Annotated in this window: 66 protein-coding genes (1 of these 66 only partly in view); 52 read left to right on the top strand and 14 right to left on the bottom strand. The window is 33.1% G+C overall.

Annotated features, from left to right (window positions below):
* Together E4J94_RS07790 and E4J94_RS07785 are read right to left on the bottom strand one after the other, a co-directional pair.
* A protein-coding gene (locus tag E4J94_RS07790; RefSeq protein ID WP_246034279.1) for an inorganic phosphate transporter crosses the window boundary here: on the bottom strand, nt 1-934 show its 5' portion. Its footprint begins 173 nt before the window's first position; the window shows 934 of its 1107 coding nt (coding positions 1-934); the start codon lies at nt 932-934; the stop codon falls past the left edge of the window.
* Nucleotides 935-956: 22 nt separating this feature from the next.
* Nucleotides 957-1601, bottom strand: a complete 645-nt coding sequence (locus tag E4J94_RS07785) for a DUF47 domain-containing protein (RefSeq protein WP_038335434.1) — start codon at nt 1599-1601, stop codon at nt 957-959.
* Nucleotides 1602-1997: 396 nt separating this feature from the next.
* Here E4J94_RS07785 and rpsL point away from each other — a divergent pair, with 396 nt between their 5' ends.
* The 37 genes from rpsL (at nt 1998) to E4J94_RS07600 (ending at nt 27528) form a co-directional block, all read left to right on the top strand.
* On the top strand, nt 1998-2381 hold the full coding sequence (gene rpsL / locus E4J94_RS07780; protein WP_019974211.1) for a 30S ribosomal protein S12: 384 nt from the start codon (nt 1998-2000) through the stop codon (nt 2379-2381).
* A 12-nt stretch (nt 2382-2393) separates the two neighbouring features.
* Nucleotides 2394-2870: a 30S ribosomal protein S7 gene (gene rpsG, locus E4J94_RS07775; RefSeq protein WP_019974210.1), complete on the top strand. Its 477-nt coding sequence runs from the start codon at nt 2394-2396 to the stop codon at nt 2868-2870.
* A 6-nt stretch (nt 2871-2876) separates the two neighbouring features.
* Complete coding sequence (gene fusA / locus E4J94_RS07770; protein WP_135835271.1) at nt 2877-5000, top strand: elongation factor G; 2124 nt, start codon at nt 2877-2879, stop codon at nt 4998-5000.
* Between the two features lie 10 nt (nt 5001-5010).
* A complete protein-coding gene (gene rpsJ / locus E4J94_RS07765; RefSeq protein ID WP_019974208.1) occupies nt 5011-5316 on the top strand; it encodes a 30S ribosomal protein S10 in 306 nt (101 codons plus the stop codon).
* 247 nt (nt 5317-5563) lie between these two features.
* Nucleotides 5564-6193 (top strand): 50S ribosomal protein L3, encoded by a 630-nt coding sequence (gene rplC / locus E4J94_RS07760; protein ID WP_135835270.1) that lies wholly within the window; start codon nt 5564-5566, stop codon nt 6191-6193.
* On the top strand, nt 6184-6813 hold the full coding sequence (rplD, locus tag E4J94_RS07755) for a 50S ribosomal protein L4 (protein ID WP_038335460.1): 630 nt from the start codon (nt 6184-6186) through the stop codon (nt 6811-6813). Before rplC ends, rplD begins: the two co-directional genes overlap by 10 nt.
* A 10-nt stretch (nt 6814-6823) precedes the next feature.
* The gene (rplW, locus tag E4J94_RS07750) at nt 6824-7108 is read left to right on the top strand and encodes a 50S ribosomal protein L23 (RefSeq protein ID WP_038335466.1); all 285 of its coding nucleotides are present in this window, start codon (nt 6824-6826) and stop codon (nt 7106-7108) included.
* A gap of 15 nt (nt 7109-7123) precedes the next feature.
* On the top strand, nt 7124-7948 hold the full coding sequence (gene rplB, locus E4J94_RS07745) for a 50S ribosomal protein L2 (RefSeq protein ID WP_038335472.1): 825 nt from the start codon (nt 7124-7126) through the stop codon (nt 7946-7948).
* A 3-nt stretch (nt 7949-7951) separates the two neighbouring features.
* Complete coding sequence (gene rpsS / locus E4J94_RS07740) at nt 7952-8230, top strand: 30S ribosomal protein S19 (protein WP_019974202.1); 279 nt, start codon at nt 7952-7954, stop codon at nt 8228-8230.
* 9 nt (nt 8231-8239) lie between these two features.
* Nucleotides 8240-8656, top strand: a complete 417-nt coding sequence (gene rplV / locus E4J94_RS07735; protein WP_019974201.1) for a 50S ribosomal protein L22 — start codon at nt 8240-8242, stop codon at nt 8654-8656.
* A 4-nt stretch (nt 8657-8660) separates the two neighbouring features.
* Nucleotides 8661-9383 (top strand): 30S ribosomal protein S3, encoded by a 723-nt coding sequence (rpsC, locus tag E4J94_RS07730; protein WP_135835269.1) that lies wholly within the window; start codon nt 8661-8663, stop codon nt 9381-9383.
* 36 nt (nt 9384-9419) lie between these two features.
* Nucleotides 9420-9839, top strand: a complete 420-nt coding sequence (gene rplP / locus E4J94_RS07725; protein WP_038335490.1) for a 50S ribosomal protein L16 — start codon at nt 9420-9422, stop codon at nt 9837-9839.
* A gap of 21 nt (nt 9840-9860) precedes the next feature.
* Nucleotides 9861-10049 carry a 50S ribosomal protein L29 gene (gene rpmC / locus E4J94_RS07720; RefSeq protein ID WP_038335494.1) on the top strand — a complete coding sequence of 63 codons (189 nt, stop codon included), beginning with the start codon at nt 9861-9863 and terminating at the stop codon, nt 10047-10049.
* Between the two features lie 16 nt (nt 10050-10065).
* On the top strand, nt 10066-10320 hold the full coding sequence (rpsQ, locus tag E4J94_RS07715; protein ID WP_135835268.1) for a 30S ribosomal protein S17: 255 nt from the start codon (nt 10066-10068) through the stop codon (nt 10318-10320).
* Nucleotides 10321-10328: 8 nt separating this feature from the next.
* A complete protein-coding gene (rplN, locus tag E4J94_RS07710) occupies nt 10329-10697 on the top strand; it encodes a 50S ribosomal protein L14 (protein ID WP_019974196.1) in 369 nt (122 codons plus the stop codon).
* Between the two features lie 9 nt (nt 10698-10706).
* Entirely contained in the window at nt 10707-11021 is a 315-nt protein-coding gene (gene rplX, locus E4J94_RS07705; protein ID WP_135835267.1) for a 50S ribosomal protein L24, read from the top strand.
* A 1-nt stretch (nt 11022) separates the two neighbouring features.
* The gene (gene rplE, locus E4J94_RS07700) at nt 11023-11586 is read left to right on the top strand and encodes a 50S ribosomal protein L5 (protein WP_135835266.1); all 564 of its coding nucleotides are present in this window, start codon (nt 11023-11025) and stop codon (nt 11584-11586) included.
* A gap of 6 nt (nt 11587-11592) precedes the next feature.
* Complete coding sequence (gene rpsN / locus E4J94_RS07695) at nt 11593-11862, top strand: 30S ribosomal protein S14 (RefSeq protein ID WP_135835265.1); 270 nt, start codon at nt 11593-11595, stop codon at nt 11860-11862.
* Between the two features lie 266 nt (nt 11863-12128).
* Nucleotides 12129-12530, top strand: a complete 402-nt coding sequence (gene rpsH, locus E4J94_RS07690) for a 30S ribosomal protein S8 (protein ID WP_135835489.1) — start codon at nt 12129-12131, stop codon at nt 12528-12530.
* A 22-nt stretch (nt 12531-12552) separates the two neighbouring features.
* Entirely contained in the window at nt 12553-13098 is a 546-nt protein-coding gene (gene rplF, locus E4J94_RS07685; RefSeq protein ID WP_135835264.1) for a 50S ribosomal protein L6, read from the top strand.
* Between the two features lie 13 nt (nt 13099-13111).
* Nucleotides 13112-13465, top strand: coding sequence for a 50S ribosomal protein L18 (rplR, locus tag E4J94_RS07680; protein WP_135835263.1), 354 nt, complete (start codon nt 13112-13114; stop codon nt 13463-13465).
* A gap of 16 nt (nt 13466-13481) precedes the next feature.
* Nucleotides 13482-14003 (top strand): 30S ribosomal protein S5, encoded by a 522-nt coding sequence (gene rpsE, locus E4J94_RS07675; protein ID WP_185145634.1) that lies wholly within the window; start codon nt 13482-13484, stop codon nt 14001-14003.
* An 11-nt stretch (nt 14004-14014) separates the two neighbouring features.
* On the top strand, nt 14015-14194 hold the full coding sequence (gene rpmD / locus E4J94_RS07670) for a 50S ribosomal protein L30 (RefSeq protein WP_135835261.1): 180 nt from the start codon (nt 14015-14017) through the stop codon (nt 14192-14194).
* A 28-nt stretch (nt 14195-14222) separates the two neighbouring features.
* Nucleotides 14223-14678: a 50S ribosomal protein L15 gene (rplO, locus tag E4J94_RS07665; RefSeq protein ID WP_038335541.1), complete on the top strand. Its 456-nt coding sequence runs from the start codon at nt 14223-14225 to the stop codon at nt 14676-14678.
* A gap of 15 nt (nt 14679-14693) precedes the next feature.
* On the top strand, nt 14694-16064 hold the full coding sequence (secY, locus tag E4J94_RS07660) for a preprotein translocase subunit SecY (RefSeq protein WP_135835260.1): 1371 nt from the start codon (nt 14694-14696) through the stop codon (nt 16062-16064).
* A 21-nt stretch (nt 16065-16085) separates the two neighbouring features.
* Entirely contained in the window at nt 16086-16301 is a 216-nt protein-coding gene (gene infA, locus E4J94_RS07655) for a translation initiation factor IF-1 (RefSeq protein WP_019974180.1), read from the top strand.
* Nucleotides 16302-16376: 75 nt separating this feature from the next.
* On the top strand, nt 16377-16493 hold the full coding sequence (ykgO, locus tag E4J94_RS07650) for a type B 50S ribosomal protein L36 (RefSeq protein WP_013598490.1): 117 nt from the start codon (nt 16377-16379) through the stop codon (nt 16491-16493).
* 12 nt (nt 16494-16505) lie between these two features.
* On the top strand, nt 16506-16883 hold the full coding sequence (rpsM, locus tag E4J94_RS07645) for a 30S ribosomal protein S13 (RefSeq protein WP_038335547.1): 378 nt from the start codon (nt 16506-16508) through the stop codon (nt 16881-16883).
* Between the two features lie 11 nt (nt 16884-16894).
* Nucleotides 16895-17284, top strand: coding sequence for a 30S ribosomal protein S11 (gene rpsK, locus E4J94_RS07640; protein ID WP_019974178.1), 390 nt, complete (start codon nt 16895-16897; stop codon nt 17282-17284).
* Between the two features lie 47 nt (nt 17285-17331).
* The gene (gene rpsD / locus E4J94_RS07635) at nt 17332-17934 is read left to right on the top strand and encodes a 30S ribosomal protein S4 (RefSeq protein WP_114999018.1); all 603 of its coding nucleotides are present in this window, start codon (nt 17332-17334) and stop codon (nt 17932-17934) included.
* 22 nt (nt 17935-17956) lie between these two features.
* On the top strand, nt 17957-18949 hold the full coding sequence (locus E4J94_RS07630; protein WP_135835259.1) for a DNA-directed RNA polymerase subunit alpha: 993 nt from the start codon (nt 17957-17959) through the stop codon (nt 18947-18949).
* 12 nt (nt 18950-18961) lie between these two features.
* A complete protein-coding gene (gene rplQ, locus E4J94_RS07625; RefSeq protein WP_135835258.1) occupies nt 18962-19435 on the top strand; it encodes a 50S ribosomal protein L17 in 474 nt (157 codons plus the stop codon).
* 228 nt (nt 19436-19663) lie between these two features.
* Nucleotides 19664-20734 carry a DUF6263 family protein gene (locus E4J94_RS07620; protein WP_246034278.1) on the top strand — a complete coding sequence of 357 codons (1071 nt, stop codon included), beginning with the start codon at nt 19664-19666 and terminating at the stop codon, nt 20732-20734.
* 1 nt (nt 20735) lies between these two features.
* A complete protein-coding gene (locus E4J94_RS07615) occupies nt 20736-20993 on the top strand; it encodes a hypothetical protein (RefSeq protein ID WP_135835257.1) in 258 nt (85 codons plus the stop codon).
* Nucleotides 20983-23628, top strand: coding sequence for a YfhO family protein (locus E4J94_RS07610; protein WP_246034277.1), 2646 nt, complete (start codon nt 20983-20985; stop codon nt 23626-23628). Before E4J94_RS07615 ends, E4J94_RS07610 begins: the two co-directional genes overlap by 11 nt.
* 7 nt (nt 23629-23635) lie before the next feature.
* Nucleotides 23636-24928: a glycosyltransferase gene (locus tag E4J94_RS07605; RefSeq protein ID WP_135835256.1), complete on the top strand. Its 1293-nt coding sequence runs from the start codon at nt 23636-23638 to the stop codon at nt 24926-24928.
* Between the two features lie 335 nt (nt 24929-25263).
* Nucleotides 25264-27528, top strand: coding sequence for an NADP-dependent malic enzyme (locus E4J94_RS07600; RefSeq protein WP_135835255.1), 2265 nt, complete (start codon nt 25264-25266; stop codon nt 27526-27528).
* Between the two features lie 56 nt (nt 27529-27584).
* On the opposite strand, the gene E4J94_RS07595 is transcribed toward E4J94_RS07600, so the two are convergent.
* Nucleotides 27585-28013 (bottom strand): hypothetical protein, encoded by a 429-nt coding sequence (locus E4J94_RS07595; protein WP_135835254.1) that lies wholly within the window; start codon nt 28011-28013, stop codon nt 27585-27587.
* A 163-nt stretch (nt 28014-28176) separates the two neighbouring features.
* On the opposite strand from E4J94_RS07595, the gene E4J94_RS07590 reads away from it, so the two are divergent.
* Complete coding sequence (locus E4J94_RS07590) at nt 28177-29100, top strand: T9SS type A sorting domain-containing protein (protein ID WP_135835253.1); 924 nt, start codon at nt 28177-28179, stop codon at nt 29098-29100.
* A 53-nt stretch (nt 29101-29153) separates the two neighbouring features.
* Here the strand turns inward: E4J94_RS07590 and dnaK are convergent, their stop codons facing one another.
* The 3 genes from dnaK to E4J94_RS07575 all read right to left on the bottom strand — a co-directional run bounded on the left by dnaK (nt 29154) and on the right by E4J94_RS07575 (nt 31950).
* Nucleotides 29154-31055 carry a molecular chaperone DnaK gene (gene dnaK / locus E4J94_RS07585; RefSeq protein WP_135835252.1) on the bottom strand — a complete coding sequence of 634 codons (1902 nt, stop codon included), beginning with the start codon at nt 31053-31055 and terminating at the stop codon, nt 29154-29156.
* A gap of 217 nt (nt 31056-31272) precedes the next feature.
* Nucleotides 31273-31548: a hypothetical protein gene (locus E4J94_RS07580; RefSeq protein ID WP_135835251.1), complete on the bottom strand. Its 276-nt coding sequence runs from the start codon at nt 31546-31548 to the stop codon at nt 31273-31275.
* 12 nt (nt 31549-31560) lie between these two features.
* Nucleotides 31561-31950: a tRNA-binding protein gene (locus E4J94_RS07575; protein ID WP_135835486.1), complete on the bottom strand. Its 390-nt coding sequence runs from the start codon at nt 31948-31950 to the stop codon at nt 31561-31563.
* Between the two features lie 553 nt (nt 31951-32503).
* On the opposite strand from E4J94_RS07575, the gene E4J94_RS07570 reads away from it, so the two are divergent.
* The 6 genes from E4J94_RS07570 (at nt 32504) to ftsY (ending at nt 37712) form a co-directional block, all read left to right on the top strand.
* On the top strand, nt 32504-34156 hold the full coding sequence (locus E4J94_RS07570) for a M1 family metallopeptidase (RefSeq protein WP_135835250.1): 1653 nt from the start codon (nt 32504-32506) through the stop codon (nt 34154-34156).
* Nucleotides 34157-34292: 136 nt separating this feature from the next.
* Nucleotides 34293-35948: an apolipoprotein N-acyltransferase gene (gene lnt / locus E4J94_RS07565; RefSeq protein ID WP_135835249.1), complete on the top strand. Its 1656-nt coding sequence runs from the start codon at nt 34293-34295 to the stop codon at nt 35946-35948.
* Between the two features lie 82 nt (nt 35949-36030).
* Entirely contained in the window at nt 36031-36267 is a 237-nt protein-coding gene (gene rpmB / locus E4J94_RS07560; protein ID WP_038337064.1) for a 50S ribosomal protein L28, read from the top strand.
* Between the two features lie 11 nt (nt 36268-36278).
* The gene (gene rpmG / locus E4J94_RS07555; protein ID WP_038337065.1) at nt 36279-36461 is read left to right on the top strand and encodes a 50S ribosomal protein L33; all 183 of its coding nucleotides are present in this window, start codon (nt 36279-36281) and stop codon (nt 36459-36461) included.
* A 14-nt stretch (nt 36462-36475) separates the two neighbouring features.
* Nucleotides 36476-36625 carry a DUF4295 domain-containing protein gene (locus E4J94_RS07550; RefSeq protein ID WP_135835248.1) on the top strand — a complete coding sequence of 50 codons (150 nt, stop codon included), beginning with the start codon at nt 36476-36478 and terminating at the stop codon, nt 36623-36625.
* A gap of 124 nt (nt 36626-36749) precedes the next feature.
* Nucleotides 36750-37712 carry a signal recognition particle-docking protein FtsY gene (gene ftsY / locus E4J94_RS07545; protein WP_114999036.1) on the top strand — a complete coding sequence of 321 codons (963 nt, stop codon included), beginning with the start codon at nt 36750-36752 and terminating at the stop codon, nt 37710-37712.
* 76 nt (nt 37713-37788) lie between these two features.
* Here the strand turns inward: ftsY and E4J94_RS07540 are convergent, their stop codons facing one another.
* The gene (locus E4J94_RS07540; RefSeq protein WP_135835247.1) at nt 37789-38223 is read right to left on the bottom strand and encodes a hypothetical protein; all 435 of its coding nucleotides are present in this window, start codon (nt 38221-38223) and stop codon (nt 37789-37791) included.
* A gap of 116 nt (nt 38224-38339) precedes the next feature.
* On the opposite strand from E4J94_RS07540, the gene E4J94_RS07535 reads away from it, so the two are divergent.
* Nucleotides 38340-40430, top strand: coding sequence for an outer membrane beta-barrel protein (locus E4J94_RS07535; RefSeq protein ID WP_135835246.1), 2091 nt, complete (start codon nt 38340-38342; stop codon nt 40428-40430).
* A gap of 294 nt (nt 40431-40724) precedes the next feature.
* On the opposite strand, the gene E4J94_RS07530 is transcribed toward E4J94_RS07535, so the two are convergent.
* A complete protein-coding gene (locus E4J94_RS07530; RefSeq protein ID WP_135835245.1) occupies nt 40725-41786 on the bottom strand; it encodes an acyl-CoA reductase in 1062 nt (353 codons plus the stop codon).
* 62 nt (nt 41787-41848) lie between these two features.
* Between E4J94_RS07530 and E4J94_RS07525 the strand changes: the two genes are divergently transcribed.
* Nucleotides 41849-42199, top strand: coding sequence for a 4Fe-4S dicluster domain-containing protein (locus E4J94_RS07525; RefSeq protein ID WP_135835244.1), 351 nt, complete (start codon nt 41849-41851; stop codon nt 42197-42199).
* A 172-nt stretch (nt 42200-42371) separates the two neighbouring features.
* Here E4J94_RS07525 and gldG read toward each other — a convergent pair whose 3' ends face one another.
* The 4 genes from gldG to E4J94_RS07505 are packed head-to-tail and all read right to left on the bottom strand — an operon-like array spanning nt 42372 to nt 46202.
* Nucleotides 42372-44039 carry a gliding motility-associated ABC transporter substrate-binding protein GldG gene (gene gldG, locus E4J94_RS07520; RefSeq protein ID WP_246034276.1) on the bottom strand — a complete coding sequence of 556 codons (1668 nt, stop codon included), beginning with the start codon at nt 44037-44039 and terminating at the stop codon, nt 42372-42374.
* A 4-nt stretch (nt 44040-44043) separates the two neighbouring features.
* On the bottom strand, nt 44044-44772 hold the full coding sequence (locus E4J94_RS07515) for an ABC transporter permease subunit (protein ID WP_135835242.1): 729 nt from the start codon (nt 44770-44772) through the stop codon (nt 44044-44046).
* Nucleotide 44773: 1 nt separating this feature from the next.
* Nucleotides 44774-45319 carry a CopD family protein gene (locus tag E4J94_RS07510; protein ID WP_135835241.1) on the bottom strand — a complete coding sequence of 182 codons (546 nt, stop codon included), beginning with the start codon at nt 45317-45319 and terminating at the stop codon, nt 44774-44776.
* 40 nt (nt 45320-45359) lie between these two features.
* Nucleotides 45360-46202 (bottom strand): SAM hydrolase/SAM-dependent halogenase family protein, encoded by an 843-nt coding sequence (locus E4J94_RS07505; RefSeq protein WP_135835240.1) that lies wholly within the window; start codon nt 46200-46202, stop codon nt 45360-45362.
* Between the two features lie 76 nt (nt 46203-46278).
* Here E4J94_RS07505 and E4J94_RS07500 point away from each other — a divergent pair, with 76 nt between their 5' ends.
* Nucleotides 46279-47253 (top strand): PhoH family protein, encoded by a 975-nt coding sequence (locus E4J94_RS07500; protein ID WP_135835239.1) that lies wholly within the window; start codon nt 46279-46281, stop codon nt 47251-47253.
* Between the two features lie 43 nt (nt 47254-47296).
* Here E4J94_RS07500 and E4J94_RS07495 read toward each other — a convergent pair whose 3' ends face one another.
* Nucleotides 47297-47674 (bottom strand): hypothetical protein, encoded by a 378-nt coding sequence (locus tag E4J94_RS07495; protein WP_135835238.1) that lies wholly within the window; start codon nt 47672-47674, stop codon nt 47297-47299.
* Between the two features lie 119 nt (nt 47675-47793).
* On the opposite strand from E4J94_RS07495, the gene E4J94_RS07490 reads away from it, so the two are divergent.
* Nucleotides 47794-50691 (top strand): VIT domain-containing protein, encoded by a 2898-nt coding sequence (locus tag E4J94_RS07490; RefSeq protein ID WP_135835237.1) that lies wholly within the window; start codon nt 47794-47796, stop codon nt 50689-50691.
* A 152-nt stretch (nt 50692-50843) separates the two neighbouring features.
* On the opposite strand, the gene E4J94_RS07485 is transcribed toward E4J94_RS07490, so the two are convergent.
* A complete protein-coding gene (locus E4J94_RS07485; RefSeq protein ID WP_135835236.1) occupies nt 50844-52370 on the bottom strand; it encodes a YifB family Mg chelatase-like AAA ATPase in 1527 nt (508 codons plus the stop codon).
* A 107-nt stretch (nt 52371-52477) separates the two neighbouring features.
* Here E4J94_RS07485 and E4J94_RS07480 point away from each other — a divergent pair, with 107 nt between their 5' ends.
* From E4J94_RS07480 to E4J94_RS07465, 4 genes are all read left to right on the top strand, one after another.
* Nucleotides 52478-52951 carry a cytidine deaminase gene (locus tag E4J94_RS07480; protein WP_135835235.1) on the top strand — a complete coding sequence of 158 codons (474 nt, stop codon included), beginning with the start codon at nt 52478-52480 and terminating at the stop codon, nt 52949-52951.
* A gap of 55 nt (nt 52952-53006) precedes the next feature.
* On the top strand, nt 53007-54008 hold the full coding sequence (pdhA, locus tag E4J94_RS07475; protein WP_135835234.1) for a pyruvate dehydrogenase (acetyl-transferring) E1 component subunit alpha: 1002 nt from the start codon (nt 53007-53009) through the stop codon (nt 54006-54008).
* A 5-nt stretch (nt 54009-54013) separates the two neighbouring features.
* Nucleotides 54014-55615: a pyruvate dehydrogenase complex dihydrolipoamide acetyltransferase gene (locus E4J94_RS07470; RefSeq protein WP_135835233.1), complete on the top strand. Its 1602-nt coding sequence runs from the start codon at nt 54014-54016 to the stop codon at nt 55613-55615.
* 99 nt (nt 55616-55714) lie between these two features.
* Nucleotides 55715-56656, top strand: a complete 942-nt coding sequence (locus tag E4J94_RS07465) for a YihY/virulence factor BrkB family protein (RefSeq protein WP_135835232.1) — start codon at nt 55715-55717, stop codon at nt 56654-56656.
* Nucleotides 56657-57249: the final 593 nt, after the last annotated feature.

Genomic DNA, 57249 nt, shown 5'->3' with positions numbered 1-57249 from the left:
CAGGGATTCCAAAATGTTCAGAAATATAAAGCGTCATAGCTCCAGATGTCTCAGCAACTACGCCTTCTAATGGTGTTACTTTTGTAATTTTAGATCCCATTGTTTTGATAATTTTCCATCCACCTCCCATTGTTCCTAATGCGATAACAATAAAAGAAGTGATAGGAACCCATCCCCAATGTGCTACGAAATATTGGAATTTATCTTCTGCTTGTACATAAGCTGGATCAAAATCTACATTCATGTGGTAGAAAATAACAGCTGCTCCAATAATACCCATTACTTTTTGTGCATCATTCATACCATGTCCTAAAGAAAAAAGGGCAGAAGAAACTAATTGTAATTTCTTAAACCACCATTCTGCTTTTGCAGGTTTAGCTCTTTTGCAGATGTTAAGTGTGATAATGGTTAATATTGAGGCGATAATCATACCGATTAATGGTGCTAATACAATAAAGCATACAATAGGAATTACTTTTTTGTAAACAATTACATCTTCACCTCCAGCAGAAAAACCACCAGCATGAGCTAATGCTGCTCCAATAAATCCTCCAATTAATGTATGAGAAGAAGAAGAAGGAATACCAAATTTCCATGTTAATAAGTTCCAAGAAATGGCAGCTATAATACCAGCTAAAATAACTTCTAACGTAATAAAATGTTCGTTAACCGATTTTGCAATAGTGTTACCAATCTTAAATTCTCCAATCCAATAAACTGAAATAAAGTAAGCAGCAAAGTTGAATGCAGCAGCCCAAAGTACAGCTTGAAAAGGCGTTAAAACCTTAGTTGCAACAATTGTAGCAATAGAGTTTGCGGCATCGTGAAAACCATTTATATAATCAAAAACAAAAGCTAAAACGATAATAGTAATCAATAACATTCCTGGCGTAGACGATAACATGCTCGAGAACGCTGAAAAAAATTCTGTCATAATCTTTTAGATTAAGTTATGGTTATGAGTGTTTTACCGCTACAGCTTCCAATACATTTGCAACACTTTTACACTTGTCTGTTGCAGATTCTAATGAAGATAAAACTTCCTTATACTTGATGATATTCTTAACATCAGTTTCGTTCTCGAAAATTTCTTGTACCGCTTTATCAAAAATACGATCCGATTTATTTTCTAATTTATTGATTCGTTCACATATTTCGTAAATACGATTTACGTTTCTCAAATCTTTTAATTGCTCAATTCCCTCTCCGATTAATTGACAAGCTTCTAAATTAACAGCTGTAATTTTGCGGATAGATTTTGTAATTTTATCTACTTGATAAATATTGATACGATTTGCTGCACCATTTAAATTATCTGCAACATAATCGATAGATTTTACTAATTGATAAATATCTTCTCTATCAAAAGGTGTGATAAAGTTTTTGCTTAACTCTAAATTTGTTTTTTGAGTAAGATATTCAATTTTACTTTCGATCTTAGAAATTTGTGCGATGTAATCTTCGCGTTCTTCAACTGGAGCGTTTACACATTCATGTAACAATTCAGCTAATTTGATTAAACTTTTTGAAGCTTCCTCGAACAAAGGATAGAATACTTTATCCTTCGGAGTAAATAATTTAAAAAATGAGTTTACCGACATTTAATAATGTTTTGAAGTGCAAAATTAATTTTTCTAATGTAAAATTAACATTAAATAAATATTATGCGAAAGTTTTTGTAAAAATACTTATTCTCAATTAATGGAGTTTTAGAATGTTTTTATTTATGATTACTGTGTTAATTTTTTAAAGAGAATAACTAAATCAAGATTTTTACTTTAGCTAAGTTTGTTTTAATTAAAGAAAAAGGATAGCAGATTAATTTAACATTGTATTATTTGTGATTAATGAAATGTGAAATTAAGATTGTATTGGTTTAAAAAATTATAAATCAATGTAAAATAAATCTATAATTATTTGTTTTTGTATAAATTATTTGTAGTTTTGCATGCCCAAAAAATGGGTTTAATCCAAATTTAAAAGGAAATTTAATTAGTATGCCAACAATTCAACAATTAGTTAGAAAAGGTAGAAAAAAACTAACCAAGAAGAGTAAATCGGCTGCATTGGAATCATGTCCACAACGCCGCGGTGTTTGTACACGTGTTTACACTACAACTCCTAAAAAACCTAACTCAGCAATGCGTAAAGTTGCTCGTGTTAGATTAACAAACGGGAAAGAAGTTAACGCGTACATCGGTGGTGAAGGTCATAATCTTCAAGAGCACTCGATAGTATTGGTTAGAGGAGGTAGAGTTAAAGATTTACCAGGTGTACGTTACCACATTGTTCGTGGAGCGTTAGATACTGCGGGAGTAAACGGACGTACTCAACGTAGAAGTAAGTATGGAGCGAAACGTCCTAAAGATGCTAAAAAATAAATTTAAGGTAAGATGAGAAAGACAAGAGCTAAAAAAAGACCTTTACTTCCAGATCCTAAATTTAATGATCAGTTAGTAACTCGTTTCGTAAACAACTTAATGTATGACGGAAAAAAATCTGTAGCATTCAAAATTTTCTATGATGCGTTAGAAATCGTAGATTCTCGTAAAGAGGATGCAGAAAAAACTTCATTAGACATTTGGAAAGAAGCATTATCTAATGTAATGCCTCACGTAGAAGTACGTTCTCGCCGTGTTGGTGGAGCTACATTCCAAATTCCAATGGAAATTCGTCCAGACCGTAAAATTTCAACAGCAATGAAATGGTTAATCAAATATTCTCGTAACAGAAACGAGAAATCGATGGCTCAAAAATTAGCTGGAGAAATTATTGCAGCTGCTAAAGAAGAAGGATCTGCCGTTAAAAAACGTCAAGATACTCACAAAATGGCAGAAGCTAACAAAGCATTCTCTCACTTTAGATTCTAATACACGATGGCAAGAGATTTAAAATACACAAGAAACATTGGTATTGCTGCTCACATCGATGCAGGAAAAACTACAACGACAGAGCGTATCTTATTCTATTCAGGTAAGAATCACAAAATTGGGGAAACTCACGAAGGATCAGCTACAACTGACTGGATGGAGCAAGAGGCTGAAAGAGGTATTACAATTACTTCTGCAGCTGTAACAGTAGATTGGACATTCCCAACAGAACAAGGTAAACCATTACCAGACGCTAAAGGATACCACTTTAATATTATCGACACTCCTGGTCACGTTGACTTTACAGTAGAGGTAAACCGTTCTTTACGTGTTTTAGATGGTTTAGTTTTCTTATTCTCAGCAGTAGATGGAGTTGAGCCTCAGTCTGAAACAAACTGGCGTTTAGCAGATAACTATAAAGTTCCTCGTTTAGGTTTCGTTAATAAAATGGACCGTCAAGGAGCTGACTTCTTAAATGTATGTCGTCAAGTACGTGAAATGTTAGGATCAAACGCTGTTCCTATCGTATTGCCAATCGGTGACGAAGCTGACTTTAAAGGAGTTGTAGATTTAATTAAAAACCGTGCAATTGTATGGCATGATGAGAATCATGGTTCTACATTTGATGTTGTTGAAATCCCAGCTGATATGGTTGACGATGTAAGACAATTTCGTGGTCAATTAATTGAAGAAATTGCTGCGTACGATGAGAACTTATTAGAGAAGTATATGGAGGATGAAAACTCTATTACTGAAGAAGAAGTTCACACTGCATTACGTGCTGCAACATTAGATATGTCTATCATCCCAATGACTTGTGGATCTTCGTTTAAAAACAAAGGTGTACAATTCATGTTAGATGCTGTATGTCGTTACTTACCATCACCAAGTGATAAAGAAGCGATTCCAGGAACTGACCCAAAAACTGACGAGCCTATTACAAGAAAGCCTTCAGTTGATGAGCCATTCTCAGCATTAGCATTTAAAATTGCTACTGACCCATTCGTAGGTCGTTTAGCCTTCTTCCGTGCTTATTCAGGTGGATTAGACGCTGGATCTTACGTATTAAATACTCGTTCTGGTAACAAAGAACGTATTTCTCGTATCTTCCAAATGCACGCTAACAAACAAGAGCCTATCGAGAGAATCGAAGCGGGTGATATTGGAGCTGCAGTAGGTTTCAAAGATATCAAAACAGGAGATACTTTATGTGATGAAAAAGCACCTATTGTATTAGAGTCTATGGATTTTCCAGATCCAGTAATTGGTATCGCAGTTGAGCCTAAAACGAAAGCTGACGTTGATAAATTAGGTATGGCTTTAGCTAAATTAGCTGAAGAGGATCCTACATTCCAAGTAAAAACTGATGAGGCTTCTGGTCAAACAGTTATTTCTGGTATGGGTGAGTTACACTTAGATATCATCGTTGACCGTTTAAAACGTGAATTTAAAGTAGAGGTTAACCAAGGTGAGCCTCAAGTAGAGTACAAAGAATCATTCTCAAGACCAGCTAATCACCGTGAGGTTTACAAAAAACAATCAGGTGGTCGTGGTAAATTTGCTGATATCGTTTTCGAAATGGGGCCAGCAGATGAAGGTAAAACAGGTTTAGAATTCGTTTCTGAAATTAAAGGTGGTAACGTTCCTAAGGAATTTATCCCTTCTATTGAGAAAGGTTTCAAAGCTGCAATGAAGAATGGACCTTTAGCAGGATTCGAAATGGATTCGTTAAAAGTTACTTTAAAAGATGGATCTTTCCACCCTGTGGATTCTGACCAATTATCTTTCGAGTTAGCTGCTCAAATGGGGTACAAAGCTGCTGCAAAAGCTGCTGGTGCTCAAATCTTAGAGCCTATCATGAAGTTAGAGGTTTTAACTCCAGAAGAAAACATGGGTGACATTGTAGGTGACTTAAACCGTCGTCGTGGTCAAGTATCAGGAATGGACGATAGAAATAACGCTAAAGTTATTAAAGCTATGGTTCCATTAGCAGAAATGTTCGGATATGTAACTTCATTACGTACATTATCTTCTGGTCGTGCTACATCTACAATGGAATTCGATCACTACGCTCCAGCACCAACAAACGTGTCTGAAGCTGTAATCGCTAAAGCAAAAGGTAACGCTTAATTCAAGAAAAATGAGTCAAAAAATTAGAATAAAATTAAAATCTTACGATTATTCTTTAGTTGATAAATCAGCTGAAAAAATCGTAAAAACTGTAAAAGCTACAGGAGCTGTTGTTAATGGGCCAATTCCATTACCAACTCACAAAAGAATCTTTACAGTTTTAAGATCTCCACACGTTAACAAAAAATCTCGTGAGCAATTTCAATTATCAGCTCACAAAAGATTATTAGACATTTATTCTTCTTCATCTAAAACAGTTGATGCTTTAATGAAGTTAGAATTACCTAGTGGTGTTGAAGTAGAAATTAAAGTATAGTTATCTGTATTTTAAATAAATATAAACCCTGAGACGTGCACATCTCAGGGTTTTTTTATGAATTACTTTAATGATGCTTTCGTTGATATTTTTCTCTGTTTGTAAACTTTTGAAAAATAATCAATTGAAAGTTTGTTGTTTATAAATTAATTCATACATTTGCATGCTAATTTTAGAGAAGATCTCTAGTGGTCGAAAGTCCACATTCTCTGAAATAATAAACAAATTATTAACATATTTTAATCAAATGTCAGGTATCATTGGTAAAAAAATCGCGATGACTAGCTTATTTGATGAGAACGGGAAAAATATTCCTGTGACAATCGTAGAGGCTGGGCCATGTGTGGTTACTCAAGTCAGAACCGTAGAGAAAGATGGGTACGTTGCTGCTCAACTTGGTTTCGATGACGCAAAAGAAAAAAACACGACTAATGCTTTAAAAGGTCACTTTAAAAAAGCAGGAACTACTCCAAAGAGAAAGTTAGTTGAGTTTTACGGTGAAGAATTCGTAAACTCTTTAACTCTAGGAGGAGAAGTTAACGTTGAGTTATTCAACGAAGGAGAATTTGTAAGTGTTACAGGTACTTCAAAAGGAAAAGGTTTCCAAGGTGTTGTTAAACGTCATGGTTTCGGTGGGGTAGGTCAAGCTACACACGGTCAACATAACCGTTTAAGAGCTCCAGGTTCTATCGGTGCTGGTTCAGATCCATCTCGTGTATTCAAAGGAATGCGTATGGCTGGAAGAATGGGTGGTAAACAAGTTACTGTTCAGAACTTAAAAGTACTTAAAGTGGATGCTGAGAAAAACCTTTTAATTGTTAAAGGTGCTATCCCAGGTCCTAAAAATTCATACGTAATCGTTAGAAGATGGAAGTAGTAGTATTAAACATCAAAGGTCAAGAAACTGGAAGAACAGTATCTTTAGACGAGGCAGTTTTCGGAATTGAGCCTTCTACACACACAGTGTACTTAGAAGTTAAACAATATTTAGCAGCTCAACGCCAAGGAACGCACAAAGCAAAAGAAAGAGCTGAGATTGCGGGATCAACTCGTAAAATCAAAAAGCAAAAAGGAACAGGTACAGCTCGTGCTGGTTCTATTAAATCTCCTGTGTTTAGAGGAGGAGGTAGAGTTTTCGGACCACGTCCAAGAAACTACTCTTTCAAATTAAACAAAGCGCAAAAGAGATTAGCTAAAAAATCAGTTTTATCACAAAAGTTAGCTGAGAATGAAATCAAAGTTGTTGAAAACTTTTCTTTCGAAGCACCAAGAACTAAAGAGTTCAAAACTGTTTTAACTGATTTAGGATTAGAGAACACAAAATCATTATTCGTATTAGGCGAATCTAATAGCAATGTATATTTATCTTCTCGTAACTTACAAAAAGTTAAAGTTGTTACAACTGAGGAATTAAATGTATTTGATTTAATCAATGCTTCTCAAATCGTATTTTTAGAAGGTTCTTTAGCAACAGTTCAAGAAAATTTAACAAAATAAGACGAAGAAAATGGGAATCATAATTAAACCAGTAATTTCAGAAAAAGCAACTAATAACAGTGAGTTGTTAGGGCAATATTCGTTTTATGTAGACACAAAAGCTAACAAAATTCAAATTAAAGAAGCTGTAGAAAAAACTTACGGTGTATCTGTAGTTTCTGTTAGTACTTTAGTATCTGCTCCAAAAGTAAAAACTCGTTACACAAAAACAGGTTTTCAAACTGGAAAAACAAATAAGTTGAAAAAAGCGATCGTTAGCTTAGCTGAAGGTCAAGAAATAGAGTTGTTCGGATAATTTAAGAATTAAAAAATGTCAGTAAGAAAATTAAAACCTATCACCCCGGGACAACGTTTTAGAGTGGTTAATGAATTTGCGGCAGTAGATAAAAATGCTAAGCCAGAAAAGACATTAGTTGAAGGAAAATCTAAATCGGGTGGACGTAACAACACTGGTAAAATGACAATGCGTTATATCGGTGGTGGACACAAACAAAAATATCGTATCATCGACTTCAAACGTGATAAAGAAGGTGCTGCAACTGTAGAATCTGTACAATACGATCCAAACAGAACTGCATTCATCGCTTTATTATCTTACGAAGATGGTGAAAAACGTTACATTATTGCTCAAAATGGTTTGAAAGCTGGACAAGTAATTGTTTCAGGAGAAAACGTAGAACCAGAAGTAGGTAATGCTATGAAGCTTAAAAACATGCCATTAGGTACAGTAATCTCTTGTATTGAGTTACGTCCAGGGCAAGGAGCAGTTATGGCAAGAAGTGCAGGTACTTATGCTCAATTAGTTGCGCGTGATGGTAAATATGCTATCGTTAAGTTACCAAGTGGTGAATCAAGAATGATTTTAGTGGAGTGTAAAGCAACAGTAGGTGTTGTTTCTAACACAGACCATCAGTTAGAAGTTTCTGGTAAAGCTGGTCGTTCTAGATGGCAAGGTCGTCGTCCAAGAACTCGTCCAATGGTTATGAACCCTGTAGATCACCCAATGGGTGGTGGTGAAGGTCGTGCGACAGGAGGTATTCCTCGTTCTCGTAACGGTATTCCAGCGAAAGGTTACAAAACTCGTGACAAGAAGAAAGCGTCTAACAAATATATTGTTGAAAGAAGAAAAAAATAATTTATGGCACGTTCATTAAAAAAAGGACCATTCATCCACTATAAATTAGAAAAGAAAGTTCTTGCTAACGTAGAAAGCGGTAGCAAAAACGTGATCAAAACATGGTCAAGAGCATCAATGATTTCTCCTGATTTTGTTGGTCAAACAATCGCAGTACACAATGGAAAGCAATTTATTCCTGTTTATGTTACTGAGAATATGGTAGGTCATAAATTAGGTGAGTTCGCTCCTACACGTACTTTTAGAGGTCATGCCGGAGCTAAAAACAAAGGAAAAAAATAGTAAAGGGCCATGGGATCTAGAAAAAGATTAAGTAACGAAAGAATCAAAGAAGCTAACAAGCAGGTAGCTTTTGCGAAATTAAATAATGTTCCTACTTCTCCTCGTAAGATGAGACTAGTAGTAGATATTATCCGTGGAGTTGAAATTCAAAAAGCTTTAGGTATTTTAAAATATACTAAAAACCACGCTTCAATCCGTTTAGAAAAATTGTTATTAAGCGCTATCGCTAACTGGCAAATCAAAAACGAAGGAGCTGATGTTGAAGAAGCTGGATTATATGTAAAAGAAATCTCTGTTGATAGTGCACGTCAATTAAAAAGAATTCGTACTGCACCTCAAGGTAGAGCACATAGAATCAGAAAACGTTCAAACCATGTAACTTTGGTTTTAGGAACTAAAGAAGATAAACAAAAAGTACAAGATTAAGAATATGGGACAAAAAACTAATCCAATCGGAAATCGTTTAGGAATCATCAGAGGATGGGATTCTAACTGGTACGGTGGAAATGATTACGGTGATAAAATTGCAGAAGATGCAAAAATTCGTACTTATTTAAGAGCACGTTTGTCTAAAGCCGGAGTTTCTCGTATTTACATCGATCGTACTTTAAAATTGGTTACAGTTACTGTAACTACTGCTCGTCCAGGTATCATTATTGGTAAAGGTGGACAAGAAGTTGACAAATTAAAAGAAGAGTTAAAGAAAATCACTGGTAAAGAGGTTCAAATTAACATCTTCGAAATTAAGAGACCAGAATTAGATGCAATCTTAGTAGGTGATAGTATCGCTCGTCAAATTGAGAATCGTATTTCTTACCGTCGTGCTATTAAAATGGCAATTCAATCAGCAATGAGAATGAACGCAGAAGGAATCAAGGTTCAAATCTCTGGTCGTTTAAACGGTGCAGAGATGGCACGTTCTGAAACTTATAAAGAAGGACGTATTCCTTTGTCTACATTCCGTGCAGACATTGATTACCACATTTCAGAAGCTCATACAACTTACGGTCGTTTAGGGATCAAAGTATGGATCATGAAAGGTGAGGTATATGGTAAGAGAGAATTATCTCCATTAGTTGGATTACAGAAAAAACAAAAAAAATCTGAAAACAACAGAAAAGGAGGTGAAAGATCTAATAATAGAAAGCGATAATTTAGTTTAACAACTAACATAAAGAATTAAGTAGATATGTTATCACCGAGAAGAGTAAAGTTTAGAAAAACCCAAAAAGGTAAGATGAAAGGTGTTTCTCACAGAGGAACTCAATTAGCTTACGGGACTTTCGGGATCAAATCTTTAGACGAAGCGTTTATTACAGCACGTCAAATCGAGGCAGCTCGTATTGCTGCGACTCGTTTCATGAAGAGAGAGGGTCAATTATGGATTAAAATATTTCCAGATAAACCAATAACTAAGAAACCAGCAGAGGTACGTATGGGTAAAGGTAAAGGTGCTCCAGAATACTGGGTAGCTCCTGTACAACCAGGTCGTATTTTATTCGAAGTAGGAGGTGTGCCAGTAGAGGTTGCAACTGAAGCATTGCGTTTAGCAGCTCAGAAGTTACCTGTTAAGACTAAGTTTATCGTTGCACGTGATTTCCAAAATTAATAATTTCAAAATTAAGAAAAAATGAAAGCAGCAGATATTAGAAATCTAAGTGTAGAGGAGTTACAAGCTAAAATAGCTGAAGAACAAGCAAACTACGATCAATTAAAATTGACGAACGCTGTTTCTCCTGTAGCAAATCCAATCGGTATTAGAGACTTACGCAGAACAATTGCTCGTTTGAATACCGTGTTAAACGAAAAACAATCATAACAGTAATCTGTAACTGATGGAAAGAAAATTAAGAAAAGAAAGAATTGGTTTAGTTACTTCAAACAAAATGGAAAAAACCATTGTAGTAGCTGAAACTAAGAAGCAAAAGCACCCATTTTATGGGAAATTCGTTTTAAAAACGAAGAAATATACAGCGCACGACGAAAATAACGAGTGTAACGAAGGTGACACAGTGCGTATCATGGAAACTCGTCCTTTGTCTAAAAGCAAAAGATGGAGATTAGTAGAAATCATTGAAAGAGCTAAATAATATAAGTTATGTTACAACAAGAATCTAGATTAAAAGTTGCAGATAACACAGGAGCTCGTGAAGCATTAGTAATCCGCGTTTTAGGTGGTACTAAAAGAAGATACGCATCTGTAGGTGATAAAATCGTAGTAGCGATCAAAGAAGCTACACCTTCAGGAAACGTTAAAAAAGGTGCTGTATCAAAAGCTGTTGTAGTTAGAACTAAAAAAGAAGTTCGCAGAAAAGACGGTTCATATATCCGTTTCGACGATAATGCATGTGTATTATTGAATACTCAAGGAGAAATGCGTGGAACTCGTGTATTCGGTCCAGTTGCTCGTGAGTTACGTGATAAAGAATATATGAAAATTGTATCATTAGCCCCAGAGGTATTATAATATAACAACATGGCAAAGTTAAAAATTAAAAAAGGAGACAAAGTAGTCGTTTTATCAGGATCTAACAAAGGTCAAACTGGTACTGTGTTACGCGTATTCCCTGACAAAGCTAAAGCTATCGTTGAAGGGGTTAATATTGCAAAAAAACGTGTAAAGCCAAGCGCACAAAATCCACAAGGTGGAGTTGTTGAAAAAGAAGCTCAAATCTATATTTGCAAATTGGCTTTAGTAGATCCAGAAACTGGGAAAGCAACGAAAGTAGCGATCAAAGAAGAAGGAGGGAAAAAAGTAAGAATTGCTAAAAAATCAGGAAAAGCTATCTAAGATGAGTACAACAACATACACACCTCGTCCGCAGGTTAAATATAAAGAAGAGATTGTAGCTGCTCTTAAAGAAGAGTTTGGATACAAATCTATTATGCAAGTTCCTAAATTAGAGAAAATTGTTTTATCTCAAGGTTTAGGTGCTGCTACAGCTGATAAAAAAATCGTTGATTACGCTATCGAAGAGTTAGAATTAATCACTGGTCAAAAAGCAGTTGGAACTATTTCTAAGAAAGATGAAGCAGCTTTCAAATTACGTAAAGGAATGCCAATTGGTGCCAAAGTAACTTTACGTGGTGAGAAAATGTACGAATTCTTAGATCGTTTAGTATCTGCCGCTTTACCACGTGTACGTGATTTTAACGGAATTTCTTCTACAGGTTTCGACGGTAGAGGTAACTATAACTTAGGTATCAAAGAACAAATTATCTTCCCAGAAATTAATATTGATAAAATCAAGAAAATTCAAGGTTTAGATATTACCTTTGTAACTTCAGCGAACACAGATAAAGAAGCAAAAGCTTTATTATCTAAATTCGGATTACCATTTACTAAAGAAAAATAAGAAGTCATGGCTAAAGAATCAATGAAAGCGCGTGAGCGCAAAAGACAAGCATTAGTTGCTAAGTATGCTGCGAAACGTCAAGCTTTATTAGAAGCTGGTGACTACGAAGCATTACAAAAATTACCTAAAAACGCTTCTCCTGTACGTTTACACAACCGTTGTAAATTAACAGGTCGTCCAAAAGGATACATGAGAACTTTCGGGATCTCTCGTGTTACTTTCCGTGAGATGGCAAACGAAGGGTTAATTCCAGGTGTTAAAAAAGCGTCTTGGTAATCACCAATTGCTTTAGAAATATTAAATCCTTACTCTTTATTGAGTAAGGATTTTTTTTGATAAATATTTTTAATATCAATATTTAATTAGAATAACCGAATTGACCAGCTTTTCACCTACGGCTTAGCACTTTAAAAATAAATTATTTAGATTAATAGTTTGTAATTAAAAAATATGCAATATATTTGCAACCCAAATGCATAGTGCATTTTGGTAAAAGTTTAATTTTAAAAGTAGTGCTTACGCGCTATACTATAGAATTATTTATGTATACAGATCCAATTTCAGATTTTCTAACTCGTGTTAGAAATGCAATGATGGCAGGACACAAAGTAGTGGAAATCCCTGCATCTAAAATTAAAAAAGAGATCACTAAGATCTTATTTGAACAAGGTTACATCTTGAACTACAAATTTGAAGGTCAAGACAAACCTCAAGGAACAATCAAAATCGCTTTAAAGTACGATAAAGTTACTAAAGAGCCAGCTATTCGTAAAATCAAAAGAGCTTCAACTCCTGGTTTACGTCAATACGCAGGATCTAAAGAATTACCTCGTGTATTAAACGGTTTAGGTGTTGCTATTATTTCGACTTCAAAAGGAGTTATGACAGATAAACAAGCTCGTCAAGAGAATGTTGGTGGTGAAGTTTTATGTTTTGTTTATTAATCTTTTAAAAATTTAAGAAATTATGTCAAGAATAGGACACGCAATAATCAATATTCCTGCAGCTGCAACAGTTGATTTTAAAAATAACGTAGTTACTGTAACAGGTAACAACATTACAATGACAAGAGAGTTAAAAGCTGGATTTGATTTAACTATCGAAGACGGAGTTTTAACTGTAGTTCGTCCAAACGATTCTAAAGAAAATAAAGCTTTACATGGTTTATACCGTTCATTAATCAATAATATGGTTATCGGTGTTACTGAAGGTTTTAAAAAACAATTAGAATTAGTTGGTGTAGGTTATAGAGCATCTAACCAAGGACAAAAATTAGATTTGTCATTAGGTTTCTCTCACAACATTATTATCGAATTACCTACAGAAGTTAAAGTTGAGACTTTAACAGAAAAAGGTAAAAGCCCAATTATTACTTTATCGTCTCACGATAATCAATTATTAGGTATGGTAGTTGCTAAAATCCGTTCTTACCGTAAGCCAGAGCCTTACAAAGGAAAAGGAATTAAGTACGTAGGAGAAATTATTAGAAGAAAAGCAGGTAAATCTGCATAAAAATCATTGAAAAATGGCATTATCTAAAGTAGAAAAAAGACAAAAAATAAAAAGACGCGTGCGTCGAAATATTTTTGGAACAGAAACTAAACCTCGTTTGTCAGTTTACCGTTCTAACAAAGAAATTTACGCTCAAATTATTGACGATAACAGTGGAGTTACTTTAGCTTCTGCATCATCTCGTGAAAAAGGTGTTTCTGTAGAAGGTACTAAAACTGAAGTGTCTGCATCTGTTGGGAAAGCATTAGCTGCAAAAGCTGTTGCTAAAGGAATTGAAACTGTAGTTTTTGATCGTAACGGTTTCGTATATCATGGTAGAATCAAAGCTTTAGCTGATGGTGCTAGAGAAGGTGGATTAAAATTCTAAAAAAGAGAAAGAAATTATGTTAGGATTTAAAAACGTAGAAAGAGTAAAACCAACAGGTTTAGATTTAAAAGATCGTTTAGTTGGAGTACAACGTGTTACTAAAGTAACAAAAGGAGGTAGAGCATTTGGTTTCTCTGCAATCGTAGTAGTAGGTGATGGAAATGGAGTAGTTGGATTTGGATTAGGTAAATCTAAAGACGTTGCTTCTGCAATCGCTAAAGCTATCGAAGATGCTAAGAAAAACTTAGTACGTATCCCATTATTTAACAATACAATTCCTCACGAACAAGAAGCTCGTTTTGGTGGTGCGCAAGTATTCATCCGTCCAGCAGCAAAAGGTACAGGGGTAATTGCAGGAGGTACAGTTCGTGCAGTATTAGAGTCTGTTGGTGTACATGATGTATTATCAAAATCAAAAGGATCTTCTAACCCTCACAATGCAGTAAAAGCTACGTTCGCTGCTTTATTAAGCTTACGTTCAGCTGAAACTATTGCACGTCAAAGAGGTATTTCTGTAACTAAAGTGTTCAACGGTTAAAAAAAAGTAAAATGAGCAAAGTAAGAGTAAAACAAACACGTAGTGCAATCAACCGTGATAAATCTCAAAAAGCTACATTAGTTGCTTTAGGTTTAAGAAAGTTGAATCAAGTTGTTGAGCATGAATCTACTCCTCAAATCGAAGGAATGATCCGTAAAATCTCACACTTAGTAGTAGTAGAAAGAGCTTAATCGCTTTAACCTTTAAAAAATTATTAAAATGAATTTAAGTAATTTAAAACCAGCAGCTGGTTCAGTACAAAATAAATTCCGTAAAGGTAGAGGTGAAGGTAGTGGAAACGGTTTGACAGCAGGTCGTGGACACAAAGGTGCTAAATCTCGTTCTGGTTATTCAAGAAAAATCGGATTCGAAGGTGGACAAATGCCTTTACAAAGACGTTTACCTAAATTTGGTTTCAAAAATATCAACAGAGTTGAGTACACTGGAATCAATTTAGATACAATTCAACAATTAGTTGATAATAATAAAATTACAGATACTTTAAACAAAGAAACATTAGTTCAGTTAGGATTAGCTCACAAAAATGACTTAGTGAAAATTTTAGGTCGTGGAGAGTTAAAAGCTACTGTTAATGTTACTGCTGATAAATTCACTCAAACAGCTCAAGAAGCTATTGAGAAAGCAGGAGGTAAAGTAGAATTAGTTAACGCTTAAGAATATATTTTATAGATGAAAGGGTTTATACAGACCATACAAAATATCTGGAGCATAAAAGAATTGAAGGATAAGTTACTTGTAACTATCCTTCTATTGTTGGTTTATAGATTCGGTTCTCATATTCCACTTCCAGGTGTCGATATTAACGAGGTTAATCGTTTTGTTGCAGACCAAGAAAATGCAAATTCAGGAATTTTAGGATTATTAAACTCTTTTACCGGAGGTTCTTTTAAGAGAGCTTCCGTATTTGCGTTAGGAATTATGCCTTATATCTCTGCTTCAATTGTTGTACAATTGATGGGATTAGCAGTACCTTACATCCAAAAACTACAAAAAGAAGGAGAAAGCGGACGTAATAAAGTAAATCAAATTACGAGATGGTTAACAATCGGGATCTGTTTGGTGCAAGCACCTGCTTATCTTACATTGGTGACTTCTCAGATTTTGCCTTATGATCCAGCTTCATCATATGCTATCTATGTTATTCCTCCAACCAATTTTTGGTTCTGGTTTCCTTCAACAATCATTTTGATTACAGGGACAATCTTTGCCATGTGGATGGGTGAAAAAATTACTGACAAAGGTATTGGTAACGGTATTTCAATCTTAATTATGGTTGGTATCTTAGCCGACTTACCAAAAGCAATTTTTAATGCATTTGAAGTAGATCCTTCAAATGGTATTTTCTTCTTGATAGAAATGTTAGGGTTAATCCTAGTTATTGCAATGTGTATTATGATTGTAGCAGCTGTACGTAAAGTACCTGTGCAATATGTAAGAAGAGCGCAAACTTCAAGTAGCTCATATATGAGATCTGTTACAGATTCTGTACGATCGTATATTCCACTTAAAGTTAATGCGGCAGGTGTAATGCCTATTATCTTTGCTCAAGCAATTATGTTTTTACCAGGAACATTAGCAAATTATTTCTTAGACGAAGGAAGTCCAATAAAAGCATTCTTTGCGAAAATGGCAGATCCATTTACGTGGGAATACAATTTAATCTTCGGGTTACTAATTATTATCTTCACATATTTCTATACTGCGATCACAATTCCAGTAAACCAAATGGCGGAAGATCTTAAACGTAATGGAGGAATCATCCCTGGAATCCGTCCTGGAAAAGAAACTGCAAATTTTTTAGACGAAATTTTATCAAAAATTACGTTACCTGGAGCAATTTTACTAACTTTGCTTGCTGTTTTGCCAGCGATTGTGAAATTATTAGGTGTAGAACAGAGCTTAGCAATGTTCTTTGGAGGTACATCAATGTTAATTATGGTGGGAGTTATCTTAGATACTGTACAACAAATTAATACATATTTATTAAATCACCGTTACGATGGTTTAATGTCTTCAGGTAGAACTTCAAGAGATATCTAATAAGATTTTATTAAAAGATTTATGGCTAAACAAAAACATATTGAACAAGACGGTACGATTACAGAAGCATTATCCAATGCAATGTTCCGTGTCGAATTAGAAAATGGACATGTTGTAACATGTAACATATCTGGTAAAATGCGTATGCACTATATCAAATTATTACCAGGTGATAGAGTTAAAATAGAGATGTCTCCTTACGATTTAACGAAAGGTAGAATATCTTACAGATACTAAAAGAAATAATAACGACTGGTGATAGAGTTAATGTAGATACGTTAACTCTATCGGATTATAAATAAATTTACAAAGATGAAAATTAGAGCATCCATTAAAAAGAGAAGTGCTGACTGTAAAATTGTGCGTCGTAAAGGACGTTTGTATGTGATCAACAAAAAGAATCCTAAGTTTAAACAAAGACAAGGTTAATTATTTAGAATTATGGCAAGAATTTCAGGTGTAGATTTACCTAAAAACAAAAGAGGGGTAATCGGACTTACATACATTTACGGGATCGGAAGAAGCAGTGCTTCTAAAATCTTAGCTGAAAATAACATTTCAGAAGATACAAAAGTTAGCGAATGGACTGATGAAGAAATCAACGCAATCCGTGCATCGATCAATGAAACTTTCAAAGTAGAAGGTGAATTAAGATCAGAAATCCAATTAAACATCAAACGTTTAATGGATATCGGATGTCAAAGAGGTATTCGTCACAGATTAGGTTTACCATTACGTGGTCAAAGAACAAAAAATAACTCACGTACAAGAAAAGGTAAAAAGAAAACAGTTGCTAACAAGAAAAAAGCCACTAAATAATAAATAGGATCATGGCAAAAAATCAGAAAGTAGTAAAGAAAAGAAAAGTAGTTATTGAAGCTACTGGACAAGCTCATATTCAAGCATCGTTTAACAACGTTATCGTTACTTTAACTAACAAAAACGGTGAAGTTATCTCTTGGTCTTCAGCAGGTAAAATGGGATTCCGTGGATCTAAAAAGAACACTCCTTACGCTGCTCAAGTAGCTGCACAAGATGCAACAACAGTTGCATATGAAGCAGGATTAAGAAGAGTAAAAGTATTCGTGAAAGGACCAGGTCAAGGTCGTGAATCTGCTATTAGAACAATTCATAACGGTGGTATCGAGGTTTCTGAAATCGTTGATGTTACTCCATTGCCACACAATGGATGTCGTCCACCTAAAAAGAGAAGAGTATAATCATTTTTCTCAATTTAATTATTTAATATATTTAATAGTAACAAATCATGGCAAGATATACAGGACCAAAAACTAAAATTGCAAGAAAATTTGGACAACCAATTTTCGGTGACGATAAATCTTTTGAGAAAAAGAAATATCCTCCAGGGCAACACGGACCTAACAAAAGAAGAGCTAAAAAATCAGAATACGCTATTCAGTTAACTGAAAAACAAAAAGCAAAATATACTTACGGTATTTTAGAGCGTCAATTTGCTAACTTATACAAAAAAGCAAATGCTTCTAAAGGAATTACAGGTGAAGTATTATTACAATTATGTGAATCTCGTTTAGATAACGTAGTTTACCGTTTAGGTATCGCAAACTCACGTAGTGCTGCACGTCAATTAGTATCTCACAAACACGTAACTGTAAACGGAGAAATCGTGAACATCCCTTCTTACCAATTAAAAGCTGGTGATGTAATCGCTGTTAGAGAAAAATCTAAATCTTTAACTGCAATCACAAACTCTTTACACGCACGTAGCGAGTACGATTGGTTAATTTGGAATGACGAACAAAAATCAGGAACTTTCACAAAAGCTCCAGAAAGAGTTCAAATTCCAGAAGATATTAAAGAGCAATTAATCGTCGAGTTATATTCTAAATAAACCTTAAAATCAGACTAATAAAATGACTATTTTAAATTTCATCAAACCTGACAAAGTAATCTTAGTAGAGTCTGACTCTAAATTCGGACAATTTGAGTTCCGTCCATTAGAGCCAGGATACGGGATTACAGTTGGAAATGCTCTACGTAGAGTTTTACTTTCTTCTTTAGAAGGATATGCAATCACTTCAATTAAAATTGAAGGTGTTGAGCACGAATTTTCAACTATTCCAGGAGTAGTGGAAGATGTTACAGAGATCATTTTAAATCTGAAAAAGGTTCGTTTTAAGAAACAAATTGATGAATCAGATGCTGAAACTGTAACTGCTACTATCTCAGGGCAAGATCAATTAACAGCAGGTGATTTAGGGAAATTTATTTCTGGATTCCAAGTTTTAAACCCTGAATTAGTTATCGCTAACTTAGATTCTAAAGTAAACGTTACAATCACATTTACTATTGATAAAGGTAGAGGATACGTACCAGCTGATGAGAATAAAAAGGCTTCTGCGCCAATCGGTACTATAGCAATTGATTCTATTTACACTCCAATTAAGAATGTAAAATATGCAATTGAAAACTATCGTGTAGAACAAAAAACTGACTACGAAAAATTAGTTTTTGAAATTACAACAGATGGTTCTATAACACCTCAAGATGCTTTAACTGAAGCAGCTAAAATCTTAATTCACCACTTTATGTTATTCTCAGATGAGAGAATTACATTAGAAGCGGAAGAAGTTGCATCTGGTGAAACTTATGATGAAGAAGCATTACATATGCGCCAATTATTGAAAACAAAATTGGTAGATATGGATTTATCAGTAAGAGCATTAAATTGTTTAAAAGCAGCTGAAGTTGAAACATTAGGCGAATTAGTTTCTTTCGCTAAGTCTGACTTAATGAAATTCAGAAACTTTGGTAAGAAATCTCTTACAGAGTTAGAAGAATTGGTGGACAGCAAAGGTCTTAACTTTGGAATGGACATCGTAAAATATAAGTTAGACGTAGAATAATTTTATTAAAAAATGAGACACGGAAAAAAATTTAACCATTTAGGTAGAACTGCCTCTCATAGAAGAGCTTTATTATCTAATTTAGCTATAGCGTTGATTACTCACAAGAGAATTAACACAACAGTAGCAAAGGCTAAAGCATTACAAACATATGTTGAGCCTTTATTGACAAAGTCTAAAACAGACGATACTAACAACCGTCGCGTTGTATTTTCATACTTACAAGATAAAGAAGCTGTAACTGAATTATTCAGAACTATAGCTCCTAAAATTGCAAATCGTCCAGGAGGATACACTCGTATCATCAAAACAGGTTTCCGTTTAGGAGATGGTGCTGATACTGCAATGATCGAGTTAGTAGATTTCAATGATATCTACACTAACACGAAAGTAGAGAAAAAAGCAACTACACGTCGTAGTAAAAAAAGTACTAAAACAGAAGAAGCTGCACCAGCTGCTGAAACTGAAAGTACAGAAGAAGCATAATCTATTTGATTATATAGTGAGAAGCCTCCCAATTTGGGAGGCTTTTTTGTGTTTTTAATTATGACAATTTGTAATACTTTATTATTTTCTAGATTGATAATATAATCTTTTCTTATCTCTAATTTTCTAGATATGATTGTTTTAAAATCTTAATGTTAAAAAATCAACTAAAATCCTTATTTTTGGATTGATTTTGGCAATAAACCAATTATCAAACATAAAATTGATATGAAAAAATTACTATTCATGATGGCTGTCGCAATGGCAGTTGTTTCATGTAAAAAAGATGATAAAGTCGTAGGAAAAGATAAAGACGGAAAAGAATTAATAGTGAACGAAAAAGGCGATACAGTTGCCAAAACGGAAACAACAGATTCTTTGAAAGTCGTTGAAACACCTACTGAGCCAGAGGTTGTAGCAATAACAAAAGGTGCGGATGACAAATATGCATACAAATACAATTTGGAGATAGGGAAAACTTATCCAATGACGTTGGGAATTAAAACAACTCACACGGCTTCGGATGGGAAGCAATCTCAAAAAATGTCGAGCGAAAGTAAAAAACAAATTGATTATACGGTAAAAGATTTCAAAGATGGTGTGTATACATTAGAAGTGAAATCTAAACAATACAGCGAGAAAATGACAGATCCTTCGGGAAAATCAATTTCATATGATACAAATGCTGCGAAACCAGCGAACAAAGATATTGCGGTTTCTTGGTCGATTTACAAAGCGATGACAGGGAAAACGTATACAATGAAAGTTGATCAGAAAGGAAAAGTTGTAAGCGTTGATGGATTAGAAGGAATCAAAACTTCAATTCTTAATTCTGTGAAGAAACAAGTTTCTGCAGAAGAGTTCAAATTCTTTACACAGATTATCGATAATTCATTAAACAAACAAGCAATTTCTTCTCAATTTGAAGAAACAATGAATATTTTCCCTAACAAAACTTTAGCTCTTAAAGAATCTTGGAGCGATAGTCAAAAAATTGATCAAGGTCCAATGAAAGGGAATATTTCAATGAAGAGAACTTTAGCAAGTGTTGAACCTGCAAATACGACAATTACTGTAAATGGAACGCAAAGTTTGAAAGGTAATGAGTCGCAACAAGGCGTTACAATGTCTGCGAATAGTAGTGCGAATGTAGATGGAAAAATTTTGTTGGACACTAAATCTGGTTGGATCAACAAAGTTAATTTAACGAAAAAGGAAACATTAAAACGTACAGTGGAAGCGCAAGGTCAAAAACAAACGATGACTGAGTCGGTTACAACTGTCACAACAGTTAACTAAAATGAAAACAATCATTTGGATTATAGTTTTAAGTATTATTTTCTTAACTATTTTTAGATTTTTAAGAAAAGTCTTTGCAGTGAAAAAAGTTTTTCAAGAAGCAATTAATCAGCAGAGAAATGCTTATAATCAGAGCCAAAGCTCTAATGAATCGTACAACGAATCAAAACCAAACACATCTTTCGAGAAACCGAAATATAATATAGACGCCGAAACGGTGGATTACGAAATAATCGAAGAAAAAAAGGATGAAAAATAAAAAGAATTTACTCTACGTTCTTATCTCATTGCTACTTTTTGCGGTGATTGCATTGGTGTATTGTGCACCAGTTTTATCGGGAAAATCTGTTATTCAGCCCGATATTATCAACTACAAAGGTAGTGCGCAAGAAATGTTGACGTATCAAGATAAAACAGGCGAAAATGTCTATTGGTCTGATGCGATGTTTGGTGGAATGCCAACATATCAAACTGGAGCAAAATATGATTTTGATATCATCAAAACCATTGATGGCGCATTCAGATTTTTACCGCGTCCAGCAGATTACATTTTCTTGTTGTTTACAGGATTTTTTATACTTGGCTTAACGGTTTTCAAAAAGTGGCAATATGCTTTAGTTGGTGCAATTTTCTTTGCTTTTGGTTCGTATTATTTCGAGTTGATTGCAGCTGGGCATAATGGAAAGCTCCATACAATTGGATATTTTGCACCTTTGATTGCAGGAATTCTTTTATTATATCGTAAAAAATACATTGCTGGTTTTGTACTCACAACGTTGTTTATGGGATTGCAATTACAAGCCAATCACATCCAAATGACGTTCTATCTATTTTTGGCGATGTTGGTTTTTGCAATCGTTCAATTCATTGATAGTTTAAAGAAAAAAGAGTTGCCAGATTTCTTCAAATCATCCGCATTAGTAGTTGTCGCTGTAATTATTGCAGCAGGATTGAATGCAAATCGATTATTATCAACTTACGAATACAGTAAAGAAACAACACGTGGGAAATCTGAAATGACGTTGTTGAAAAAGAATTCGAATGGATTAGATCACGATTATATCACACAATGGAGTTATGGAAAATTAGAAACATTAAATCTTTTTATTCCAAATTTGATGGGTGGTGGTTCACAAACGAATCCAGAAGATTTAAAAAACTATACATCCGAATTACAAAACACTCAATATAGTCTTGGTGAAGACGAGTTTAATCAGCAAGTTTTTCAAGCCGTGACAAGTCAGCCGAGAAGTGCATATTGGGGAGATCAGCCAGGAACTTCGGGGCCAGCTTATCAGGGAGCTGTAGTTGTTTTCTTGTTTATTATCGGAATGTTTATGGTGCGTGGAAAATATGCGACCTATAAAAAATGGTTAGTTGGAGCAACGATTTTAAGTTTCATTTTGGCTTGGGGTAAAAATTTACCATTCGTTACCAACTTATTCATCGACTATTTCCCGATGTATGATAAGTTTCGCGCTGTTTCATCAATCTTGGTGATTGCTGAATTTACAATGCCTTTCTTAGCAATTTTGACTTTATATTATTTCTTTAATTCTGATGAATCAGATGAATTCAAAAAGAAAGTTCTTTATATAGCTGGTGGTTCTACAGTCGGAATTTTAATTATATTCTTCTTATTTGGTGGAATGATTTTTCCATTTACATCAGAGAATGAAAAATTAATGACTGAACAATTAATCGGACAGATTCAGCAAGCAAATCCAAATGCAATCGGACTTTGGGATGGATTAATTAAACGATTAGACGAAGCATTAATTCTAGATAGAATTGAAATGTTTAAATCGGATACGTTACGTACATTGATTTTTGTTTTGTTTACAATGGCTTTGTTGTTGGCATATTTATTCAAGTTTATCAAGAAACCAATTATTGTTATTTTAGCGATTGGTGCATTAGCTTTTATTGATGGATTTACGGTGAATAAAAGATATTTGAATGAAGATAATTTTGTCTCTAAATATATTGTTGATAATCCTTTCCCAACGGAAATGTCGCCGCGTTTACAAACCGAAGCTCAGAATAATAATAATGTAGCGCAAATTGCTTACAAAGTTCCGTTGAACAATTTATTGTCAAACATATCTAAACAAGATAAATCACATTTCCGTGTATACAACACAGTTTTGAGCACATTTAATGAAGCTGGAACTTCATATTTTGTTCCTTCAATTGGTGGTTATCATGCGGCGAAATTAGGAAAATATCAAGATGTTGTGGATATCTATTTTTCTCAAGATCCACAATTAAAAAAATACGGAATCAATGATGAAACAGGTTTGATTAATGTATTGAATATGATGAATACGAAATACATTATTCATGGAAGTCCAACTGAGCCGCAAGTGCAGCAAAATCCTACAGCTTTGGGAAGTGCTTGGTTAGCGTCGAATATTAAATGGACAGAAAATGCAAATGATGAAATCTTAGCGATAAATTCTACTCCAATTGATCATACGGTTATTTTACGTAAAGATTTGGTTGAGAATAAAAACTTAAATGTTTCGGCGGATGCTAATTCTAAAATTGAATTGGTTGATTATTCGCCAATGAAAATGACGTACAAATCTTCTTCTAACACAGATCAAATTGCTGTTTTCTCTGAAGTTTATTATCCACACGGATGGACTGCAACGGTTGATGGAAAAGAAGTTTCGATCGAAAAAGCGAATTATGTTTTGCGTGCAGTTCCTGTACAAAAAGGTAATCACACAATCGTGATGGAATTTAAACCACAAGTTATTTCTACTGGAAATATGATTGTGATTGTTTCGAATATTTTACTTTTAATCGTTGTGGCTGGAGGTATTTATTTGGGATATAAAAAATGTTCTACAAAAGAGAATTTAAACTTAGCCGCTGAAAAGGCTTAATTTTAGAATGAAAAAAATATTAATCATCACCTATTACTGGCCTCCTGCGGGAGGTCCTGGTGTTCAAAGATGGTTGAAATTCACAAAATATCTTCCTGAATTTGGATATGAAACCTACGTTTATATTCCAGAAAACCCTTCTTATCCAATTCTCGATGAAACTTTAGCGAAGGACATTAATTCAAAAGTTAAAATCGTTAAGAATAAAATTTGGGAACCTTATCAGTTGGCAGAAAAACTGAATCCAAAAAATAAAGCTTACAAAGGAGGACATTTCGAGAAGAAAGAAAATCAATCTTTCATGTCGAAATTGTCGGTTTTTGTGCGTGGAAATTTCTTTATTCCAGATGCGCGCAAGTTTTGGGTAAATCCTTCTGCAGAATATTTGAAAGACTTTTTACAGAAAGAAAATATTGATACGATTGTAACTTCTGGTCCGCCTCATAGTTTACATTTAATTGGGTTGAAGTTGAAGAAACAAATACCTAATCTCAAATGGTTGGCAGATTTTCGTGATCCTTGGACGCAAATTAGTTATCACAAAGAATTGAAATTAACTTCTTGGGCAGCTAAAAAACACAAAGATCTGGAGCGTGAAGTGATGCAAAAAGCAGATGTTGTTTTAGCAACAAGTTATGCTGATGGAGAGAACTTCAAGAAGATTGGTGCGAAACATGTAGAAGTAATTACAAATGGTTTTGAAGAAGTAAAACAACAAACAGATAAAGATCAAAATCACTTTCATTTGACGTATTCTGGAGGTTTGGAAATGCTTCGAAATCCAATTGCTTTATGGAAAGCTTTAGCTGAAATTAGCAACGAAAATCAATCGTTTCGAGAAGATTTTAAACTTAATTTTTATGGTTCTTTGGCAGATGATGTCAAACAAACAATTCTTGAACAAGGGTTACAAAATAACCTAATTGTTCACGGCTACGTTTCGCACCAAGAATCGTTAAATGCAATTAATTCTGCAAATATTCTGTTGTTAACAAATTTTGATAATGTTGCTTCGAAAGGAATTATTCCAGGGAAATTATTCGAATATATGGCAACTGGAAATCCAATTTTAGCAGTTGGTCCAGCAGATGCTGATGTCGAAAAAATACTTCAAAAAACTAAAGCAGGTGATTATTTTTATCATCAACAAGTGAATGAAATCAAAACGTACATTCTTTCGATTTACAATCAATGGTTGAAAAATCCAAACCAAAAATTTGAAAGCAATGAAGCGGAAGTTCAACAATTCAATCGTAAAAATTTAACGAAGAAATTGGTTGAAGTGGTGGGGAAGTTATAAATATATAAACTCTACTTTTTACATAAAGTAAGCTTTGATATATTTTGATTAAGTTGTTAATGTAATATTTTACTATAAGTTTTTATAATATAGTTGCGTTAAAAAAAACAATCAGATTTAGGATTATCTTATTTTTTCATATTTGAAATCTTAAAATAGTTTTATTTTCTATAATCATAATTCCTCCAAAAATATCAATCTCATAATATAAAATCACTAAATAATGTTAGTTGATAAATAAACTTTACAAAAAAAACGAAATCCAACATTCATCATAAGTGGTTTGATTTTTTTTTACCTAAATTTATTCTTGGAAAAAATAAAACCATAGAAAAATGAATGACAATCGTAAGAAAGATGCATTGAATTACCATTCGATGGGTCAACCAGGAAAGATTGCTGTAATACCAACAAAACCTACAAATACGCAACGTGATTTATCACTTGCTTATTCGCCTGGAGTTGCGGAGCCTTGTTTAGAAATCGAGAAAGATCCAGAAAATGCTTATAAATATACTGCCAAAGGAAATTTAGTTGCAGTTATTAGTAATGGAACAGCTGTTTTAGGGTTGGGAGATATTGGTGCGGTAGCTTCAAAACCTGTTATGGAAGGTAAAGGTCTTTTATTTAAAATATTTGCGGACATTGATGTTTTTGATATAGAATTGGATACAAAAAATGTTGATGAATTTATCAATACAGTAAAAGCTTTAGAACCAACTTTTGGAGGAATCAATTTAGAGGATATCAAAGCGCCTGAATGTTTTGAAATTGAAAAACGTTTGAAAGCTGAAATGAATATTCCTGTTATGCACGACGATCAACATGGAACGGCTATTATTTCTGGTGCTGCATTGATTAATGCTTGTGAATTACAAGGAAAAGACATCTCTAAAGTAAAAATTGTAGTGAACGGAGCTGGTGCAGCTGCGATTTCTTGTACAGGAATGTATATTTCTGTTGGTGCAACGAAAGAGAATATTGTGATGTTGGATAGTAAAGGTGTTATTCGTTCTGATAGAGATAATCTTGATTCTTCTAAAGCTGAATGGGCAACAGATCGCGATATTTCGACATTGGCAGATGCTGTAAAAGATGCTGATGTTTTTATCGGTTTATCTGCTGCTGATGTTTTGTCGGATGATATGTTGAAAACAATGGCAGAAAATCCAATTGTGTTGGCAATGGCGAATCCTAATCCTGAGATTGCTTATGATTTAGCAGTTTCTACTCGTCAAGATATTATTATGGGAACTGGTCGTTCTGATTATCCAAATCAGGTGAATAATGTTCTTGGTTTTCCTTATATTTTTAGAGGAGCTTTAGATGTTCGTTCAACAACGATTAATGAAGAAATGAAGATTGCTGCAGTTCGTGCGATTGCAGAACTAGCAAAGCAGCCTGTTCCAGAAGTTGTTACACAAGCATATAATAATCATTCAATCAAATTCGGGAAAGATTATATCATTCCAAAACCTAATGATCCACGTTTATTGCCTGAAGTATCGGCAGCAGTTGCAAAAGCAGCAATCGAAACAGGAGTTGCAAAAAATGTGATTACTGATTTCGAAGAATATAAATTATCCTTAATTAAGCGAATCGGAAAAGAAAGTACGATTATGCGTAATTTGACGCAAACAGCTAAATCAAATCCAAAACGTGTTGTCTTTGCAGAGGGAGATCGTTTCGAAATTCTTCGTGCTGCGCAAATTGTCAAGGAAGAAAAAATCGCTATTCCAATTATTTTAGGAAAGAAAAATAAAATCCAACAAATGATTAAAGACTATATGTTGGATTTGGAAGATGTAGAAATTGTTGATATAATTGCTGAAGAAGATTCGGACAGATACAATCAATTCGTAGATTTTATTTATACTAAACGCCAAAGAAAAGGAATATCAAAATCTGATGCAAAGAAATTATTGAGAGATCGTAATTATTTTGGATCATGTATGGTTGAGTTTGGTTATGCAGATGCAATGATTTCGGGAATGACGAAAAATTATTCGCAAGCGATTCGTCCCGCTTTAGAATTAATTGGAGCGGAGCAAGGACAAAAAGTTGCGAGTATGTATATGATGTTGACAGAAAAAGGACCAGTTTTCTTAGGTGATACAACAGTTAATTTAGACCCAACTTCAGAAGATTTGGTTAACATTACATTGCAATTTAACGAAACGATTAAGAAGTTTAAAATTGAACCAAAGATTGCATTGTTGTCTTATTCAAACTTTGGGTCTAACAAAGGAGAAACAGTTTCTAAAGTTCAGAATGCGGTAAATTATTTGCATAAAAATCATCCAGAAATTATTGTAGATGGTGACATTCAGGCAAATTTTGCAGTAAATAAAGAGAAGTTACAAAGCAACTTTCCATTTTCTAAATTAGCAGGAACGCATGCCAATACATTAGTTTTTCCAAATCTTGAATCAGCAAATATTTCGTACAAATTATTACAAGAATTAGGAAATATAGAAGCGGTTGGACCAATTCTGATTGGAATGAAGAAACCAATTCATTTGTTACAATTAGATAGTACTGTTCGCGAAATTGTAAATATGGTAACAATAGCTGTTATTGATGCACAACAACATCAGTAAGTAATATAGTTTTAAATAAAAAATCCACTTAAATCTTTTAAGTGGATTTTTTTTGCTCATTCAACTATTATTTGATGAATTCCTCCTTGAGAAAGAGATTCTATGTTTTTGAACAAAATATTATCTATTTTATTACTTCCACATTTTCCAGGTGATTTTGAAATGTTAACAATAAACTTGAATAGTTTAGGCTCTTTTGTTAGTACAATAGCCTCATAGGATGTAGAACCTACTATCCATCCAGGTTTATTTAAAATAACTCTATTTTCATTATTAATTTCAAAAGAAATTCCAAATTTAGTATCGCCGTTAACTTGTAAGAAATGAAAATGTTCTTTCGTTAAAATTCCTTTTTGAATTAAGTTTTCACCCTTATAATTTACAAATTCTAATACAACAGGTTCTTGAGTTGTAAAACAATCATCATCATTACAAGAAAATAGGATGAATGAAAATACGAGAGTAAAAAAAATAATTTTTTTCATAGTAGATTGATTTCTATAATAATGTGTAAATATAAGATTGGTTGAGTAAAAGATTTCTAATTTGATTATAGTTATAACATTTGTTAAATATATTTATTGTGATGATGATAGAACCTCATTAAAAATTATTTTAATATATTGTAAGCTTTTAATTTAATACAATATGAAGAAAATTTACATTTTATTACTTACTGCAAGTACATTAACATTCGCCCAAAAAAATACGTCTTTTGAAGCGAAAGAAGGATATGAATTAGGAAATATCAATACTCAGAATAATTGGGAAGTTGCAGAAGGAAATGGAAAAGTTTTAGATAATCAAATAATTTCGGATGAACAAGCAAGTGAAGGGAGTTATTCTTTCAAAAATGGAGATCAGATTGATTTTGGACCTAAATATTTCCCTGTAATGGGAGTGACAAAAACTTTTGAAAAACCTGTCGATTATAAGAGTTTTACGATTTCCTTTGATGCTTTTGTTACAAAAAGAGATGGTGCAGATTTTGAATTTACTTTATTTACAATTAACCCAGAAACGGATGAATTTAATCCTGTTGCAGGTTTGGGAATGGAGAATAGGGGATATTTGTATATTACAAAAGATATTGAGTATGGTTTCGATTATGCAGATGCTGCAGAAGGTTGGCCAATCAATAAATGGAATAATTTTAAAATTGAAGTTACAGAAAATGAAATCAAGTATTATCTAAATGATAAATTGGTTTATACAGGAGATAATTTTACGAAACTAGATGTTCATGGTTTTACAATGCTTCATAATAATTATGGTGGAGATGCTTATTATGATAATTTTAAATTCAGTACAGATAGCTTAGCGGTGAATCAAATTGGACTGAAGGAATTCAAAATGTATCCAAACCCTGTACAAGATGTTTTAACATTCGATACGAATTTTTATGATCAGATTTCAGGAGTTGAAGTGTCTAATACAGTTGGTCAAATTGTTTTGAAAACAGATAAATCTTTAAAAGAATTGAATATGTCATCATTAAAATCGGGAATTTATTTTGTTAAAATCTATATGAAAGATGGAAAAGCAATGACAAGAAAAATTATTAAAAAATAAACACAAAAAAGCCTCGCATTGCGAGGCTTTCCTATTTGATAAATGAAATTCTATTATTTAACTTCTTCGAAGTCTACGTCTTCAACACCATCATTTTTTGCTTGACCTTGATCAGCATCTGGTTGAGCTTGTGCACTACCTTGTTGACCTTCGTTCATTGCAGCATAAATTTCTTGTGAAGCAGCATTCCAAGCTGTATTTAATTTTTCCATAGAAGAATCAATTGCAGCAACGTCTTGAGCAGCGTGAGCAGATTTAACCTCAGCTAAAGCTTCTTCAATTGGTTGTTTTTTGTCAGCAGGAATTTTATCTCCGTATTCTGTCAATTGTTTTTCTGTTTGGAAAATTAAAGCGTCAGCAGCATTTACTTTTTCAATTTTTTGTTTTGCTTCCTCGTCTTTTGCAGCATTTTCTTGCGCTTCTTTTTTCATTCTTTCGATATCAGCATCAGATAATCCAGATGAAGCTTCAATTTTGATTGATTGCTCTTTTCCAGTTCCTTTATCTTTTGCAGATACACTTAAGATACCATTCGCATCAATATCAAATGTTACTTCGATTTGAGGAACACCTCTTTGTGCTGGTGGAATATCTACTAAGTCAAAACGTCCGATTTCTTTGTTATCGTTGAATAATGGACGTTCTCCTTGACCAATTCTTAATGTTACTGCTGGTTGATTGTCAACTGCAGTTGAGAAAACTTCAGATTTTTTAGTTGGAATTGTTGTATTCGCTTCGATTAATTTTGTGAATACTCCTCCTAAAGTTTCAATACCTAAAGATAATGGTGTAACGTCTAATAATAACACGTCTTTTACATCACCTGTTAATACACCTCCTTGGATAGCTGCACCAATTGCAACAACCTCGTCTGGATTAACTCCTTTAGATGGTTTTTTACCGAAGAATTTTTCTACTTCTTCTTGGATTTTTGGCATACGTGTAGATCCACCAACTAAGATAACTTCATCGATATCGTTGATTGATAATCCTGCATCAGATAACGCTTTTTTACAAGGCTCCATAGAACGACGTACTAAATCTTCTGTTAATTGATCAAATTTAGAACGAGTTAAAGTTTCTACTAAGTGTTTTGGTCCTGTTTCGTTTGCTGTAACGTATGGTAAATTAATTTCTGTTTGAGCAGAAGAAGATAATTCGATTTTAGCTTTTTCAGCAGCTTCACGTAAACGTTGTAAAGCCATTGCGTCTTTTTTCAAATCTACACCTTCTTTCGCTTGGAATTCAGAAGCTAACCAATTGATGATTGCATCATCAAAATCATCACCTCCTAAGTGAGTATCACCGTTTGTAGATAATACTTCGAATACACCGTCACCTAATTCTAGGATAGATACGTCAAAAGTACCACCACCTAAATCGTAAACAACGATTTTTTTATCTGAGTTTGCTTTGTCTAATCCGTAAGCTAATGCAGCAGCAGTAGGCTCGTTGATAATGCGTTCTACTTTAAGACCTGCAATTTCACCAGCTTCTTTAGTTGCTTGACGTTGCGCATCGTTAAAATAAGCTGGTACAGTAATTACCGCTCTTGATACCTCTTGTCCTAAATAATCTTCAGCAGTTTTTTTCATTTTTTGTAAAATCATTGCTGAAATTTCTTGTGGAGTATAGTTACGTCCATCAATATCAACTGCTGGCGTATCATTGTTTCCTTTTACAACTGAATAAGGAACACGACCGATTTCATCTGCATCATTATTAAATTTAGTTCCCATGAAACGTTTAATAGAATAAATCGTTTTCTTTGGGTTTGTTACAGCTTGACGTTTTGCTGAATCACCAACTTTAATTTCTCCTCCTTCTACGAATGCTACGATAGATGGAGTAGTTCTTTTACCTTCTGCATTTGGAATTACAACTGGCTCACTACCTTCCATTACAGAAACACAAGAGTTTGTTGTACCTAAGTCGATTCCGATTATTTTGCTCATATTGTTTAGTTATTTTTTATATTATTAATGATTTATTTTAAACTTTTACACATCATCAAAAATGATGCTACTCCAAAATAGTCAATCTTTGTGCCAACGTAGAAAATGATGACATCTCAATTTTTAAAATGTCATGTTGTCAGATTATGATTAATGATTTGATTATTTATCGATAAAAAAGTCAGTTTATAGGTTGATAAAATGTCAGCGTTAAATTCTAATTGATCACAAAATAATTATCAATTAATTGGAATTTTGAATCATATTCAAGAGCGTAATATCCAATTTCATTATTTTTTTCTAAAATTGGAGTTTTAAATAGGTGAAAGTTTAAAGTAGTTTTATTGTAGTTTATATTGGCTGTGTTAATTGAAATCTCCTTATTATTAATATTCAAATCTTCACAACTATTTGAATTTAATAAGTCTGAAAATGATTTATCAAGTTCAGTTTTGATTTTATATTTTTTAATAATTTCTTTAGCAGTTGTCATAAATATATAGTCTTACCCAATTTTACTTCCGTTTTCAACTTTTCGTTCGGGATTCAAGAGAATAACATCATTATTATTTCCATAAACGCCCATTACGAGACATTCGCTCATAAAAGTAGCTATTTGTTTTTTCGGAAAGTTAACGACAGCCATTATTTGTTTTCCAATTAATTCTTCTTTGGTATAAAGTGACGTAATTTGTGCCGAACTTTTCTTCATTCCTAACGGACCAAAATCAATTTCTAATTGATAAGCTGGATTTCTTGCTTTCGGAAAATCATTTGCACTGATAATTGTGCCAATTCTCATATCAACTTTTTCGAAATCTTGCCAAGAAATTGTTTCAGTATTATTCTCAGGTTTTAGTTCTTCTTTTGGTTTATTTTCTTTATCGTAAATCATTTGTAGAATTTTTTCTAAATCCGTTTTTTCATCCGCATATTTCGTTTTCATGTCATCAGGCATTCGGTTGTAATACGTCAACGCTTTTTCACCAAATTGCTTGATGTAAAAATCGGGTAATGGTGGAACGTTTGGAAATCGTTTATGAAAAATCATTTCTGTATAGGCTTGCCATTCGCGTTCTTCTCGCAATTCGATTTGATTTTCACCTGAACGCTGAAAAACATGTATCATTTCGTGCATCAGAACATTAGAAAGTAATACTAAATCAAAATCCAAAATATTACGCGGAACACAAATCGTAATTCCTGTTTTTTCTTCACCTTCTGCAGTCAATAAAAAACTTTTTGGATCGATTTCTTCTCGAAATGTAAATCCTATAAATGCACTATGTTTTAATTTTAATTCATCTAAAATTTCATATAATGCTTCAACAATTAAGTGATTATTTTTTAAATAATTTATTCTTTCTTTAAATTTTTCTGTAATCATAGATTTTTGAGCTTATTTATCAAATATATAATCTTATTTTTGATATGTTTTAAAAATGACTATGAAGAAATTAGTACTATTACTTGGCTTGATTTCGATAACAACCAATGCTCAAGTACTTACTCACAAAGAAGAATTTACGCGACAAGATTCGCTTCGCGGAACAAATAATGAATTTCGTAATTGGTGGGATGTCAAAAAATATAAAATAAGTGTAGAGCCAGATTATCAGTCAAAATTGATAAAAGGAAAAACGACAATTACATTTGATAAAACAGCTCCTCAACAATCAGATTTATTGCAGATAGATTTACAAGATCCGATGATGATTTCGGCTGTAAAATTGAATGGAAAGAAAATTTCTGATTTCAAACGTGACGGAAATGTCTATTTTATTAATGTCGGAAAAAATATCAAGAATACTTCAAATCAATTAGAATTAGAATATAACGGAAATCCTCGTGTTGCAGTGAAAGCACCTTGGGACGGCGGTTGGATTTTTGTGAAAGATGAAAAAGATCGCGATTGGATGTCTGTTGCGGTACAAGGATTGGGTGCAAGTGCTTGGTTTCCGAACAAAGATTATTTAGGAGATAAGCCAGATAATGGAATGGAATTGGAAATTATTACGCCAAAAGATTTAGTTGGAGTAGGGAATGGACGATTAGTTTCTAAAAAAGAGAAAAATGGTAAAACAACTTCTACATGGAAAGTTGTTAATCCAATCAATAATTATAACATTATTCCATATATCGGACATTATGTCAATTTCAAAGATACTTTTGAAGGCGAAAAAGGTAAATTGGATTTAGATTATTATGTGTTAGATTATAATATAGATAAAGCAAAATCGCAGTTTGAACAAGCAAAATTAATGTTGAAAAGTTTTGAACATTGGTTTGGACCTTATCCTTTTTACGAAGATTCTTTCAAGATTGTTGAATCGCCGCATTTGGGAATGGAACATCAATCTGGAATTGCGTACGGAAATAAATTTGAGAATGGTTATTTAGGTCGTGATTTATCAGGTTCTGGTTGGGGATTGAAATGGGATTTTATTATTGTTCATGAAGCTGGTCACGAATGGTTTGGAAATAATATTACAGAAAAAGATGTGGCAGATATGTGGATTCACGAAGCGTTTACGGCTTATTCGGAAACTTTGTTTACAGAAACTTATCATGGAAAAGATGCTGCAAGTGAATATGTACGTGGAACAAGAAAAGCAATCCAAAATGATATTCCAATTATCGGCGTGTATGGCGTAAACCAAGAAGGTAGTGGCGATATGTACTATAAAGGTGCAAATATGATTCACACGTTGAGAACGTGGATGAATAATGATGAAAAATTCAGACAAATGTTACGTGGATTAAACAAAGAATTTTATCATCAAACTGTAACTACAGAACAAATAGAAAATTATATTGCGAAGTTTTCTGGATTAAATTTGAATGCTTTTTTCAATCAATATCTTAGAACAATTAAAGTCCCGACTTTAGAGCTTAAACAAAATGGAAACAAAGTTGAATATCGCTATACAAATGTTGTGGATGGATTTGCAATGCCGTTACGTTTGAAAGATTCTGAAGTAACAATCAATCCAACGACTAATTGGCAAACTTTAAATGATAATAAATTGAATAAAATAATAGATATAATAATAGATCCAAATTATTATATAAAAGAGGAAGGAATTATCGAATCACACTAAAAGAGTGACGAAAACGAGTTCAACATGATAAGGAAAGTCAACTTGAACTTGTTTCAAGTTCTCATCCAAAATGATTTATAAAATATTCCAAACAAATATCATCGGTTATTGAATGATGAAATTATAAATTTGTGACATGAAAAAATACATTGCATACGCAATCTTATCAGGATTATTATTAACAGCTGGTTGGCCTTCGCATGGTTTTCCATTGTTATTATTTATAGGATTTGTCCCCTTGATGTTGGCAGAACATCAAATCGCGCAACGCGCAGAATTCAAGAAAAAAGGACGTAAAATTTTCGGACTTTCGTTTTTAGCTTTCTTTATTTGGAATGCGATTGTAATTTGGTGGTTGCATTATGCACAAGAAACGGACGCAAATGGAGATTTGCACAATTCGTGGAGTGCTTATTTGATTCCCGTTGTAGCGAATTCGTTGTTTATGTCAATTGTTTTTCAATTGTATCATGTTGTTAAAACAAAAGCTGGTAATTTATATGGACTGATTTTTCTTCCTGCGATTTGGATGAGTTTTGACAAGCTAACCTTGAATTGGGAACTAACTTGGCCTTGGTTTAACCTAGGAAATGGTTTTGCAAAATATTACGAATGGGTACAATGGTACGAGTACACAGGAACTTTTGGAGGAGCACTTTGGATTTGGTTAGTTAATATTACAGTATTCTATTATTTGACAGCTTATATTAATAAGAAAGAAATGAGATATCTAAACAAATTAGGTATTTATGCTGGATTATTAATCGCTGTTCCAATTGGGATTTCTTATATTATTTATGCGAATTACGAAGAAAAAGGAAAAGCACTGGATGTATTAATTCTTCAACCAGATCTTGATCCATATAACGAAAAGTATATGAAAGATGGATTGCAGATTTATGATGAATTGAAACAATTGGCATTGAAAAACATTCAACCAAAAACTCAATTCGTTGTCGCGCCAGAAACTGCTGTACCTGGATCATCTGCCTTGATTTTTGATAATATGTATGATGATTTAATTATACAAGACATTCAGCAATGGACAAAAACCAAAAAAGATTTACATTTTGTAACAGGAGCATCAATTATGCGAATTTATCCAATGCAATCTTTAGCATCGGAAACGGCATCTGTTATGAGAGATGGAATTACGTGGTACGATGCTTATAACTCAGCTTTGCAGATAAGTGGAAACGATTCGATAGAAGTTTATCATAAGAGTAAATTAGTACCTGGAGTAGAAATTTTTCCATATCGAAACATTTTAATGCCAATTATTGGAGAATTTATGCTTAACTTTGGCGGCACAACAAAAACGTTGGGGATTCAACCTCATCGTTCTGTTTTCAAGAATAAAACAAACAACGCTACTGTTGCTCCGGTTATATGTTACGAATCTATTTACGGAGACTATACAACAGAATATGTGAGAGAAGGCGCAAATGTTATATTCACAATGACCAACGATTCTTGGTGGGGCTCTACCGATGGTCATCGTCAATTGCTATTATATGGTAATTTGAGAGCTATTGAAAATAGACGCGCTATCGTTAGATCTGCAAATTCAGGTATTTCGGCTTTCGTTAATCAGCGAGGAGATATAATGAAGTCTTTACCATATGGAGAGCAGGGTGCCTTAAATGGTACAATTTTAATGAATAGTGAATTAACGTTTTATACAAAATATGGCGATGTAATCGCGAGGATAGCGCTGTTGGTAATGGGAATTATCTTGGCTTATACTCTTGCGCAGAAGTTGTTATATAAACAAAATAAGAAAAAAATATAAAATTAATAACCTAAAGAGTTGTATAAGTAATATATAATTTGTTACTTTGCACTCCGTTTAAAATAGGACAATACAAAATAAGATGTCAAAAATTTGTCAAATTACAGGTAAGAAGAGATTAGTGGGAAACAATGTTTCTCATGCTAATAATAAAACAAAACGCACTTTTGAAGTGAATTTGTTCAAAAAGAGATTTTTTATGCCAGAAACTGGTGAGTGGATTACATTAAGAGTTTCTGCACACGGTTTAAAAACAATCAACAAATTAGGAGTTGATGAGGCTGTTAAACGTGCACGTAAAGAAGGTTTAATCAAATAATTTAAGACACCATGGCAAAAAAAGGAAACAGAGTACAGGTTATTTTAGAATGTACAGAGCATAAAGAAAGTGGTATGCCAGGAATGTCTCGTTATATCACAACTAAAAACAAAAAAAATACTCCAGATCGTATTGAGTTGAAAAAATACAACGCAGTATTGAAAAAGTATACAATTCACAAGGAGATTAAATAATAAAATTTTAGACGATGGCAAAGAAAACGGTAGCAACCCTACAAACTGGGTCTAAAAAAATGACCAAAGTTATCAAAATGGTAAAATCTCCAAAATCTGGAGCTTACGTATTTGTTGAAAAAGTAGTTAACGCTGATGAAGCAGATTCTTTCTTCGCGAAATAATTTGAGTTATCACCTTAACAAAAAATATTTAAGGTTAATTGAGCTGCCTCGTTTTTAGGCGGCTTTTTTATTTCCTTATATTTTATGTATCTTCGTACAAAATTTTAAGAAATTTAGCTTATTAATGAGTTGGTTCAAAAAGATATTAGGTAAAGAAAGCAAAGAAAAATTAGATGAAGGATTAGAAAAATCTAAAACTTCTCTATTTGATAAAATCAGTCGTGCTGTAGTAGGTAAATCTAAAGTAGACGATGAGGTTTTAGATGATTTAGAAGAAGTATTAATTTCTTCTGATGTCGGTGTTGAAACAACGATCAAAATTATTCGCCGAATAGAAGAACGTGTAGAACGTGATAAATATGTTTCTACTTCTGAGTTAGATTTAATTCTTCGCGAAGAAATTGCAGGCTTACTTTCCGAAAATAATATTGAAGATACAAATGGTTTTTCGATTCCAAAGAAAGATGTACCATACGTTATTATGGTGGTCGGAGTAAATGGAGTAGGGAAAACGACGACGATTGGTAAGTTGGCTTCTCAATTCAAATCACAAGGACTTAAAGTAGTTCTTGGAGCGGCAGATACGTTTCGTGCGGCGGCTGTAGATCAATTGGTAATTTGGTCGGAGCGTGCAGGTGTTCCAATTGTAAAACAAGCAATGGGTTCTGATCCTGCTTCGGTTGCATTTGATACCATTCAGTCGGCAGTTGCGCAAAATGCAGATGTTGTTTTGATTGATACAGCAGGACGTTTGCACAATAAAATAAACTTGATGAACGAGTTAACAAAAATAAAACGTGTTATGCAAAAGGTAATTCCAGATGCACCTCACGAAGTTTTGTTAGTGTTAGATGGATCTACAGGTCAAAATGCTTTTGAGCAAGCGAAACAATTTACACAAGCAACAGAAGTTTCTTCTTTAGCAGTTACAAAATTAGATGGAACAGCAAAAGGAGGAGTAGTAATTGGAATTTCAGATCAATTTCAGATTCCAGTTAAATACATTGGTGTTGGTGAAGGAATCAATGATTTGCAAGCTTTCAATAAAATGGAGTTTGTCGATTCTTTTTTTAAACGCAATAATTAAGAAATTCAATTTCTATAAAATATAAATCCTTCAAGTTTTCTTGAAGGATTTTTTTGTTTTAATGATTACAAGTGAATTAATACACCATCTTTATATATTCTTTATAAAACTTTTTACTTTTATTTTCTTTCTTCGAAATGGTTTTTAGAAACTCGTTTAAATATTCTCTAAAAGGTGAATCTTTAGCTAAAGCATCTTGTTTTTTACTTGTCAAAACCTGAACTGTTCCGTACATTTCTTCTCCATTTTCTATGCTCGAAGCAATTAAAGTAAAGGTTTCATTTGATTCATTAATGATATTTTTATTTGACCAAACTAATAAAATTTGATTGTTTTCCGTATACAAAACATTGTCCCATTTTCCCAGCCAATCATACAGCATTTTTTTTGTAACTAAAGACGTTTGAAAACTTTCGACACGATATTCTGTCAACGAACGTTGGGCTTGTTCTTGTGCATATAATAAATTGAAACTTGTAAAGAGTGCAATAAAAAGAATTAATTTTTTCAAACTCAAAAAATCTTGTTTAGTGTAAAGTTATCAAAAAATAATTGCAAACCTTATGTAACATATTTGTTATTTCTGCGTCACTATTACAACACTAATTATTAATAATAGAATTAACCATGAAGAAATTTTTTGTACTTGCTGTTACATTATCAGGAATTTTTGCTTTTGGACAAGACGAAAAACAAGATTCAACTGACTATAATCCAATTGAAATAAAAGAAGTTTTGGTTCAATCTCAACGTAAAAAAATGTTTGCGGACAAAGCAGTTTATACCTTCGATAAAGAAGCACTGGAAAAAGCGCGCTACGCAAAAGATTTATTGAATACGTTACCAGAACTACAAGTTGATCCAATTTCGAATACAATACAGAGTACAAAAGGCGGAAAGACTTTATTATTGATTAATGGAACTGAGGCAACAGATAATCAAATACGTGCTGTGAAACCGCAAGATGTGGTTCGTGTTGAATATTTTGATATTCCACCAGCGCGTTATGCAAATCGTGCAGATCAGGTGGTAAATTTGATTACTCGAAATCCAGAAAATGGTTATGTGTATGGAGCGGATATTAGTTCAGCTTTATCTACAGGTTTTGTAAATGGATCTGCTTATGCGAATTTTACGAAAGGTAAAAATAATTTTGGATTGGAATATTATATATATTTTAGAGATTATAAAGATCGTACTTCGATGAATATTTATGATTATAACTTAAATAATATTCATTACAGAACAGAAAATCAGCGCAACGAATATTTTGGATATACAGATCAAACGATTGCATTGCGATATACCAATTCGGATTCGGATAAATATGCTTTTCAAGCAAAGTTGGATATGAATATCAGTTCGAGTTTTGCTTATGCGAATGGAACAAGCTTGTTTTATCAAAATAGTTTATTAAACAATCATTCAACCTACAAACATTCTAATTCTAATTATTCAAAACCAACATTAGATCTTTATTATTCGAGAAAATTAGGAAAGAAAGATGAGTTAAGTTTAAATGTTGTAGGATCAATGTATACAACCAAATCGATTGACGAAACGCGAGAATGGGAAACTGTATTAGGAACTGAACAATATAATTATTTGACAAATTTAGAAGCTGATCAAAAAGGAATTGTAGGAGAAATAGCGCATACACATAGTTTCGAGAAAGGAAAATTAAATTCAGGTTATCGAATTTCGAATAATTCAATTGATAATAAATTAGAAAACTTAAATGGTCCTTCGAATAATAAAGTAAATTATTTAGAACAATATATCTATTCTGAATATTCTGGGAAAGTGAAAAAGTTATCGTATCGTTTGGGTGTTGGATTGACGAATGTTCATAACAAGAATGAAGATACAAACACAGATACGTGGACGTTTACACCAAAATTAGTATTGGGTTATGAATTAGCGAAGAATCAAAATTTACGTTTTTCGAGTTCATATAAACCAACAAGTCCTTGGAATTCGGCATTGAGTAAAAACGTGATTCAGGTTGTGGAAAATATTACACAAGAAGGAAATCCGTATTTAACAATTCAGAAATCGTTTGGAAATAATTTGATTTATTCCTTCAATTCAAAATATTTTGATTTAAATACAAACGCATTTTATCATTTTACGAAAGATCCGATCAATCAATTGTATTTGCAAAATATCATCAATGGAAATGTAGAAGGGTATAAATTAACCTACGAAAATGCTCAAAATTCGCAACGTTACGGTGTTCAAATTACAGGTTCTATCAAACCTTTTGGAACAGATATTTTAACTGTAAAAGTGAATGTAGCGCCAGCAACAGAACGTTTCAAAACGAAAGATGGTAGAATATTGAAGAATGATTATATCGGAAATTATTTTGCATTATCATCTGTTTACAAAAACTTTCGTGTAGATTATCAATTTAATATTCCGTATTACACGCTGGGCGGAGCTTTGTTGTACACACAAGAAAACATGAACCATGCTTTTGCGAGTTATAAATACAATAATTGGACTTTTTCTACTGGAATGTATTGGATTGGAATGCCGTCGACTTACAAGCAAAAAACGATGGATAAACAATATGTGGATTATTCTCGTGTAGGGAAAATTTGGGACAACAAATCGATGTTTGTAGTTGGTTTGAGCTTTGATTTTGCTACAGGTAAGAAAACAAATATCAATCGAAAATTAGAAAATAAAACTGCAGGAGCAGCAACGTTTTAAGTATAGTTAATTTTATTTATAAAAGGTATCATTTTTTTTGAAAGTGATACCTTTTTTATAATATTTAATTTTTATTAACGCTTCAATAACTAAGATTTGATTACAAATGCACTCATTTGTAATCTCCCGCTCGGGAAAGGATAAAATAAGTCTGTGTAATTTCCCGAGACATATGGAAAGGATAAATAGCCTATTGGGTACTATTATTCGTAAAGAAAAAAAGAATCCTTGGATTCTCTTTTTGTATTTATATAAGACGAAGACATTAAAATATAAATGTTAGCTTTCTAACATCTACAACTCAGCCAAAAAAAATAGCGTGTCAATATTATCGGCGTAATCGGTTAATCTTGGGAATTGTGTTTGCCCAAATTCAACATAATTCGGATTATCTTTCATATCGTTTCCTACCACGCATTGTATTTGATCTTCATTTTCGATCAAATAATTTTTTACATCATTTACATCTTCATAAACTTCAAAATTTACAACTGCAATTGGAGAATGTAAAGATGTATCTTTTTTCATTAGAACAAAATTATTGTCTAAAAATTCATCTTTTCCTAACAAAAATATTGCACGATTATAATCGTAATTATTTGCATATTTAGGATGATTAATCACATTGCCATAAGAAAAAATAGCTTCGAAAATTTTTGGTAATTGGGCTTCATCTTTTACATAAAGTTTAGTTACATTTCGACAACCTAATCCAAAATAAATGAATAAATCGTCACCCAATTTTTTTAACTCTTCATCAGTTTCTAAACCATTCAATACCGCAATTGAAGTTCTGTTTTTACGAATAATGTTAGGAACTTTACCAAAATATTGTTCAAAATAGCGTGCCGTATTATTACTTCCTGTTGCAATAACTGCATCAAAATTTTCTAATCGTTCAACAGTTTGAATAATCGATTTGAAATCTTCATCAATCGAATACAAATATTTTATCGCTAATTTGATTAATTTATCATCTTTAGACGAAGTTTTAATCAACGCATTATTTCCAGAAATAATAACAGAAAGCAAATCATGAAAACCGACCAAAGGTAAATTTCCAGCCATTATAATTCCAACATTTTTTGGTGTTTCAGCAAATGGATAATCTTTCGTCCAAGCTAATAAATTTTCTTCCGTTAAAGCTTCTGCCCAACTTTTCAAAGCTAAAGTAATATTATCTTTTGTAAACCAATTGTTATAGGCTTCTGCATCACTCACCGCATATTCAGCTTCTTCTTTCCAATTCTCGAATTTTTCTGTCAGTTTCTTGTCTTTAATCAAATCATTATTTATAATAAAATTAAAAAACTGCCCCAATTCGTTAAATGCTGAAATCCTTTGTTCAAATGTCATTTTTTCTGAAAATTAAATGTAATTTTGTACCTGCAAATGTAGGAAATAAAAAAACAGATACAATGGCTATAATTATTACAGATGAATGTATAAATTGTGGAGCTTGTGAGCCAGAATGTCCAAATAATGCAATTTATGAAGCTGCAGTAGATTGGAAATATTCTGATGGAACTTCTCTAACTGGAACTATTGTAAACGTAGATGGTGTTACTTTTGATGCTGATGCGGTACAAGATCCTGTTAATGATGAAGTTTATTACATTGTTCCCGATAAATGTACTGAATGTAAAGGTTTCCACGAAGAACCACAATGTGCAGCAGTTTGCCCTGTGGATTGTTGTGTGCCTGATGATAACCACGTAGAAAGCGAGGAGCGCCTTTTGAGCAAAAAAGCGTTTATGCACTTAGAGTAAAATCGTCACAACTTTACATATAAAAACCTCTCAATTTGAGAGGTTTTTTAGTTTTGGGCAATCCCTTCGGGCGGGCTTTCCGTTCCAATCTTTTTCTGAAGAAAAAGGATTTCCACTTCAATCCCTATTGCATTTTATTAATTTTCGAAACTCAAGCTTCGAAACTCGAGTTTTAAGTATATCTTCTCTTTCTTATCCAAAATCCAATTCCAGCGAACAAGCCAATAATAGCAGTTGGAATAAGTAGATTCATCATTTGCCAAGTAGATTTTTCTTGTAAAACAGTCGTTTCACTTAGCAACGGAATTTCTAATTTACGATTGCGTAAAGCCAAGAAATCAGAATCGCCTAATAAATAATCCATCGCATTCATTAAAAATGTTTGGTTCGCGTATGTTTTCGGTTTTCCATCTGGATTATCTGGGCGAACCGAAAATTTATTTTCTCCTAATTGCATTGGAATTCCTCTCCATAAAGCATTTTTCAAAACATCTCCGTCCGAAATGACTATCATTTTTCCATCGGTAGTTTTCGGTTTGAAATTCGGAAATTCTTTACGTTCGTAACGCGAAGCATAAGCCGAATTGAAATTCCCTTCTAACAAAACTGCCATCGGAATTTTTCCCATTTTATATTCTTCGGGATTTTCGATTTCTACTTCGTTTAATTGAATATAATTCAAAACAGGTTTCATCGAACTTTGTTCAGAAGAACTCAATAAAACGGTTTGTTTGATATTTGGATTTTTCAACAATTCGATAGGATTTGCAAATTGGAATAAAACCGGATCGATTGAACTTGTAATTGGATTTTCTTCTCCTTTAATTCCTAACTCAAAATAAGGCCAATTGTAATAATTGTAACTTGTATTTCCTGCAGTTTCACCATCAGCCAAAACAATTTGCGCACCATTCATATCCTTGATAACAGCCGGATGAATACGAACACCATAATTGAACAAGAAATCATTTAATTTCAAATCTCTTGGAAAAGCAACGATTTTTCCACTTCGGAAAATAGAATCCATTTCAGCATCGACAGTTTCCACTGCCATCATCATTTTTCCTCCATTCATGATATATTGATCCAAAACCAATTTATCCATATCAGAAAAAGGTAATGTAGGTTTTGCAACAATCAATGCATCAAAACGTTTCAAACTATCTAAATCTGAGGGGTGTAATGAAAATGATTTGTTTGCAATAGGACTAAGATAAATCTCTACATCATATTTTTCTGACAAAGCAGAACCTAATCCTTGAATATTTGCTTCTGGTAATTCATCATGATGAACGATAAAGCCAACTCGTTTGCGCTCAAAATTGGTTGCTTTCTGAATTTTTTCGGCAAATAAATATTCTAATTTTTCTGTTGAAGCCAACGCTAACTTTTCGAATGGAGTAGAAGGATCATTGACCAAAACCTCCATATAAGTCGATTTGTCGCCGTAAGTTAATTTTGCGTACGGATAAACATTCAAAATTCCTTTATCGGTTTTAATCGGAACTGGAGCCAATTTATTTTGCTCTAATTCGGCTTGTCCTAAATCGACAGGATCAACAAAAGAATAAGAAATATTGCTGTTTTTTTCGCGAAGTTCGTCTAATAAAAACTGAATTTCGTTCTTCAAAATTCTGTAATCACCCGTTAAATCTCCACCCAAAAGAATTTCAATTTTAAGCGGTTGTTTTACATTTTCTACCAATTTTTCGGTTGTAGAAGTTAACGTAAAACGTTTGTCTTTCGTCATGTCAATTCGCGTATAAAGAAATTGAGCGATGATAAAAAGCGCGATAAATGCGATGAAAGTAATTAGATGTTTTTTGTTTAATTTTTTCATGGCACTATTTTTTATTTTCAAGATTAACAATTGAAATTTGATTTAAAATTCCAATCAAAATCAAAAAGTAAAGTAAATCTCGTGTGTCAATAATTCCTTTCAAAAATTGGTTGTAATGTGTAAAACTTCCAATTTTTTGAACATAGAAATCCATCGAACCAAGCAAATTATATGACGCTAAACTTTCGAATCCATAGAAAATAATGAAGCAAAAGAAAACCGCCAATACATAAGCCATTACTTGATTTTTGGTAATAGAAGAAGTAAATAAACCAATTGCGGCGAATAAACTTCCTAAAAAGAAAAGTCCTAAATAGCCAGAAAAAATTGTTCCGTAATCTAGTTTTTGTTCAGGCATCAAAAATTCTTGCAACGTAATTGTGAACAAGAAAGTTGAAAGCAGACAAAAAACGACAACTGAAACGACAGCTAAATATTTGCCCCAAATAATTTGGTTTTTTTTTATAGGTAGTGTGAATAACCACAATAATGTGCCATTTGCTTGCTCTTCCGCGATTAATTTCATGGTTAAAGCAGGAATCATGAATAGAAAAATCCAAGGTCCAACAAAGAAAAAACTGCTTAAAGAAGCATTTCCTGTATTGAAAACATTGAATTCGTTATCAAAAAACCAAAGGAATAAAACCGAAACGATAACAAATGTCGCGGTTGCTAAATAAGCGGTGAAGCCTAAATAAAAATTGGAAAACTCTTTTTTGAAGATTGTCCACATGTTATTTTTTATTATTACGATTAATTAAACGCACAATAAGCATAAGTAGTATACCACAACCAAAGAAACTGACAATTGACCAATACCAATCTCGACCAAAATCTGTTTTTTGAATCACAGCAAACACGATAACAAATAATAAAATAGTCGCCAATTCGTTCATCATTCGCAGTTGAACAGAAGTGTATTTGAAAACTTTATTTTGGATTTGTTTCAACGTTCGCCAGCACCAAAAATGATAAATTAATAAAACACTTATCATTCCTAATTTACTTTTCATCCACGGCATTTGCAACAAACCTTGATTTTTATAAAGCATATTCAATCCCATTGTAATCAAAATAACCAAAGCAGGAGCGGTAATTACATTCCATAATTTTTTCTCCATGTAGGTATATTGATCCTGCAAAATTGATTTTTTTGGTTCTTCCATTTGTTGCGTTTCTGTATGATAAATCATCAAACGAACAATGTAAAATAAACCAGCAAAGTAACTTACCACGAAGATAACGTGTATTGCTTTGTATATTAAATAATTATAAGTCATATAGTTATTGTAAACTCTCTAATACTAAATTTTCTCAGCGTTAATTTTCAAATTCAATTGTAATTGTATCGTTTTTCTTTAATCCCATTAACTGATTCGCACCTCCTGATATGGTTGGATTACTTTTGTATAAAGTAACTTCTAAAAATCCTGCCGAATTAAACAAACACAATGTTCGCCCAAAAGCTTGCACTTCTTTGTTAAAATCTTGTACAACTTCGTTGTAGTGCTCATAAATAACAGTAATATCGGTCATCGAGAAATCTTTCTGACGAAGCAAAATTTTATATTTTCTGTCTTGTGCAATTTCATCGAAAAAATCTTTCGAAATATTACTCACAACATTCCCAAAATGATCAATATAAATCACATTTCCAATGATATATTTATCATCGCGATAAATTGGTTTCAATTCATTCAATTGCTTCATTTCGGTACGTTTGTTCCCTAAAAGAGCAGGAACTCCGCCGCGTGCCAAGTGACATGCAACTGGCACAAAACAATTTTTCATTGGAAATAGACTGTCTATTCCTTCTGGATAAGCAGTGATTTCGTAAATTTCTTCTGGTTGATTTTTTTGACAAATCAAGGATAAAATTCCATTATCTGCACAAATAAAATAATGATGATTGATTAATGCACAAATAGGCTTCTGATAAGGCGTACTTAAGGCATTAATCCCAATAATATGTATAGTTCCTTCAGGAAATTCTTCGTAAGAATTACGAATGATATAGGCAGCTTCAGATAAATCATAAGGATTAACATGATGCGAAATATCTACAATTGTAACATCGGCCAATTCCTTTAGAATTGCGCCTTTAACGCTAGAAACAAAGTAATCTTTGACTCCAAAATCCGATGTTAATGTAATAATTGCCACTATTCTCTAATAATTAGCAAATATATTGTTTATTATTCTTTATTTTTGTGTAAGTGAACCAAAAAAACAATCTCATTTGACAGAAATTAATATTGAATTAGCCGAAATTAATGCTCAAGATTTTTATGGTGCTAATAATGAACATCTAAAAAGAATCAAAGAATATTATCCAAAATTAAAGATTGTTGCTCGCGGAAGAGAGTTGACAGTGTTTGGAAATGAAGATATTCTGAAAGTTTTTGATCAAAAAATGCAGCGAGTAATCCAGCATATTCACAAATACAATCGACTATCTGATCGCGAACTCGAAATCATTATGACCGAAGATAATAATGAAATGCTTCAAATGAAAAAAGAAGATGAAATTATTGTACACGGTGTAAATGGTAAAATCATCAAACCTCAAACGCCTAATCAACAAAAGCTGGTACAAACTGTTTACAACAAGGACATGGTGTTTGCAATTGGACCTGCTGGTACGGGAAAAACCTACACGGCTGTTGCATTAGCGGTACAAGCGTTGAAGAACAAAGAAGTTCGCCGAATTATTATGACGCGACCTGCCGTAGAAGCTGGGGAAAATTTAGGATTTTTACCAGGTGATATGAAAGATAAATTAGATCCATATTTACAACCTTTGTATGATGCGTTGAAAGATATGATTCCGTTCGAGAAACTTTCGTCTTATACCGAAAAAGGAGTGATAGAAGTAGCGCCTTTAGCATTTATGCGCGGTCGAACGTTGGACGGAGCTTTTGTAATTCTTGATGAAGCGCAAAATACAACCTATGCTCAGATGAAAATGTTTTTGACGCGTATGGGAAAAAATTCTAAGTTTATTATTACTGGAGATCCTGGTCAGGTCGATTTACCACCAAAACAAAAATCTGGTTTACGTGAGGCGATTAATATATTGAAAGATGTAAAAGATATCGGATTTATTTATTTGGATGATAAAGATGTTGTTCGACACAAAATTGTTCGTGAAGTCTTGAAAGCTTACAAAGTGAGCGAAGATAAAGAGCGAGAAAAAATAGATATTAAAAAGTAAATCAAAAAGCCAATTGTTTCTAAGAGCAATTGGCTTTTTTTAGTTAAATATTTCCAGATACTTTTGTTCCGCTTAAATTTATATGATAATAATAAGGAGTTGGGCTAGTACTTGAAATACAATGGAAGATTCCACAAATATTAAAAGAACCATTTGAAGTACCGCTATCTCTGTTTTCATTATAAATTAAATTCCCACATGAATCATAAATATTGATTTCTAAATAATCTTGACCAGCTATTAAAAATCTGACTGGAGAAGTATAATAATTAAAATTACAATCGTCTCTTTTTATTGTTACAATATCTGAATTAAAAATGTTTTCAATTTTAAGGTTCGTTAATTGCTCAGATAAAGAAATAGGATTAGCAAATATTGATATAGGAATCAACATTAACATAGTTAAAATAAATTTTTTCATAAAAGTGTATTTTGTTAATATGTTTAAATATAGGTAATTAAATTGATAACTAAAAAATATTGTTTTTGCTCAACCAACCTTTTTGTAATTTGTTGCATCTAACTTACAAATCAAACAATATGAAAAAGTTATTTTCTTTTTTCTTCGTTTTTGTTGGAATACTTTTTTCTTCAAAAATAAATGCACAAGATATACGAATTGGAATTCCTCGTATTGAGATAGGATCACGTCCGGATGAAAAATCAGTGAGTTTGAAATCGATGGATGTACAAGTTGAGATTTTTGGAAATTTAGCCAAAACGACAACAACTTTAGTTTTTACAAATTCTTCAAGTCGAAATCTTGAAGGGAATTTAGTTTTTCCTTTGCCTGAAAACACGACTGTTAGTGGATATGCAATTGATATTAATGGAAAACTTCGAAATGCGGTTCCCGTTACAAAAGCGCGTGCGGTTGAGGTTTTTGAAAGTATTCAGAAGCAAAATATCGATCCAGGAATCATCGAAAAAGTAGAAGGGAATAATTTTCGCACTCGAATTTCTCCGATTCTAGCAAAAGGATCGCGTACGATTCAGTTGTCGTATTACCAAGAGTTGAAATTGGATAAATCATCATATCAATATCATTTGTCGTTAGATTCTTCGAAGAAAATCTCGAAGTTTAATTTAACAACAAAAGTGTATAGTGCTGCAGGAAAACCGCAATTAGTTGAAACGCCAGATGGTTCGTTCAATTTTTCAGAAAATAGTAATATATATGAAGCAAATCTATCAAAAACAGATTTTACGCCTAAAAAATCATTAATAATTAATCTTCCAAAATCGCCGAATAATGTAGAATCTTTTGTTCAAAAAAATGTGGATGGTTCGGTTTATTTTTATGCGAATTTATTGGTTGATGCAAAATCACACCCAAAAGTTTGGTCGAAAAATATCGGAATAATTTGGGATAATTCGTTAAGTGGTTTGAAACGAAATCATCAAAAAGAGTTAGAGTTTTTGGATAAAATCATTTCTCAACAAAAAAATCTGAATATTGAAGTTTCGTTGTTGAATATTTCTTTGGAAAAATCGAGATTGTTTCAAATTAAAAATGGTGATTGGTCAGAATTGAAAAAATATTTGGAAAATGTGACGTATGATGGAGCAACAAATTATGCGAAAATTCTTCCAACAAATCTGAAAGCAGACGAATATCTATTGTTTTCGGACGGAATTTCATCTTTTGGCTCGAATATTTTTAATGTCGATAAACCTTTCTATACAATTGCGTCTTCGTCGACTTCTAATTATGGTGTTTTGAAAATGATTGCGCAAAAAGCTGGAGGAAAATTTATCAATCTAAATGAAAATTCTGTAGAAAATGCGTTCAAACAAATCAATGAAAGTTCGGTTCAATTCTTAGGAATTATCAACAATACAGCGGGAGAAGTTTATCCTATTTCGACAAATAATGTGAACAATGGAATTTCTATTGCAGGAATTTCTCAGTATCCCAATGCAAAATTAACGATGATGTTTGGACGAAATGGAAAAGTGGAATTCAACAAAGAATTGGATTTGAGTAAAGCAACTAAAAATCTTGAAATCAGTAAAATTTGGGCGCAAAGTAAAGTGAATTATTTGGAATTGAATCCAGAGCAAAATAAAACAGAAATTGAAGAAATTGGGAAACAATTTTCGATTGTAACGTCGAACACAAGTTTGATTGTTTTGGAAAAAGTTTCGGATTATGTAAAGTATAAAATCAATCCACCAGCGGAATTGCAAAATGAATTTAATAAATTATCGAAAGAAGGTTTTGAACAAAAAGAAACTCGAAAAGCTGATTTGTTGAAAAATGCAATTGTGAAAGCAAAGGAATTGAAAGAGTGGTTGAAGAAAGATTTTAAATATGTAAAACCAAAATATCCAAAACCTGTTGCGGATTCTACTGATGTCGTAGTCGATGTAAGACTTGAAGATATGGCGCTTCCTGAACCAAGACCTATGACAGCAATGGAAGAGGTAGGAGCATCTTCAAATATGAGTATTAGAGGAGTTTTGAATTTTAATAGTTCCTCGGATAAAAAAATGAAGGATGAATCATTAGCTTCGGTTCCAGAAATTAAAATAATCAATGTAAAATCGGATAAAGAATACATGAAGTTGATAGAAGCGTCAAAAAATCCGTATCAAACTTATTTAGATTTGAGAAAAGATTATGCTGAAACGCCTGCGTATTATTTTGATGTTGCAACATTTTTCTTTCAGAAAAAAGAAAGAGAGACTGGTCTTAAAATTTTAAGTTCGATTGCAGATTTAGGATTGGAAGATGCCGAATTGTATAAAATGTTAGCGTATAAATTGAAAGAAATTGAGGAATATCAAACCGAATTATTTATCACGAAAAAAGTATTAGATTGGCGACCTTTTGATGCGCAAAGTTATAGAGATTATGCATTGGCGTTGCAAGATAATGAGCAATATCAATCGGCTTTAGAATATCTGTATAAAGTATTAACGAATGATTATTCAGTAGAAATTGCCAATCGCGATCGCGATATTACGGAGATTATTGTGCCTGAAATTAATAATTTGATTTCGCTTCATCGCAAAGAATTGAACTTATCAACAATTAATAAAGATATCATTGTTGAACTTCCAGTTGATATTCGTGTGGTGATGAATTGGAACAAAGATATGACTGATATTGATTTATGGGTGACCGATCCAAATGGAGAAAAATGTTTTTACGGACATCGTACAACTGCGATTGGAGGACGAATGAGCGAAGATGTTACACAAGGTTTCGGACCAGAACAATTTATGTTGAAAAAAGCGATTAAAGGAAAATATAAAATAGAAACGAATTTTTACGGAGAACGACAAATGAGTATTTCGGGACCAACAACTATTTCGGCAGAGATTTACTTAATGTATAGTTCAGGAAAACAAGTGAAGAAAATGATCACATTCCAAAATAATAAGCCAAATTCTGGCGGTGAAGGAATTTTGGTTGGTGAATTTGAATTTTAGTAAATGGAAAAGGAATCTTGAAAGAGATTCCTTTTTTTTGTCAAGCTGTATTTATTTCAACTTCTCTTCTTAACTTTGTTCAACTCCGATAATTCAAAAGGAGACGTATTTAATTATACATTTTACTTAATACATACTACATTTTACAACAATTACATCCACTGATTTCGATCCAAACTTCTGTACTGAATCGCTTCACTAATATGTTTCGAAAGAATAGTTTCAGAATTATCTAAATCAGCAATTGTTCGTCCGACCCTAATAATTCGGTCATATGCACGCGCAGAAAGATTTAATTTTTCCATGACAACTTTTATTAAATTCTTCGAATGATCATCTAAATCACAAAAAGCGTCCAACTCTTTTGGTCCCATTTGCGAGTTATAATGAACTTTTGTGTTTTCAAATCGTTTGGTCTGAATATTTCGTGCATTAATCACACGTTCACGAATCACAGCACTTTTTTCGCCACGACGTTCTTGCGACAAATCATCAAATGGAACAGGATTCACTTCGATATGTAAATCAATTCGATCCAAAAGTGGTCCAGAAATTTTATTCATATAACGTTGCATTTCTGCTAAAGAGGAAGTGTTGTTTGGATCATCCATAAAATAACCACTCGGACTTGGATTCATAGAAGCTACTAACATAAAACTCGCAGGATAATTCACGGTGAATTTCGCCCTCGAAATTGTGACTTCTCGATCTTCCAAAGGTTGACGCATAACTTCTAAAACAGTGCGCTTAAATTCGGGTAATTCATCCAAAAATAAAACACCATTATGTGCCAAAGAAATTTCGCCAGGTTGTGGATAAGAACCGCCGCCGACTAAGGCCACGTCAGAAATAGAATGATGCGGACTAGAATAAGGACGACTTACAATGAGTGATTTGTTAGATAATTTTCCAGCAACGCTATGAATTTTTGTTGTTTCGAGCGCTTCTTGAACAGTCATTTTAGGAAGAATAGAAGCAATTCGTTTGGCTAACATTGTTTTTCCACTTCCTGGAGGACCAATCAAAATAATGTTATGACCGCCAGCCGCTGCGATTTCCATCGCACGTTTTACATTTTCTTGACCTTTTACATCTGCAAAATCGAAAGGATAATTATTCATTTCACTAAAAAAATAATCATCTAAATTGACTTGATGAGGTTGCAAAATAATATCTCCGTTAAAATAATCAACAACTTCTCTGATGTTATCAACCGAAAAAACAACTATTCCTTCTACAACCGCTGCTTCGTCTGCGTTTTGTTTGGGTAAAATAATTCCTTCGAAACCTTCTTCTTTTGCTTGTATTGCAATCGGCAAGGCACCTTTTATAGGACGAAGTGAACCATCGAGTGATAATTCGCCCATCATTATATATTTATTGAGTTGTTCAGAATTTACTTGTTCCGAAGCTGCTAAAATTCCAATTGCGATAGGTAAATCATAGGCAGAACCTTCTTTTTGTAAATCTGCTGGCGCCATATTAATTGTGATTTTTTTACCAGGTAATTTCAAATCAGAATTTTTTAGTGCAGCATTTATTCTAAAATTACTTTCTTTTATTGCGCTATCAGGCAAACCAACTAAATGATAACCGACACCTTGATCAATATTAACTTCCACAATAATGGTTTGTGCGGAAACTCCGAAAATAGCACTTGCAAAAATTTTTACCAACATAAAATATTTTTTTATAAATTTACTTCCTTTTTCTATTGAATAAAATAGCTGAAAGGATTTAAGTATTTAATAATTAATTAAATAACACACTTTGGTGTGGATTCTATATGAAAAAAGAAAAATATTCTTTTGAATTTGAACGATTCGAGAGTAAATCTGAGCTTGCAGCAGAACAAAAAAAAGTAGTAGAAGAAGCTTATGATATTTCGTTGAATGCATATGCGCCTTATTCTAATTTCAATGTTGGAGCATCTGTTCAATTAGAAAATGGAGAAATTTTTTCGAGTTCAAATCAAGAAAATGCTTCCTACCCAGTCGGAACTTGTGCCGAAAGAGGTTTATTGGCTTATGTAAATGCAAACTTCCCAAATATTAAAATTGAAAAATTGGCTGTTTCTACACCAAATGTTAATTATCCGTTGCCTCCATGTGGAATGTGTCGTCAATATATTTTAGAGATGGAGAAGAAACAAGGGCAGGATATAGAGATTATTTTATCAGGAAATGAGGGAGAGGTTTTTGTTTTGAATTCTGCTAAAGATTTACTTCCATTACACTTTACAGACGAATTTTTAGGGTAGCAATTTTGTACACTAAATAGATTAGTTTAAATTTGTTCAACGGAATTGTGCAATTATGGAAAAATTAACTCAAGAAACGTACCTACAATGGTATCGTGATATGACTTTTTGGCGCCGCTTTGAAGATAAGTGTCGTTCATTATATTTAAAACAAAAAATTAGAGGTTTCTTACATTTATATAATGGTCAAGAAGCTTTACCTGCTGGTTTTTTGCATGCTATGAAATCAGGTGATAAAGTCATTACAGCTTATCGTTGTCATGTTTGGCCTATAGCATTAGGGGAAGATCCAAGAAGATTAATGGCGGAAATAACAGGTAAAACAGATGGTACTTCACATGGTTTAGGAGGATCTATGCACTTTTTTAGTAAAGAGCATGGTTTTTACGGAGGTCATGGTATTGTAGGAGGTCAAATTCCTTTAGGTGCAGGTATGGCTTTTGGTGATAAGTATAACGATAAAGATCATGTAACTATTTGTTTGATGGGAGATGGAGCTACTCGTCAGGGAACATTACATGAAACTTTTAATATGGCAATGAATTGGAAATTACCAGTTGTTTTTGTCTGTGAGAATAATCAATATGCTATGGGAACTTCTGTTTCTCGTACTGCAAATCATGAAGATGTTTGGAAATTAGGTTTAGGTTATGAAATGCCTTGTATGCCTGTAGATGGGATGGATCCTGTAAAGGTGGCGGAAGCTGCTTATGAAGCTATCGAACGTGCTCGTCGTGGTGATGGACCAACTTTCTTAGATGTGCGTACATATAGATATAGAGGGCATTCAATGTCTGATGCAGAGCCTTATCGTACAAAAGAAGAGGTAGAAGAATACAAACAAGAAGATCCTATCTTGAACGTAGAGAATCATATTTTAGTAAATAACTGGGCTACTAGAGAACAATTAGATGCAATTGTAGAAGATATGAAATTGAAAGTTGAAGAGTGTGTAGATTTTGCTGAAAACTCTCCATTTCCAGACGAAGAAATTTTATATAAATATAATTATTCCGAACCAAATTATCCATTCTTAGATAAAATCGAAAACAACTAAAAACCATGGCAGAAATTATTACAATGCCTCGCTTAAGCGATACAATGGAAGAAGGAACTGTTGTAAAATGGCACAAAAATGTAGGAGATAAAATTGCTGAGGGTGATATCTTAGCAGAAATCGAAACAGATAAAGCAATCCAAGAATTCGAATCAGAATTTGACGGAGTATTATTATATCAAGGTGTTGCAGAAGGTGTATCAACAAATGTTGATGAAATTTTAGCAATCATCGGAAATGAGGGAGAAGATATTTCAGGTTTAATCGGAGGTGGAGCAAAAGCAACTACTGAAGTGAAAGAAGAAAAATCAACTCCCAGCGAAACAAAAACAGAAGAAGCAAAACCTGCTTCAGAAATTCCTGCAAATGTGGAAGTAATTACAATGCCTCGTCTTTCTGATACAATGGAAGAAGGGACTGTAGTTGTTTGGCACAAAAATGTTGGAGATCAAGTTGCGGAAGGTGATATTTTAGCAGAAATTGAAACAGATAAAGCTGTTCAAGAATTCGAATCAGAATTTGATGGTGTTTTATTATATCAAGGAGCTAAAGTGAACGAGCCTGCTCCAGTAGACACCGTTTTGGCAATTATTGGTGAAGCTGGTACTGATGTTTCTGCAATTGTAGCAAACGGAGGTAAAGTTGCTGTTTCAGTAGCTTCTACAGAAGTTGTTGATGACGAAAAACCAGTAGTTGTTCAATTAGATGTAAATAATAAGGTTGAAGAAACTTCTTCTGATCGTATTTTTGTATCGCCTTTAGCAAAAACAATTGCAAAAGATAAAGGAATTGATTTAGCTGAGGTTAAAGGTTCTGGTGATAACGGACGTATCGTGAAAAAAGATATCGAAAATTATCAACCATCTGCTCAACCAAAAGCGGAAGCAAAATCTGAATCAGTTAAACCTGCTCAAACTTTTGTTTCTGGAGAAGATAAAGTGATTCCAAATTCTCAAATGAGAAAAGTTATCGCAAAACGTTTGGCTGAATCTAAATTTACTGCTCCTCATTATTATTTAAATGTTGAGTTGGATATGGATAACGCAATCGAAGCGCGTAAACAATTAAACTCTGTTCCAGATACTAAAATTTCGTTCAACGATATGGTTGTTAAAGCGTGTGCAATGGCGTTGCGCAAACATCCAGCTGTAAATTCTACTTGGACAGATGCAGAAATTATTCAACACGGAGATATCAATATCGGTGTTGCAGTAGCTGTAGAAGATGGTTTATTGGTTCCTGTAGTTAAAAATACAGATCAAAAATCATTTGCTCAAATTTCTGCTGAGGTTAAAGATTATGCAGGTCGTGCAAGAGATCGTAAATTAAAAGCTGACGAAATGGATAAATCTACTTTCTCAGTTTCTAACTTAGGAATGTTTGGAATCGAATCATTCACATCGATTATCAATCAACCAAACTCTTGTATCTTATCAGTTGGTGCAATTATTCAAAAACCAGTTGTAAAAGACGGACAAATTGTAGTTGGTAACACAATGAAATTGTCTTTAGCTTGTGATCACAGAACAGTAGACGGAGCAACAGGTGCACAATTCTTACAAACATTAAGAATGTACATCGAAAATCCTGTTACAATGTTAGTGTAAGCTAAGATTTAAGATATATTTTTAAAGACCATTCATCGAATGGTCTTTTTTTTGTTATAGATTTTATGAATTTGTATCTTTAATCTCTAAACCAATTTAATGAAGCAACTAAAATTCTACTTTAATATTTTAAAACAGACAATTGTTGAATTTGGTGAAGACCGAATTATGAAATTGAGTGCTTCGTTAACGTATTACGCATTGTTTTCACTTTCTCCATTAATTCTGATTGTAATTTCCAGTGCAAGTTTATTCTTTAAGAAAGATGCTATCGAAAACCGAATGTTTTATGAGCTTAAAAATATTGTTGGTCCAGATGTCGCTTTAGCTGTACAAAATTTTGTCACAAATTCTACCATTTCAGGAGATAGTTCGCTTGCTTTATATATAGGTATTGGAATTTTGATTTTTGGTTCCACAACAATGTTCACCGATATGCAAGATAGTCTCAATCTCATTTGGCGTGTCGAGGCAGTTCCGAGAAGAGCGTGGTTAAAATTTGTAATCAACAGAGGGCTTTCGTTTCTTATTATTCTATCGCTTGGAATTGTACTTATCGCAACGGTAATTCTCAACAGTGTTTTGGTTTCATTTGGTGAAGAAATTTTCAGTCTTTTCGAACTCGATACCATTATGACAAAGACCACAGTGATCCTACTTAATAATACATTGAGTATTTCAATCTCGATTTTGATATTTTATATTCTCTTCAAAATTCTTCCTGATGCACGTATCAAATCAAAGCCAGCTTTTGTTGGAGCGGTTTTTACTGCGATTCTATTCTTTATTGCAAAATATTTGATTGGTATTTATATAGCAAACTCAAAATATTCTACCATTTTTGGGTCGGCAGGTTCGTTGGTTATTCTTTTGTTGTGGATTTATTATGTTGCAACAATTCTATATTTCGGCGCAAAATTCACAAAAGTATTTGCCGAAGCTAAAGGTTACCCTATTATTCCAAAAAGAAATGCGAAGCTCAGAAAAGTATCTTTTATTGATCATATTGCAGAAAAACACGATTACGAAAGTATCGATTAATGATTTATTTTTGAATAAAGAATTCTCGATTCGCGAGAATTTTTCCTGATTTTATAACCACAGAGTATTCGCTGCTGCTTTGCTTAATTCAGCAAACCATCACTATCTAATCATTCCTTGTAGTAAAAATTATATATCATTTAGTCATGCTGCCCCCATTTCCGTATTGAATCTAAAGAATAATTAAAATATATTTTTATAAAAAGAAACTATTTTATCTTATAATAAATGATATCAAAATTATCCTTGCTGAAAAGTCGAGAGTCAATTCGGCGTAATGAGCGTTAAAATTGTTTCCACTTTGGCTACAACTCTTCTTTATTTTACAACCACAAAGTATCCATTTACTAGATTGAACAGGTGTTTTTGTATTGAAAAGTTAGTTATTTGATAAAACTTTCAAAAAATATTTTACGTTGTACCAATCACTTAAGGAAATAATGTAAAATAAATGTAAAGTATGTTTGGAAAAACGAATAATCCAACCGTATATTTGCAATCCCAATACGAAAGACGAGTAGTATTGTAGTTGACATAAGGGCTTATATAGCGACAAAAATTTATTTAAAATAAAATTTGCGAGTTTAGAAATA

The sequence above is a fragment of the Empedobacter tilapiae genome, assembly GCF_004785645.1.
GTDB classification, from domain to species: domain Bacteria; phylum Bacteroidota; class Bacteroidia; order Flavobacteriales; family Weeksellaceae; genus Empedobacter; species Empedobacter tilapiae.
Note: the sequence above shows the minus strand (reverse complement) of the source record. Positions and strands in the feature narration are given on the sequence as shown.

Bases quoted from the DNA above. Each gene is read 5' to 3' on its own strand.
- E4J94_RS07785 (WP_038335434.1), bottom strand. From the start codon at position 1,601: ATGTCGGTAAACTCATTTTTTAAATTATTTACTCCGAAGGATAAAGTA.
- rpsL (WP_019974211.1), top strand. From the start codon at position 1,998: ATGCCAACAATTCAACAATTAGTTAGAAAAGGTAGAAAAAAACTAACC.
- rpsG (WP_019974210.1), top strand. From the start codon at position 2,394: ATGAGAAAGACAAGAGCTAAAAAAAGACCTTTACTTCCAGATCCTAAA.
- fusA (WP_135835271.1), top strand. From the start codon at position 2,877: ATGGCAAGAGATTTAAAATACACAAGAAACATTGGTATTGCTGCTCAC.
- rpsJ (WP_019974208.1), top strand. From the start codon at position 5,011: ATGAGTCAAAAAATTAGAATAAAATTAAAATCTTACGATTATTCTTTA.
- rplC (WP_135835270.1), top strand. From the start codon at position 5,564: ATGTCAGGTATCATTGGTAAAAAAATCGCGATGACTAGCTTATTTGAT.
- rplD (WP_038335460.1), top strand. From the start codon at position 6,184: ATGGAAGTAGTAGTATTAAACATCAAAGGTCAAGAAACTGGAAGAACA.
- rplW (WP_038335466.1), top strand. From the start codon at position 6,824: ATGGGAATCATAATTAAACCAGTAATTTCAGAAAAAGCAACTAATAAC.
- rplB (WP_038335472.1), top strand. From the start codon at position 7,124: ATGTCAGTAAGAAAATTAAAACCTATCACCCCGGGACAACGTTTTAGA.
- rpsS (WP_019974202.1), top strand. From the start codon at position 7,952: ATGGCACGTTCATTAAAAAAAGGACCATTCATCCACTATAAATTAGAA.
- rplV (WP_019974201.1), top strand. From the start codon at position 8,240: ATGGGATCTAGAAAAAGATTAAGTAACGAAAGAATCAAAGAAGCTAAC.
- rpsC (WP_135835269.1), top strand. From the start codon at position 8,661: ATGGGACAAAAAACTAATCCAATCGGAAATCGTTTAGGAATCATCAGA.
- rplP (WP_038335490.1), top strand. From the start codon at position 9,420: ATGTTATCACCGAGAAGAGTAAAGTTTAGAAAAACCCAAAAAGGTAAG.
- rpmC (WP_038335494.1), top strand. From the start codon at position 9,861: ATGAAAGCAGCAGATATTAGAAATCTAAGTGTAGAGGAGTTACAAGCT.
- rpsQ (WP_135835268.1), top strand. From the start codon at position 10,066: ATGGAAAGAAAATTAAGAAAAGAAAGAATTGGTTTAGTTACTTCAAAC.
- rplN (WP_019974196.1), top strand. From the start codon at position 10,329: ATGTTACAACAAGAATCTAGATTAAAAGTTGCAGATAACACAGGAGCT.
- rplX (WP_135835267.1), top strand. From the start codon at position 10,707: ATGGCAAAGTTAAAAATTAAAAAAGGAGACAAAGTAGTCGTTTTATCA.
- rplE (WP_135835266.1), top strand. From the start codon at position 11,023: ATGAGTACAACAACATACACACCTCGTCCGCAGGTTAAATATAAAGAA.
- rpsN (WP_135835265.1), top strand. From the start codon at position 11,593: ATGGCTAAAGAATCAATGAAAGCGCGTGAGCGCAAAAGACAAGCATTA.
- rpsH (WP_135835489.1), top strand. From the start codon at position 12,129: ATGTATACAGATCCAATTTCAGATTTTCTAACTCGTGTTAGAAATGCA.
- rplF (WP_135835264.1), top strand. From the start codon at position 12,553: ATGTCAAGAATAGGACACGCAATAATCAATATTCCTGCAGCTGCAACA.
- rplR (WP_135835263.1), top strand. From the start codon at position 13,112: ATGGCATTATCTAAAGTAGAAAAAAGACAAAAAATAAAAAGACGCGTG.
- rpsE (WP_185145634.1), top strand. From the start codon at position 13,482: ATGTTAGGATTTAAAAACGTAGAAAGAGTAAAACCAACAGGTTTAGAT.
- rpmD (WP_135835261.1), top strand. From the start codon at position 14,015: ATGAGCAAAGTAAGAGTAAAACAAACACGTAGTGCAATCAACCGTGAT.
- rplO (WP_038335541.1), top strand. From the start codon at position 14,223: ATGAATTTAAGTAATTTAAAACCAGCAGCTGGTTCAGTACAAAATAAA.
- secY (WP_135835260.1), top strand. From the start codon at position 14,694: ATGAAAGGGTTTATACAGACCATACAAAATATCTGGAGCATAAAAGAA.
- infA (WP_019974180.1), top strand. From the start codon at position 16,086: ATGGCTAAACAAAAACATATTGAACAAGACGGTACGATTACAGAAGCA.
- ykgO (WP_013598490.1), top strand. From the start codon at position 16,377: ATGAAAATTAGAGCATCCATTAAAAAGAGAAGTGCTGACTGTAAAATT.
- rpsM (WP_038335547.1), top strand. From the start codon at position 16,506: ATGGCAAGAATTTCAGGTGTAGATTTACCTAAAAACAAAAGAGGGGTA.
- rpsK (WP_019974178.1), top strand. From the start codon at position 16,895: ATGGCAAAAAATCAGAAAGTAGTAAAGAAAAGAAAAGTAGTTATTGAA.
- rpsD (WP_114999018.1), top strand. From the start codon at position 17,332: ATGGCAAGATATACAGGACCAAAAACTAAAATTGCAAGAAAATTTGGA.
- E4J94_RS07630 (WP_135835259.1), top strand. From the start codon at position 17,957: ATGACTATTTTAAATTTCATCAAACCTGACAAAGTAATCTTAGTAGAG.
- rplQ (WP_135835258.1), top strand. From the start codon at position 18,962: ATGAGACACGGAAAAAAATTTAACCATTTAGGTAGAACTGCCTCTCAT.
- E4J94_RS07620 (WP_246034278.1), top strand. From the start codon at position 19,664: ATGAAAAAATTACTATTCATGATGGCTGTCGCAATGGCAGTTGTTTCA.
- E4J94_RS07615 (WP_135835257.1), top strand. From the start codon at position 20,736: ATGAAAACAATCATTTGGATTATAGTTTTAAGTATTATTTTCTTAACT.
- E4J94_RS07610 (WP_246034277.1), top strand. From the start codon at position 20,983: ATGAAAAATAAAAAGAATTTACTCTACGTTCTTATCTCATTGCTACTT.
- E4J94_RS07605 (WP_135835256.1), top strand. From the start codon at position 23,636: ATGAAAAAAATATTAATCATCACCTATTACTGGCCTCCTGCGGGAGGT.
- E4J94_RS07600 (WP_135835255.1), top strand. From the start codon at position 25,264: ATGAATGACAATCGTAAGAAAGATGCATTGAATTACCATTCGATGGGT.
- E4J94_RS07595 (WP_135835254.1), bottom strand. From the start codon at position 28,013: ATGAAAAAAATTATTTTTTTTACTCTCGTATTTTCATTCATCCTATTT.
- E4J94_RS07590 (WP_135835253.1), top strand. From the start codon at position 28,177: ATGAAGAAAATTTACATTTTATTACTTACTGCAAGTACATTAACATTC.
- dnaK (WP_135835252.1), bottom strand. From the start codon at position 31,055: ATGAGCAAAATAATCGGAATCGACTTAGGTACAACAAACTCTTGTGTT.
- E4J94_RS07580 (WP_135835251.1), bottom strand. From the start codon at position 31,548: ATGACAACTGCTAAAGAAATTATTAAAAAATATAAAATCAAAACTGAA.
- E4J94_RS07575 (WP_135835486.1), bottom strand. From the start codon at position 31,950: ATGATTTACGATAAAGAAAATAAACCAAAAGAAGAACTAAAACCTGAG.
- E4J94_RS07570 (WP_135835250.1), top strand. From the start codon at position 32,504: ATGAAGAAATTAGTACTATTACTTGGCTTGATTTCGATAACAACCAAT.
- lnt (WP_135835249.1), top strand. From the start codon at position 34,293: ATGAAAAAATACATTGCATACGCAATCTTATCAGGATTATTATTAACA.
- rpmB (WP_038337064.1), top strand. From the start codon at position 36,031: ATGTCAAAAATTTGTCAAATTACAGGTAAGAAGAGATTAGTGGGAAAC.
- rpmG (WP_038337065.1), top strand. From the start codon at position 36,279: ATGGCAAAAAAAGGAAACAGAGTACAGGTTATTTTAGAATGTACAGAG.
- E4J94_RS07550 (WP_135835248.1), top strand. From the start codon at position 36,476: ATGGCAAAGAAAACGGTAGCAACCCTACAAACTGGGTCTAAAAAAATG.
- ftsY (WP_114999036.1), top strand. From the start codon at position 36,750: ATGAGTTGGTTCAAAAAGATATTAGGTAAAGAAAGCAAAGAAAAATTA.
- E4J94_RS07535 (WP_135835246.1), top strand. From the start codon at position 38,340: ATGAAGAAATTTTTTGTACTTGCTGTTACATTATCAGGAATTTTTGCT.
- E4J94_RS07530 (WP_135835245.1), bottom strand. From the start codon at position 41,786: ATGACATTTGAACAAAGGATTTCAGCATTTAACGAATTGGGGCAGTTT.
- E4J94_RS07525 (WP_135835244.1), top strand. From the start codon at position 41,849: ATGGCTATAATTATTACAGATGAATGTATAAATTGTGGAGCTTGTGAG.
- gldG (WP_246034276.1), bottom strand. From the start codon at position 44,039: ATGAAAAAATTAAACAAAAAACATCTAATTACTTTCATCGCATTTATC.
- E4J94_RS07515 (WP_135835242.1), bottom strand. From the start codon at position 44,772: ATGTGGACAATCTTCAAAAAAGAGTTTTCCAATTTTTATTTAGGCTTC.
- E4J94_RS07510 (WP_135835241.1), bottom strand. From the start codon at position 45,319: ATGACTTATAATTATTTAATATACAAAGCAATACACGTTATCTTCGTG.
- E4J94_RS07495 (WP_135835238.1), bottom strand. From the start codon at position 47,674: ATGAAAAAATTTATTTTAACTATGTTAATGTTGATTCCTATATCAATA.
- E4J94_RS07490 (WP_135835237.1), top strand. From the start codon at position 47,794: ATGAAAAAGTTATTTTCTTTTTTCTTCGTTTTTGTTGGAATACTTTTT.
- E4J94_RS07485 (WP_135835236.1), bottom strand. From the start codon at position 52,370: ATGTTGGTAAAAATTTTTGCAAGTGCTATTTTCGGAGTTTCCGCACAA.
- E4J94_RS07480 (WP_135835235.1), top strand. From the start codon at position 52,478: ATGAAAAAAGAAAAATATTCTTTTGAATTTGAACGATTCGAGAGTAAA.
- pdhA (WP_135835234.1), top strand. From the start codon at position 53,007: ATGGAAAAATTAACTCAAGAAACGTACCTACAATGGTATCGTGATATG.
- E4J94_RS07470 (WP_135835233.1), top strand. From the start codon at position 54,014: ATGGCAGAAATTATTACAATGCCTCGCTTAAGCGATACAATGGAAGAA.
- E4J94_RS07465 (WP_135835232.1), top strand. From the start codon at position 55,715: ATGAAGCAACTAAAATTCTACTTTAATATTTTAAAACAGACAATTGTT.